Here is a 57671-nt window from a genome sequence, read left to right as displayed (position 1 = left end):
GCTTTAACTAAATCAGAAATTCAATCTGTTGAAAAAGCCGCAAAAACGAAAGAAGTACTTGAAATCGATAACGCGATTGAGGAGATTTTCAATAAACGCTCCCACACTGGATGGACAACAGGCGGACATACTGGTGAAGATGTTCCCGTCTACGCGTACGGGCCGTCAAGCGATGATTTTGCAGGCCAAATTGATAATACTGAAATCGCGAAAAAAGTTTTCAGCGCTTTACAATACAAGATTAAGATTAACGATAAGTAAAAGAATACAAGGTGCCCCGTTGCTTGTATGAAGTAACGGGCTCTCTTTTTAATGGAGGAATCATGATGAGAGGAATTATTTCGATTGCTGTTTTTATCGTCATGCTTGCGGGCTGCTCATCAAACGTCAATACAGAAAAACAAAATGCGGGCGAGGAGCAAGCGGTAAAAGCCACACCGCAAAGCACGTCATCTCAAAAAGACAGCAGAGATGATTATCAGCCCAATTCACAAGTCACCGATGACCGATCTTTGATGAAGGCGGGCCAAACGTTTTCTGATGACAAGGGAAAAGCTGTTTTAAAGAATATCAAGCAAGTGAATCAAACCTATAAGATTGGCGACGTGGAGTTAACAGTAAAAGAAATGAAGCTGATCCACTTGCGCCCGGACTACAGCATGATTGATTATTTTCATGTATTAACACACGATGAAGAGTTTGATTTCGTTAAGGTCTTCGTTGACATCAAGAACACATCTTCAAAAAAAGTAAATGTTGCGCCGGTTGCCTTGATGAAAACAAATACAGGGGAAACCTTTGATTGGAACAAAGATATTTATCTTGAAGAGTTGAATGGCGAATTGGAAGGCGGAGCAGAAAAGTCCGGAAATCTCGGATTTATTGTAAATGCATCAAGCGGCCATGCTCATGATGAAGATGCTGATGATAAGAAGAAAGAAAAAGAGATCAAGTGGATCGAAATCACAACAAGTGACGTCTTTGACCACAACCATCAGAAAATCAGTGATGCTCAAAAGATCAAAATCGAGTTTTAAATGACGAACTCCCGTACCAGGTACGGGAGTTTGTTGTTTATTTGTTTTTTTGACCAATCAATTCATCAATCCGCTCCATCACTTCATCCATGTCCATACACTCTTGGAAGCTTTGATTGATTTTTTGAATGCCTTCCGTATATTGATCGTGATGCATAACCTCATCTACGCCCTGTTTTAATTTTTGTACATCGACGTCATCTTTAGAAATGACATAGCCTGCATGGAGTTCCGAGAGACGCTGCGCCACCATCGGCTGATCCTTGTCATGGGGCATTACAACCAGAGGCACATTGAAATGAATGCCTTCATTTACGCTGTTCATTCCGCCGTGTGTAATAAAAACATCAGCTTGCTCCAGCACTTCAAGCTGAGGGACATACGGGGCGATGATAAAGTTTTCCGGCGCCTGCTTTAGTTTGGTCAGATCCGCTTTTTCCCCGGCAGCGATGACGACTTTTCCGTTGAAGCCGGAAAATGCATCTATACAGTGATTGAAGAATTCTTCCGTATTGTCCAGAACAGTTCCCATTGAGATATAAATGACCTTTTCATCTTTTAACTGTTCAATCGGGAAATCTGTTTTTTCCGCTCTCTTTGGAAAGCTGGGACCGATAAACAGACAGTCATCCCCAAAGCGATCGCTTTCCGGCTGAAAATAACGGCTTGTATACACTACATTTAATTCCCCTTTATTGTTCATGAATTGCACCATGTTTTTCGGGGCAACACCGTACGTTTCTTTCATTTTTGCCAAAAGGTCTTCGCACTCTTGATCCAATTCAAGCGGCGCTCCGGATTCCGGATGCAGAGGCAGGATTTTCAGATGCTCTTCGCCAAACAGGAAGGACGCCGATGAAGAGACTCCAGGAATATCTAAGAAATCCCTCACCAATTCCCCCGCGCCGAATTTATCATAATAAACAAAATCAAATTGAATGCTCTTAGATAAGTCTTTCACAATATGTAAAATATCCAGCGAGGTTTTGATATGGATTTTAAGAAACTCAAGAATTCCATTGGGTGAAGCGATTTGAATAGGTGTTGTTCGCAGCAGATCCTGATGTAGATGGACAGTTGCTCCCGCCGCTTCTAATCGTTTTTTATATTTTTCAGTTGAAATATAATGGACGTCATACCCCTTTTCGGAAAATGCTTTTGTGATGCCTAAAGTAGGGTTCACATGGCCTTCCGCGGGGAAATTTAAAATCAATACTGTTTTCATTTTGACTACTCCCTCTCACACGCTTTGTTTGATCAGACTACTACTAATCGTAAAATGGGGACGGAACGCCATGCAAGGGACAAATGATTGAATTATTCTGCGTCTCTTGTCTAAAACCTGAAAAGACACCTGGCTTTGGTGTCTTTTTTTATACCTTTCTGATCGTAAAAAATTTCCGCAAGAGCCATGGGCCTGGCGTGAAACCCAAGGTTAACTGCCAAGCGCCTATAGCTTGCAATCCGTATTCCCGGACGATCAGCATTTTCCGGCTCATGCTTCTGACATCTTCAAACCATACCTCATGCGTCCGCCCTTCTTGATCACTGTACCGGTAAAAAGGTGATTGATATTCGGCTGAATATTGGATCGGCGTTTGGTACCTCATCGCTCTTTCGATTGCGTTTTGATTTGAAATGGCTGAAGCAACAGTTCCCGGCTGGTACGGGATGATCCAGTCGTACCCATAAAGAGGGACTCCGATGATGATTTTTCTGCGCGGCACCTGCGCAATCGCAAACTCAATGGTTCTCCTGATCTCAGTAATCGGCGCTACCGGGCCCGGCTCACTTCCTGCATGATGCCAATCATAAGCCATAATAAACATATAATCGACAACTGCTCCAATCCCTCCGTAATCGTAGCCTCTCAGCCATGGGATCTGATCGCTTGTTTTTGCCGGAACAGCTATCGTCAGCACATACCCTCCTGCCTGAAGGCGGTCTCTCAGCTGACGTAAAAACCCGGTAAATAGATCACGATCCGCGGCGCTTACCTGTTCAAAATCGATTGTCACCCCCCCATATCCTCTTGTGGAAACTAAATAATAAATATTGTTAACCAGATTGGTTCTCGCTGTCGGGTTGTTCAGGACTTGGTGAACGATCTCCGTACTGAAGCCTTCTGATGTGAGATTCGTGATCGTTGCCAGCGGTGTGACTCGTCTTTGCCATGTTGTCTCAATCGCGGCCTTATCATTTAATTGGTTTGCAATGTCGCCATTAGGTGCAATATGGTATTCGAAAATCGAAATCGAAGACGAGTATGGCGCAAAGTCATTAATTAACTCCCGATCGAGATCAGGATTTCGGAGCACATAAAAACTCAGCGTCCCCGCAATGTAATTTGAGATAGAAGGGATCGTTATTTTTGCTCCGACTTGCAAAGCATTTGGGCTGATGCCCGGGTTTGCGGCCCGCAGTCGCTCTAATGGAACAAACGCTTTTTCCGCAATGGCAGTCAGCGTGTCTCCCGGCTGCACTGTATATACATAAAGAGGGATTAGCAGAGCCTGCCCCGGCACGATATTCGTTTCGTCTAACCCATTCACACCCCGGATTTGATCAACAGCAGCATCGTATCTTCTGCCTATGGAAAACAAAGAATCACCAGGCCGGACGATATGGATAAACATGTGTAACCCCCATTATTCGTTAGTCAATCTATCATAAAATCTTATTACCATAATCCCTTATATATGTTAGTGAGCGCAAAAAAACCAAGGGGCAAGATTCCCCTTGGGACGGATCACACAATAATCAATTCTCTTTTCTTTCTTCAAGCACATGCTTCAAGTGCTCACAGTCATGATTGAAATGAGCCTCCACATACTGTTTGGCTGCTTTTTTGTTTTTCTTTTTCACTTCTTCAAATATTTTGCGGTGTTCACTCAGTATCGTTTCTGCACGGTGGTCGCCAGTATAATTAAGGATTCTGCAAAAGTGAATCAGATCATTTACATGCTCAAGCAAATTGTTCAAATGTTTGTTATGGCTAAAATCGACAAGCAGCTCATGAAACTTTTGGTTTAAACTGATGATTTCCGTATCTTCCATTCCGTTGTGAATGGCTTTTTCTGTTTCTTCAAGCTGTTTTTCAAGAATGGCAAGCTCTTCCTCATCCGCTTCGTCTATGACTAACTCAACTGCCAGCTGCTCCAGCGGAATTCTGATTTTATAAATCTCATCTACATCTTTTGCCGTTAACGACGTAATAGAAAATCCATTTCGGTCATCTGCTTTTAACAAACCGTCTTTTTCAAGCAGCCGCATGGCTTCCCTTATTGGAGAGCGGCTGACACCAAAGCTTTTCGCCAGCTGGGTTTCGTTTATCCGTTCCCCCGGCTTAAAAGTTCCGTTGAAGATCATTTTTTTCAGCTGGTTATAAAATTGCAGGTAGTAAGGAGTCGGTTTGTCTAATTTAAAATCGTCCATATATAATACCTCTTTTGAATATATTCATGGGCTTTTCTTCATGAAAATCATATAACAGATGGTAATGGGAAGCAATAAACTGCCTTGTCAAATCTCAGAATTCGAGGTACGATATGTTTGCTGAACGACGGTCGACGGACTACTGGCAACTGAAAAATCGGCATGTTTTTTCATCGTCAATAGAACACCATACCTCCGCCAGAATAGCACTTATTACATTTTTAGATCTTTTCAATGGAGGAAAAAATATGCTCATTATTCTTGTTATGTTTCTTCTCGGAATTATTTTAGGCTTTATTGGTGCCGGGGGTGCAGGCTTTGTCATTGCACTTTTAACTCTTCTTTTCCATGTTCCTATTCATACGGCTTTAGGCACTTCCCTCGCCGGGATGGCTTTCACCAGCTTATCAGGGGCGTACAGCCACTATCGTGAAGGCAACATTCAAATGAAAATCGGCTTAATAGTCGGATGCTTTGCTGCGGTCGGCTCATTTTTCGGCGCCAAACTGACATCGTTCATTCCGGCTGATTTGCTACATTATTTGACGGCGGGAATGTTATTTTTATCAGCGATTCTCATTTTAATCAGATTGTTTCTTTTAAAAGAGAAGGCTCAAATGAATCAGAGCCATCTTTCAACGTATACGAGAGCGGTCATCTTAGGAATTGTTTCCGGCGTTCTTTCCGGCACATTCGGCATAGGGTCGGCGCCTTTTATTCAAATCGGTTTAATGATCATGCTGAACCTGTCTATTCGCCATTCTGTCGGAACGACGATGCTTGTGATCATTCCCCTCGCTGTAGGTGGAGGAATCGGATACATTACAGAAGGTTTTGTCGATTATATACTGCTGATCAAAGTCTTGGTCGGCACGATGTGCGGTGCCTATGTAGGTGCGAAATTCACCAACCTTATGCCAAAGGTGGTTCTGAAATCGGCCATCTTCTTGACTCCGGCGATTGCGGGCCTGCTGTTATTATTCTAACTAAAACAAAAAAACCTGACGCCATGTCAGGTTTTTTGCTCCGCTCGTTCTTTCGTTAATCCAAAAAACGCCAGCGAGCCGATGACCGCTGTCACAAACATGATCGCTCCCATTGGAATGGCAGTCGTTTCATTAATGCCTACAAACGGGGAGACGATCGATCCGAGGAGAAGCGGCAGCATGCCGAGCAGCGCGCTTGCGCTTCCGGCTCGGTGCCCCTGCTTCTCCATGGCCAGCGTAAACGTGCTGGTCAAAACCATGCCAATTGTAATCATGTAAATGAAGATGGATATGACTAGTGTGGCCAGAGGGCCGTGAATCATGGTCATAGTCAAAAGCACAGCCGTCGCAATCATAGCTGTAATGACCGCTATGCGAAGCAGTTTTTTTTCATGGATGATTCCGCCAAAGCGCCCGATCATAAAGCTGCCCGATATAATCGCCAGGCCGTTAATGCCAAAAAGAATACTAAACACCTGCGGCGACACCCCGTAAATACCCTGGTATACAAATGGGGTACCGGACACATATGCAAAGCTTCCTCCATGTATAAACCCAACAGTTAACGCGTACCCCATAAAGGACCGATCCTTCAGCAGGCTGCCCATCGTTTTGACAGATGTTCCGATTGAGCTTGGAATCCTTTTTTCCGGCGGCAGCGTTTCTTTTAGTCTAAATGCAATCAAAAGAACAAGTAAAAATCCGATGATCGTTAACAAGTGAAAAATCGTATGCCACGTTGCAAATGGCAAAAGCAAAATGGCGCCGCCTGTCATAGGTGCTACCATTGGCGCAACTGCTGTAATGACCATTAACAGTGAGAAAAATTTAGAAAGCTCTCTTCCGGTAAACACATCGCGGACGATGGCGCGAGACAGCACAAGCCCTGCTGAAGCTGTGAACCCCTGTAAAAAACGCGCAGCCACTAATGTTGTAATATTGGGCGACAGCGCACAAAACAGAGAAGATAGCGCAAATAAAAAAATACAGATTAATAGCGGCTTCCGTCTTCCCTGCGCATCACTGACCGGCCCGACAATCAGCTGGCCGATGGTAAGCCCGACCAGACAGGCTGTTAAACTTAACTGTACAAGTGAAGCGCTTGCTGATAAATCATTCGCGATTTCAGGAAAACTTGGCAAATACATATCGATATTAAGCGGGCCCAATATAGCAAGCATGCCGAGCAGAAACGCCAATGCCAAGCGTTCTTTTCCAGTTGGGTTTTGCAGCATGTTATCAAACCTTCCCTTCAACCTAGTCCCTTATGTAAGATGTCAACTTCAACGATAGATTGAAGCTATAAAAACATTTGTATATTGTATCATAACTTTCAGTCTGTGAAAGCCGCTTAAAGCTTGAACGAAAGACACAAAAAAATCAGGGTCTTCTGCCCTGATCAAGTAAGTGCCGATCCTCTTGTTTTATGCCCATAATCGCAAACCCGCCATAAGAAGAACGCCGGTGATCACAGTAATGGATAAACTTTTCGTTTTCATCGCAATCAAGAGAGTCGGGATCAAGATAACGGCTGCGGGCCAATTCAATTGAAGAGTATCATTTGACTGAATCATACAATCCTTTACGACAAGTGCTGTCAATATACAGACCGGCACATAGGAAAGCCACTTGAGCACGGGCTTCGGCAAAGTGATATTTCGAACAACTAAAAAGGGAATGACGCGGGGAATCATCGTGACCAGCGCACAGCCGATAATCACCATCAAGATGTATATATTGACACTCATTTATCCGTCACCACCCCGATTGTGGCTACGATAACCGTTGATATGATGACCGCAAGATGAGACGGCATAAAGAAAGAAAAAACAACCATGGCAATCACCATATAGATCATGAGTGATACATAATGTTTAAGCTTCGCCGGCACAACATGTTCCAGTTGAAGAACCAGCAGCGCTAAAAACATAGCCGTCACCGCAAAATCCAGTCCGAACGATTCCGGATCGGTAATCCACTTGCCAAAAACAGCCCCCGCCACACAAGACAGCACCCAGCACGCATATGCTGTAAGATTTAAACCGAACATCCAGCGATCGTTAATGGGCTCGTTTTTGACAATCTTATTTGAAGCAACACCGAACGATTCATCTGTCACCATCATACCGATACCTACATTTTTCGCCAGTGAATACTTTGAAAAATGAGGAGCAAGCGCGGCGCTTAATAGAAAATTCCGCAAATTCACAATAAACGTAGTCAGAATAATGGCGGACATCGGGCTGTTCGCCGCTAACAACGCACACATAATGAACTGGGCGCCGCCTGCAAAAACCAATCCTGACATTAACACAATTTCCATTACGCTTAAATGCGACGCAACCCCCACGATTCCGAGAGCCAAGCCTACACTGATGTAACCGATCAGCGTCGGAACACAATCTTGAAATCCTTGCAAGAATGTTGGCTCGTCAGTTTTTGTATGAGTCATTTCTTTTTCAGATATCATTCTGTCCTCCTCCTCGTCTAACATATTATACACACGTATGTTATAACTGACAACAGAATGTGATAACAGACTTCCATATGTTATAATAAAAGCGAATATGGACGTAAGGAGATACATGTATGGATGATATCCAAGCCATTATTGCAATGAATCTGGTCAAACTTAGAAAAAACAGAAACCTGACTCTTGATCAAGTTTCTGAATTAACGGGTGTCAGCAAAGCGATGCTCGGACAAATCGAAAAAGGAAAGTCCACCCCGACTGTCACTACACTATGGAAGATCGCAAACGGGCTTCAAGTCTCCTTTTCTGTATTTCTGAAAGAAGACAAGCCGATAGTTAGAAAAATTAATCTGAGGGATATTGAACCTGTTACAGATAATGAAGAAAACTACAGCGTCTACCCTTTTTTCCCCTACAATCCTAAAACAAAGTTTGAAATTTACGTTGTTGATCTGAAACCTGGATGTATTCATGAAGCAAAAACACATTTAGGAGAAGAATATCTTTTCATTAAAGAAGGCGAATTAACGGTTAATCTGCAGGGTCAGGAGCACATGCTCGCTTCAGGAGACGCCCTGCAGTTTACAGGGTCAACCCCGCACAGCTACATCAATTCTTCTGAAGAAACGGCCAGCTTTTTTCTGCTGATGTTTTATCCTGAACCGCAAGAATAACACAAAACCTCCCTTCACATCTGGGGGGTTTTTCAAATGTGCAAATGGCTTGCAAGTTGAAATCAATCATTGTATATTAATTGATGTGTCAATCATTGATATGTCAATTAATTATGTTGACAAGAAAGAAGGGATGGGTTTTGGCGTCATTTTGTTCAGAGGAAGCCGAGATTTTATATCAGCTGCAAGGCGTGAACAAGGTGATTGGCGTGAAGTTCGAGGCATGCACGGGCATCAGCCAATCTCGTTTGGAATTGCTGTCATTGCTTTATTATGCAGATGAGATCAGTCAAAGCGACCTTCAAAAGAAAGTAAATATTGATAGCGCCGCCGTCACTAGACACCTAAAACAGCTGGAAGCCAAAGGCATGGTCTCAAGACGGCGCAAACCTGAGGACAACCGCATCACCCTTGTTCGGTTAACAGATCGAGGAAGAGAGCGGATCGAGTCTTCTAAGCAAGAAAAGGAGCGTTTCATGAAGGAAATGCTCGCGAATGTAAGTGCAGACGAGCGCCGCCTGCTCATTGATGTGCTGACGCGTATGCGTAACAACATAGAAAATATCGAAGCTTAAGAGGAGTGTATCAACATGATCAAAACAAACGATTTTATGGAGATTATGAAAGGCCGCCGTTCTATTCGCAACTATGATCCGACGGTGAAAATCAGCAAAGAAGAGATGACAGCAATCTTAGAAGAATCAACAACGGCGCCATCTTCTGTCAACGCTCAGCCATGGCGTTTTCTCGTCATCGACAGCCCGGAAGGAAAAGAAAAGCTCGCACCGCTTGCAAGCTTCAACCAAACGCAAGTCACAACATCATCTGCTGTCATCGCTGTATTTGCAGACATGAACAATGCTGACTATCTAGAAGAAATCTATTCAAAAGCGGTGGAACTCGGTTATATGCCGCAGGAGGTAAAAGACAGACAAATCGCCGCGCTGACAGCTCATTTTGAAAAGCTTCCGGCGCAGGTGAACCGCGAAACGATCCTGATTGACGGCGGTCTCGTTTCAATGCAGCTGATGCTGACTGCACGCGCGCACGGCTATGATACAAACCCGATCGGCGGATACGATAAAGAAAACATCGCGGAAACGTTCGGGTTAGATAAAGAACGTTATGTACCTGTCATGCTTCTTTCTATCGGAAAAGCAGCGGACGAAGGCTATGCCTCCTACCGTCTGCCAATTGATACAATTGCAGAATGGAAGTAAAACAAAGAGCCCAGACGTATGTTCTGGGCTCTGTTTTCATTTTGTTGCTGTCAACAATCAGACAAGAGAGATGGAAATTCCCACCTCTTGTCTCTATTATTCTTTGATTTTCTTCCTGCCAAACGGCCACCAGTTTCCTTCTCCAAAGGTCACGATGATTGCCGGCATAAAGAGCGGAAGAATGACGAGGCCGTAAAGCAGCAGTCCGATAATGATAACACTTGCCACCTGCATCAGCGTATTGACGCCCGAGGGCATCATCGCCGCGAACGTGCCGGCCAAAATAATGGCCGCCGTAATAATGACTGATCCCATTTTGCTCATTGATCTGATGACACCTTGTTCAATGCCAAGGTGCACCTCTTCCTTAAATCGGTCAAGCAAGAAGATCGAATAATCTACGCCTAACGCGATCAAGATGACAAAGCTGAAGAATGGTACTGCCCAGCTGACGCCGGCATTTCCCAGGCCGTTCACAAAAATCAATTCTGTTATGGAGATCGACGTATAGTATGTCAGCAGCAATGACGCGATCATATAAATCGGCATGATCATCGAGCGGAACAAAATGGTTAACACAATAAACAAGCCTATAATCATGATCACCATTGTTCTGGAGAAGTCCGTTGTGGACAGTTCTTTTAAGTCCGCATTCACACTTGTGACTCCGCCGTATACGATCTGGGCATCCTCCAGTGGAGTGCCGTCAACTTCGTTTGCTACGGCTTTTTTGATTTGATTGATTGTTGTAATGGCCTGTTCTGAATAAGGATTAGAGTCCAGAACGACGCTTAATTTCACGCCTTTGCCATCCGCAAAGGAATATTGGTCAATTGACTTCTTAAAGCCTTTATCCTTCATGACTTGATCAGGAATGAATATGCCTGTATCTCTTACGCTTGAGCTTTTGCTCATGTTCTCTAACATATCACTGGAAGCTGACATGCCGTCAGAGATTTTCGTCAAACCGTCATTTGCGCTCTTCACGCCTTCGGCCAGCTTCTTTAGGCTTTCTGTCAGCGTCCCGGCTTGTGCCTGCTGGCCTGAGAGCTGCTGGTCCGCTTGTTCAAGGCCGGTTTGAATCTGTCCAAGCTGTCCGCTGATTGCCGTAAGCTGCTGTACGGTCTGTGCGGTATTGCCGGTTTGGGTAATCTGTTTGCTCACAAGCTGCAGCTGCTGATTGATTTTGCCCAATCCGTCTGCCGCATCGCCTAGTGAACCGCCGGAGCTGCTATTTGAGGCTGAGCCCGTTTGCCCCGCCATTTGATTCATTCCGTTTTCTATATCCGTTAAACCGCTCTGGACATCGGCAATTCCTTTACCCGTCTTATCCAGCCCGTCTGAAACCAAGCCTAGCTGTTTATCAATATATAAATCTTTGATTTTTTCTCCAGTCGGCTGCGTGATGGTCATGACAGAGTCCACATGATCGACTTTCTCAATCGCTTTGCTGACATTTCCGAGATAAGGGATTGTATCAGCTGTTGTGAGTTCTTTGTCTCCTTTCACGACAACATTGATCGGGAACGCTTTCCCTTCACCGAATCCATCTTTGATAGCCTCAAGAGCTTTTATTGATTTATAATCGCTGCTGATCTCTGCAGTCGAATCGAATGAAATCTGGTCATCATAGGTCAAGATGAACGGAAGCGTGATGATCACCGTAATGACAATAAACAGAAACGGACGCACAACCGAATGTCTGCCGAGAAACGCCCATAATTTATTATCACTGTGCGACAGCACTTTCTTAGAAGGCCAGAATAACTTTTCACCCAGTGTCACCATAAATAATGGCAGCAGTGTATAGAGGATGATCATTAAAATTCCCACACCGACTGCGACTCCTACTGCTGATTGGAAAATCGCAAACTTCGCAAAGCCTAACGCAGAAAACCCGATCAATACCGCAAATCCGCTGATAAATAAGGTTTTTCCCCCTGTACGATAAGCGATTAACGCCGCTTCTTTTTTTTCATGTCCATTTGCCAATTCTTCACGGAATCGGGTCAGAAGCAGTATGCAGTAATCTGTTCCGATGCCGAACAGGATGGCGACTAAGAAGGTTTGCGTAAACGTCGAGATAGGAAAATCAACATTGTACACGAGAATGCCCAATATGGATTGACTGATCAGATATGAAAACCCGACAACCACAATCGGGATAAAAGGCGTCACAACAGAGCGGAACACAATCAGCAGTAAACCGATGATCAAGCAGACTGTGATCACTTCCGTTTTCTTGAGCCCTTCCTCTGAACTGTGGGCGAAATCCTGATTGATGAGGGAGGCTCCCGTTATATATGCCGTCAAATTATCAGGAACGATTTTATACATGTCATCCGCGATTTTTTCCGCCTTTTTATCAGAACCTGTAATCGTGACAGGAACGAGGATGGTTTTCTTGTCTTTCGAGATTAATTGGTCTTTGACTTCTTTTTCCGCTGTAAGAGGAGACGTTACATCTTCTACACCGTCGATCTTTTTGATTTTATCGATCATTGTGCGGAGCTGATCTTCTGTCTCTTTTTTCAAAGCGTGGTCTAATGTAAAGACCATACTGATCGAATTATTGTCTTCTCCCGCTTGTTTTAAAATGGCATTTGCTTTTTCTGAAACAGCATCAGCGGGAAGCTGGGCCTGCCCCTTTTGATTCGCCAGCTCCGTTACGTTCGGAGAAAACAAACTCAGTATAACGGTAAGTGCTAATATAGAGGCTGCAATCGCCCACTTGAATTTGATGATCGCTCTCATTCGGCAGGATCTCCTCCTTTAAATTTGCTTTTTAGAATGGTGAATATCTCTATGATAGAGTGTAAGTGTTCCTCATCTATATCATCGATTAGCTCTTTAAGAGCGTTAAAGATGGCTGAATCTAATTTTCCCAGGATGTTTTCACCGCTGGCTGTGATGTGAATAAGCTTAGAGCGCTTATCACTTTTTGCCGGACAGTCATCCCATTCAACCAATCCTTTTTCAAGCAGCTTTTTCAGTCTGTTCGAAATCGCGCTCTTATGTACATTTTGATACATGGCCAGGCTGCCGGGAGAGGTTGGTCCTTTAACTTTTAAAATTTTTAACAGGTCCGCCTGTTCTCTGGAGATATGCTTGAAGACATCCTGATTGATTTCACGATGCACAAACTCTGTCCCTTCTAGTAATACTTCCACAAACAGGTTTATCGCCTGACATAGCTTTTGTTCATTCAACATCTTCCCCTCCTCATTATAGTTTATCCCCCTAAACTATATGATCAATGTCAATTAGTTTATTCCTCTAAACTAGGTCTGTCAACCTATTTTATTCACAAACACTCCACAAAGAACACCTGTTCGTGTACAATAGAATTATAAACACGAAGGGAGAAAATCCACATGCCAGATTTTCCACTACATTTTTATGAATATAACGTATGGGCTAATCAGCAAATATTCAACCGGTTAAAAGAGCTTCCAAAAGAGGTCTATCGCCAAGACATTCAAAGTGTGTTTCCGTCGATAGCCCATGTGTTGTCTCATATTTACCTCTCCGACCTCGGCTGGATTGAAGTGTTTTCCGGCAAAAGTATGAACGATGCTCTGGCATTAGCTGAACAGCTTAAAGAACAGACAGAGGCAAAAGAAATGGAGGAGATGGAAGCTCTGTTTCTGGAGTTATCCGAGCGCTACACATTATGTTTACAGCAAAACGAACAGATCGATAAACCCCTCCAGATTCAAAACCCCTCAGCCGGAATCATGCAAACGACTGTTTCCGAGCTGGTTCCTCACGTTGTTAATCACGGGACATACCACCGCGGCAATATCACAGCAATGCTGCGGCAGGCAGGATATGCATCCGCTCCGACAGATTATGGGCTCTACCTGTATTTGAAAAAAACAGAAATGGCATAAAACGACTGCGGCTCACTAAATGGAGCCGCTTTTTATAATGAATTTTTTCAAAAAACATTAAAATTTCTTTTCATTTACCTTTATAGTAAAAAAGATAGAAATTTTAGTGTTATAATAATCATTAAAAACGTATTGCTGACTCAAAACAATTTTCAATGGAGGAACACACAAAGTGACAGACGATATGACGAAAGATAATATAAATCAGCAAACCTTGGAGAGAGGCTTAAAAAACAGGCACATCCAGCTCATCGCCATCGGCGGTGCTATTGGGACGGGGTTATTTCTCGGCTCAGGAAAATCAATTCATTTTGCCGGCCCGTCCATTTTATTTGCCTACTTGATCACAGGAATCATTTGCTTTTTAATTATGAGATCTCTTGGTGAACTGCTGTTATCGAATTTGAACTATCACTCTTTTGTTGATTTTGTACAAGACTATTTAGGCGATATGGCAGCCTTTATCACCGGCTGGACATACTGGTTCTGCTGGATTTCCATTGCGATGGCAGATCTGACAGCCGTCGGGCTTTACACTCAATATTGGCTTCCGGGTGTGCCGCAATGGGTGCCCGGCTTAATCGCTCTGATTGTTTTAATGATTATGAACCTGGCAACTGTTAAGCTTTTTGGAGAATTAGAATTTTGGTTTGCTTTAATTAAAGTCATTGCCATTTTGGCGCTGATCGCCATCGGTCTTGTGATGATCTTCAAAGGGTTTCCCACTAGCTCAGGAGCCTCCAGTTTCACAAATCTCTGGAGCCACGGAGGTATGTTCCCGAATGGAATGCACGGGTTTATCCTCTCGTTCCAGATGGTTGTGTTTGCCTTTGTCGGCATTGAGCTGGTCGGACTTACAGCCGGTGAAACAGAGAACCCTGAAAAAGTCATCCCTAAGGCGATCAACAATATCCCTATCCGGGTGCTGCTTTTCTATATTGGTGCTCTTCTTGTCATTATGAGCATCTATCCTTGGAATGTTATCAATCCCAGCGAAAGCCCATTCGTACAAGTATTTGTCGCGGTCGGCATCGTCGCGGCAGCAAGTATTATTAACTTTGTTGTGTTGACATCCGCTGCTTCAGCATGCAACAGCGCTGTGTTCAGTACAAGCCGTATGATCTATTCCCTGGCGAAAGATAATAATGCGCCTGAATCAATGGCGAAACTGACTCCGCGTAAAGTACCCAGAAATGCGTTGTTCTTTTCAGCTATCGTGATTTTAATCGGTGTCACGCTAAACTACATCATGCCAGAAGGCGTATTCACCCTGATCACAAGCATTTCAACCGTCTGCTTTATCTACATTTGGGGTATTACGGTCATCTGCCATATGAAATACCGGAAAACAAGACCTGAATTAGCGAAAACAAATAAGTTTAAGCTTCCGCTTTATCCGTTTTCAAACTACCTGATTCTTGCGTTTCTGGCGTTTATCATTGTTGTTTTAGCATTAGCTCAGGATACTCGAATTTCCTTATTTATCACGCCGGTTTGGTTTATTTTGCTGATTGTGGTTTATAAAGTGAGAAAAGCAAAGCATCAATAAGACTCGCAGCTCCTGCCTCAAAAATGAGAGCAGGAGTTTTTTGATGAAAAATATCCCAAATGGCCTTTGCTTTCGAATTTGAAGTTATGCTATAGTGTGTGTAATCAAAACAAGAAGGGATGATGGGTGGACAATGATTAACTAATCTTATTTTTACCGTTTGAAATCAATATTTCAAATCAGAAAAAATAGGATTAGTCTGCCCATTTTCTATATAGATGACACTGCTATTTATGAACAATAGCTTATTTGATCATGCACAGGCGCGGCTAATCCTTCCAACACATTTGGGAGGATTTTTTGATTCTCCCTTTAAAGCGAGGGATATGAATGAAAGAGATCGTAACATTAACAAATGTCAGCTATGAAGTGATGAATCTGACTGTTTTTAAAAACGTAAATGCCAGTGTTCATCAAGGAGATGTCATTGGGATTATCGGCAAAAATGGCGCTGGGAAATCGACGCTGCTTCACCTCATTCACAATGACTTAACCCCTGCACAAGGACAAATCCGAAGACTTCGGCAAGATTTAAAAATGACGCTGGTAGAACAGGAAACCGCGTCGTATTCCTTTGCGGATCAGACGCCTGCCGAAAAGAAATTACTGAAGAAATGGTGTGTGCCCGTTCGAAATTTCCATCAATTAAGCGGCGGTGAAAAACTGAAAGCACGGCTGGCAAAAGGATTTTCAGAGGATGCAGATCTTTTACTGTTAGATGAACCGACAAACCACCTTGATGAAAAAAGCCTGCAATTTCTCATTCAACAGCTGAAAAGCTATAGAGGCACTGTGATTCTTGTTTCTCACGATCGTTATTTTTTAGACGAATCCGCAACAAAAATATGGTCTCTCGAAGCTCAATCGCTGATTGAATTCAAAGGAAATTACTCTGGGTATATGAAGTTCCGGGAAAAGAAAAGACTCACCCAGCAGCGTGAATATGAAAAGCAGCAAAAAATGGTTGAACGAATTGAAGCACAAATGAATGAGCTGGCTTCATGGTCGGAAAAAGCGCACGCCCAATCGACGAAAAAGGAAGGATTTAAAGAATATCACCGTGTAAAAGCGAAGCGTACGGATGCCCAAATGAAATCCAAGCGGAAGCGGCTTGAACAAGAGCTGGAAAAAGCAAAAGCGGAATCCGTTAAGCCAGAATATCATGTACACTTTTCAATTGATACAACCCATAAAACGGGAAAACATTTTTTAGAAGTTCGGCATGTAACGAAGGCTTTTGGCGAAAGGCTACTCTTTAAAAACGCACATTTTACGATTCAACACGGTGAAAAGGTTGCGATCATAGGTCCTAATGGCAGCGGAAAAACGACATTACTGAAAATCATTCTGGGAAAGGAAACAGCTGAGGGAAGTGTATGGGTATCGCCGTCTGCAAACATCGGCTATTTAACGCAGGAGGTGTTTGATTTGCCTTTAGAACAAACACCGGAAGAGTTATTTGAAAATGAAACATACGAAGCAAGGGGACACGTTCAAAATCTGATGAAGCACTTAGGTTTTACAGCTTCCCAATGGACTGAGCCGATCAAGCATATGAGTATGGGCGAGCGTGTAAAGATCAAACTGATGGCATATATCCTGGAGGAAAAAGACGTGCTGATTTTAGATGAGCCGACAAACCATCTCGACCTGCCGTCACGCGAACAGCTGGAAGAAACACTGTCACACTACAGCGGCACATTGCTGGCGGTGTCACATGACCGATACTTTCTCGAAAAAACAACCAACAGTAAACTCGTCATCTCGGACAATGACATCGAAAAGCAATTGAATGACGCTCCATCAGAAAGAAATGACCGAGAAGAACTTCGTTTAAAGCTTGAGACAGAAAGACAAGAAGTGCTGGGAAAGATCAGTTTTATGGCGCCAAATGATAAAGGATACAAAGAGCTTGATCAGGTTTTCAATGAACTTACGAAACGAATGAAAGAGCTGGATCAATAACGTTAAGGGATACCAAGGGCTGTTCGCTCTTGGTATTTTTCAAGTTTTCGCCTTCAGCCCTTGCCAAAAAATATCGAAGGAAATCTCTAAAGATCGCTCAAATGATTGTTTATTCTCGTAAACCAGCTGAATGTTCAGCCCATCGAAAAGAGTGATAAAGGCTATCGCACACTTTTCGGGCGGACAGGTGATGCCCGCTTCTTTAAAAACAAGTGCAACTCGGCTTTTCAAAGCATGCAGAAACAGCAGATACTGGGCTGAAATAAAATCACTTACTTCAACAGGAGCCTTAAACGACATCGCCTGCAAAAAGGCTACATTGGGCATGGCATGAAAGCGCGCCTGTGTTTCTTTTAAAAAAGCATATATAAGATTTTTGGCTGGCATATGCATTCGGGATTCAAAAAAATCATTGATAAACGCTACTTCTTCTTCAACAATCTCGGGGTATACTTCCATCAACAGATCCTTTTTTGACGAGAAATGGTAGGACAGAGATTGTTTCCGAATCCCCAGTTCTTTTGCAATATGCGCCATTTTGACTCCCTCGTAGCCAAGCTCATTAAATTGGCGAACGGCTGTGCGTTTTATATTCTCACGGGTCACTATTATGCCCTCCCCTAATTATTTAAATCCGTTTTCTCTTTTCTCTTGGAATAGATAAATAAAATATATAATAAAAGAAACAGCAGGTACACCAAAATGGAAACGATATAAATCTCCCGATAAGAATAGATCGTTGCCACTACACCTAATAACAACGAGCCTCCGCCAATTCCCATATCAAAAAAATTAAAGAATGTCCCCATAGCATCCTCATGTTCATGCTCTTCAACTAGATTAATACACCATGTCTGGATAGCCGGAAATATAGAACCAAATCCAAACCCGTAACATATCGCCGCAGCAAAAAACATAGCATCGGTTTGGGCAAGATACAGTATGGATAGCCCTGCTAAAGAGAATATTGAGGCGGGGATAAGGACAGCAGCCGCCCCAAACCGGTCAAACATTTTCCCAGAGATCAGGCGTATAAAAAAACTGGCGGCCGCAATCAGAAAGAAAAACATTCCGACACTTCGGAAACCCTTTTCCAGCGCATAGAGTGAAAAGAAGGACATGATCGCAGATGCAGCAATTCCGACTAGTAATATGAGAAACGAAGGAAACCGCACACGTTTTTCTAACACCTTGACCTTTACCATTCCCTTTTCAGCCGCGTCTTTTCCTTCAGACCGCCTCCGCACAAATACAGCCATTAGCACAGCCAGTAATAGAATAGACATCCCGCCTAGAAAAAGTCTCTGAAAATCATAAAGCTCCAGTGCCACGATACCAATCATCGGTCCAATCGAAACCGCAATTGTTTCGCCTACCCCAAAATATCCAATCCCCTCACCTCGGCGCTCCTTCGGAATAATTTCTGCGGCAATCGTCGCAAAATAAGTAGTTGCTAATCCAAAACCGGCACCATGTATGAAGCGAATGAGCAATAGGACGCTCACATCTGACGCAAGATAATATGCACCGGTCGAGCAGGCACTGATAACAATTCCAAATATAAGTAAATATTTTTTGTTAAATCGTTTAGCCAAAACCCCTGCAAAAGGACGTATGGCAATGGCAGATATCATAAAAATACCTGTAACCAACCCGACTTGCTTTGCCCCACCCCCTAAAGCAGTAACAAACAAAGGCAATGTCGGCAATAACATTTCAAACACCATAAATAAAAATGCATTTGAAAGCGTGACAATAATAAATGATAATGACCACATTTTTGCAGTGTGTATTTTTTTCGCCTGTAACTCCATCAGTTCTTCTCCTTTTCTTTTGATCTATCACACTCACTTTATCTGACCACAGTCAGATTGTAAACTTTAAATCTTAAAAAATTTGTGATAAACATTTGTTTTTAATTATTTCTCTCTAAAAAAACTGACAATAGTCAGATTCGTTTAAATGAACTAAAATTAGTCGTTACATCCGAAGAGCTCCATAGAATGTTGACAATTTCACCTCATTACATAAAAAAGAACAGCACACGCTGTCCTTTTTTCTTAATATTTTCAAACATCAAAACCCTTGATCTAACGAACCGAAATTCCCAATTCATGTAAAATGGATACAAAAAAGAAGGTAAATAACAGAAGGAGACAGAAGAATCAATCAAACAACCAAAGTGAGGATGGATCATATGACTGAAGACTTTTATTGTGATGAAGTATTTAGCGGCAAAACGAAAGTACATAAGGTTCTAGAGACAGATAACGTATTGGCTTACTACCATACGAAGCCTTTTTATCCAGTCCATATTGTGGCTGTCCCCAAGAAGCATATCTCCTCGTTGATCACCCTGGAAGACCACGATCATGGCTTGCTTCTTGAATTAATGGATGTCATTCAAAAGGTCGCTTCCATGGTGACGGAAGAAAAAGGCGCATGCCGTGTGATCACCAATTTAGGAGCTTACCAGGACTCTAAACATTTACATTGGCATATTGTGTTTGGAGAACCGCTTAAGTAAGCGGCTTTGGTCCGTGCAGCTGTTTCCGCATACGTATATTGGTCATGGCATAGCCCATCTTCTGATAAAGATGGACGGCTGTCTCGTTGTGCGCAAACACATGAAGAGCAAGTCTTTCCGCACCAAGCTTTCTTGCTCTTTCATCCAGCGTTTGAAGCGCCGATTGAGCCAGCCCTTTTCCGCGAAATGCTTCATACAATCCAAAGGAATAGATAAACGCTTCCTTCTGCGGATGGTGCGGATCAGCATACAGCCAGAGCCAGCCCACCCCTTCCCCTTGTTCATTTGTGATGTTCCAAAAGAAATGATTACTGCTGTTTCGTCCATTCGGAATCATTTTCTCATATGCCTGCTCCGATTTCTCAAACGCCTCTTTTTCCGTCCAAGTTCCCGACGCTATGTTTTGCTTCGCATAATTTTGCACGGACATTCCGCGAAATGCCTCGAACTCTTCCACAGTCATGTCTTCCAAGGTTAACGTCATTCTGTATTCCTCCTTATAAAAAAAGTCCAGCTGGTGCCGGACAATCACTGCGTACAAATAAAAAATAAGCCGTTATAAGCCTCTGACTCTCTATCATTCGATAAGAGAAATCAATTTCCTGCAAATCAAAATAAAAGACTTTTTAAACATTACATGAGCTCCCGAATAATGATCATGATAGAAGCAATCAAACAAATCATCGCAGGCATCGTCATGAGAACCGATTGACGCGCTCGAAACATGTGCGCATGAACCGCTCCCGCCATGAGAACGATAAACAGCACGCCTGCCCCCAACGCTGCATACCGATTCCAAATTCCCGCTGTCATGGCAAGTGCCCCGGCTATTTCCAGAATGCCAGTAACAGTTAGAAACCATAATGGATATTGATAATGCCGCCAATGCTCCACTTGAAAGGGAACGCGGAACACCTTTATGATGCCTCCCGCGAGCATAAAAACTGCCAAACTGGCTTTCATAATCATAGATATCATCTTACGTCACGCCCGTTCGGAAGCATCCCGTATATTAAAAGATTCACAACCTGTGCGGCGAGACTTGCCGGATCTTTGATACCGGTTAACAAAAATGAATCGGTTAAATGTACAATCATGCCGATCAAACACTCAGCCACCGTTTCCATGTCCAATTCGGAGCGAAAATACCCCAGCCGTTGTTCTGCTTCTAAGTTCTCTTTCAAAACCATCGCCAAGTCTTTTTTCATTTGTTTCGCTTCTGGGTTCAGAAAAAAGCCGATCTTGGTTACATCCTTGTCCTCAGCCAGACATTGAAAAACAGTTTCCACAGCGGACAGCACCCGTTGTGACACATCTTTCGTATTTAATCCGTTTTCCAGAAGAAGTGACTCTGTCAGCTTTTTTACACGAGAGTGAAAATCGGTGATTAACTCCTCAAAAATGGCTTCTTTGCTTTGAAAGTACAGATAAAAAGAAGGCTGCGTCAGTCCGGCTCTTTTCACAATGTCACTTACTTTCGTCTCATGAAATCCCCGACTCGCAAAATCATTGGCAGCTGCTTTGAGTAATCGTTTCCGGCTTTCTTCCCCTTTACGTCCTTTTTTGCTTTTCAACTAGGATCATCCTCCACAAAAAGATACTCAAAAGTAATATTATTTATGAGTATTATTTCATGCCATTGGATTTTATGTCAATGAATTTCAAACTGCCAACTTTCTTTATTCAAGGGTTTTGCTTGCAATGCATGATTTCTTTATCTTTGAAACAGCCATCCCGTTACCGATCCAAATCAGCAGGAATCTAGCTGAGGATCTGAGCAATTGCCGTTTCGATGATTGTCTCTGATCAATTGCTGTTGAAATTGAGTTTTGATGACATAACACATGTGTTCAGTCTTTAAAACAGGCATAGAGGGCGGCATGACATTGTCCCCTTTCAAAGAACAAAAACCCCCTTAAAGGGGGCTTGCGTAAACTTTATTCATCTTGATATAACCGATAAACCCTTTTCAGCCTTTCTTCAAGCTGTTCAAAATGAACAAAACGGGCTTCTCTCAAAAACTCAGTCCCATCAATGAACAAAAGAAGCACAGGGACAGTGAAGACTGAAAATCTGCCGGCGACCTCTTCTACATCGTCAGCATTGATATGCCCCAATGTGATATTTGGAAACTGACCCAATAATATTCTGAGCTGCGGCAGAACTGCGTGACATACTGTGCAGCCGGGTCTTGATATATAGATAAAACTGAATTGATGCTGTGTAATAAAATTCTCTATAGCATCTAATGAATGTAATTCTGTCATCTCTTTCATCAAATTACTCCTTCAAATTGGCCTGTCTTTCATGACCAAGCTCATTGATACGTATCACTCACTATACACATTTATATTTTTTATATCCGCTTTTTTGCTTTACGGTGTACCCGCAAGTTTGCTTGAAAATCCCAAAACAAAAGAACAGTTACCGCTTGCCAGTAACTGTTCTTACATACTTGCGTATTAAAAATGCAAAGCGTAAGCCCCTGAACCGATGAGTGCAACTCCGATGGAGACTGCAATCAGTACCAAGTTATATTCAAAACCGCCTGCGCCATTCGCAAATCCTTTCGCTCCATGGACTTTTACGATGGCACCTAACATAATAATCGTGATGATAGCAGCTCCAAGCGGGAGGAATACACCTAAAATAAATAGAATTCCGCTTACTAATTCCCCAAGACCTGATAAAGCGGCCGCGACGTTACCTGGTTTAACCCCAATTGACTCGAACCATTGTCCGGTTCCTTTAATCCCGTATCCGCCAAACCAGCCGAATAATTTTTGTGATCCATAAAACAGAAACACCACACCAATCATAATACGAATAAGCAAAAGTCCTGCATCTTCCATTTTTATCTCTCCTTATTTTTGATGTAACATGATGTGCTGAAAGGCAGCAGTCTGATTTCTTGCCTCCAGTACCGTCCAGCAATCATCTATTGACTATATGTCTTTTTATTTTTCTTCATGCGTCAGCATTCATTAAAATCAATCTAACTCTCTCACTTCAAACGGCAGCAGCCCTTGTTCAATTTGTGTGCGATGCGGTTCATATTGCACAGGCAGCATCAATTTTCCGCCCATTGTTTCTTGTGATTCATCATGTGCAAAGCCCGGAGGATCAGTTGCGATTTCAAACAGGATTTCTCCATGTTCTCTGAAGTAAATGGCATTAAAATAGTTTCTATCCTGAACAGGAGTCACACCATAACCGTGAGACGCAATATATCTTTGCCAATCTAATTGATCTTCGTCATCGTTAGCCCGCCAAGCAATGTGATGTACCGTGCCTGCTCCCATTTGTCCGCGGCCAATAGGCGTTAATTTAAGGTCAATCACATTTCCGATATCACCGGCAGAACGATAACGAATGAAGTCTCCTTCCTTGCCGACTCGTTCCAGCCCCATAATGTTTTCTAGCAGTTCACCTGTTTTTTCAGGCTGTGCTGATAACAGGGTTGCACCTCCGAAACCTTTAATGGCAACCTCAGGTGTTACATCTCCGAAAGTCCAAGTATTGGCTTCTCCTTCTTCTCTTTCCACAATTTCTAAATGCAGGCCATGCGGATCATCAAATTCTACATACTGTTCTCCAAAACGCTCGATTTTTGTGTATGGAACGTTGAATTTTTCAAGTCTCTTTTCCCAAAAAGCCATAGCCCCCTTCGGCACGACGTAAGAAGTTACGCCTACTTGACCGTCTCCAATGATGCCTTGGCGGGCCCCCGCCCACGGGAAGAAGGTGATGATGGTTCCCGGCTTCCCGCCTTCATTCCCAAAATAAAGATGATACGTACCTGGATCATCAAAATTGACGGTTTTCTTGACCAATCGAAGCCCCAGCACTCCTGCGTAGAAATCTGCGTTCTCTTGAGGGTGACCGACAATTGCTGTAATATGATGGATTCCCATCGTTTTTTTAGCCATATTTATCCGCTCCTTTACGTTTATTATTTAGATATACTCAACAAACTCATTCACAGGCTTCCGGTATCCGCGCGGCCTCCTGCTCTCTGTTTTTTCTTTCCCAATTGTCATCATCATGACAACTTCAAATTGGTCATCTATATCCAAAATCCGTTTCACGGCTTCAGCATCAAACCCGATCATAGGGCAGGTATCCCAGCCTTTTTCCTTAGCACTCAGCATAAACATCATCGCAGAAAGTGAAGCATTCCTTATCGCCTCGTCTCTCTTAAATGGTTCTCCCCTGTTTTCATAAAACGAAACGGTATCTTGAACCATGTGATCATACTCTTGCTTATTTAATACCCCCAACACCTTTAATCCTTCATAGATATCAGCCGCTTGCTGATATGCCTGCTTATCCCCCAATACCAAAAGAACCGCAGATGAGCTAAACACTTTATATTGTCCGTTTGCCGCCTGCTTCAGCTTTTCTTTCACATCCGGGTCAAGCACCGTCACATATTTTGTATGCTGCAAATTAAAAGCTGATGGAGCCAATGAAACCAATTCAAACATCTCATTGAGTTCTTCTTTTGTGATTGGATGATCTGGAAGGAAGTTGCTTGCAGATCTTCTTTCATGGACTAGCTGTGAAAATTCAGCCATTTACGATACACCTCTTTTTATCTCGAATTCGAGATATTATTTTATAAAAAAACACTTTGCATATCATTTAAAAGAACAGACAATGCTTGTGACATCTTTTCATTATTCAACAACACTCAGGTTTGCACTTGATCGTTAATTATTTATCTCGAATTAAAATATCTTGAATATGAGATAATAATAAAATACAGATGGTCTAATGTCAACAGGTTTTTAAAAATCAGGTGGGAATTTTTCACTGAAGCAAAATTTTAATTGATGCTAATCACAGCTTGTTACACAATAACGCATTGGTTTGCTCTGTTAGCTTTTAGCCCGGCTCCAACTTTTTTTCTGCCACCTTATTTATTAGTAAACAGGAAACAACGTTGCTATAGACCCACTCGAAATTCAGTTGGTATGATAAGCGAAGTGATTTCACAAGAAAGGGTACGTTGAGTGAATAACAAGCACTCCTATTTTTTGTGCAGTTTTACAGGAGGAAAAAATGGCAAGTGAAAGAGAACAAATAAGCAAAAAAGTTGCTTTGATTGCATTAATAGCCAATCTGATCTTAATGGCCGGAAAGGTCTTTTTTGGCCTTATAGGCGATAGTGATGCCGTTTTTGCAGACGGTATACATTCCGCAGCGGATGTCGTTGCTTCGATTGCTGTTCTGGCAGTGATCGGTATTTCCAATAAACCGCCTGATCAAGACCATCCGTTTGGTCATGGAAAAGCTGAAGTCATTAGTGAGGCGATTGTAGGAATTATCTTAGTGATCGTATCCGTTTATATCCTAATAGAAGCGATTCTGTCCTTTGTTGAAGGGCCAAGCGTTCCACAATACAGCGCATTGTTTGCAGCTCTGATTTCATACGCAGCTAAGCAGATCTTATATCGTTATTCCATCAAGGAGGGGGAAAAATGGAACAGTAAAGCGATTATAGCGATTGCATACGATCATAAAGGCGATATCGTTGCCTCTCTCGCCGCTTTTATCGGCGTCCTATTGGCGATTATCGGGAACACCTGCGGATGGACTTATCTGTTGTACGCCGATGCAATTGCCAGTGCGATCGTGGCTTACCTCATTTTTAAAATTTCAATGGAATTAATCAGGCCGTCTGTTGATGTTCTCATGGAGAAAAGTGTTGATCCCAAGCTGATAGCGGAATATAAAGCGATTATTTTTGAATGTGATCAAGTAAAACGAATCGATAGAATCCGCGCGAGAGAACATGGCCACTATAAATTGCTTGATGTGCGTTTATCTTTAGATCATGATTTGACGATTAAGCAGGGACACGATATTGCCCGCGAAATCCGAAATGAAATCAAAAGACAGTTTCCAGATGTGGAAGAAGTGCTCATCCATGTGAACCCCTATTTTGAAGAGTAGAAAAGCTTCTTTCATAAAGGAGCCAGGCTGGCGAGGTTTTCTCGACAGCCTTTTTTGAATTTCAACCATACAATATATCGGATTGATATCTATCCTCAGCCCCTAACCTGATTTTGCCGCAAACTTTACCTTTAGGCCTCTGCCATCATATATAATGTGGGATATATATAAAGAGTTCACCAATCAAAGAACAGAAAGGTTGATAGAATGAAGAAATTTTTTTCGATTGGAGAAGTTTCAAAGTTATTCAATGTGAAAATCTCTGCTCTTAGGTATTATGATGAAATTGGTCTTTTGAAACCGGAATATAAAGACGAGCAAACAAACTATAGATACTATTCCACCCAACAGTTTGAGCGGCTGGATACCATCAAGTATTTGAGGGCTTTAGGCCTGCCAATCAATAAACTTCTTCACTTTTATAATTCTCAAAATACAAACACTCTGATTCATATACTGAAAAGCCAGCAGACTGAAATTGATCGCAAAAAGAGAGAATTGGAACGCATTGAGAAAAAGATCTCCCGCCGCATCATCCAAATAGAAGATGCCGTTCACACGCCGTTAGATCACATTTCAAAAATCAAACTTCCCGCCTTACGTGTGGCTTATTTAGAGCATGAGTATATTCTCGGCCATGATATCGAACATTCATTAGCAGAATTGAGAACCCGCCTGAATGTAAACGAGGATATCTTTATAGGCAAGATCGGTTTATCCATTTCAGCAGCACATGTAAAAGCAAATCAGTTTGACAAATATTCCAGTATATTCATGATTCTTGAAGATGAAAGTGAAAACACTTTATCAGAAACCATTTTCCCTTCAAGAGAATATCTGCAAATGAGGTTTAAAGGATCACATCCAGAAGCCGAACCCTATTACAAAAAGTTGCTGGCATACATGAAAGAACATCATTATGAGGTAGCAGCCGACTCAATTGAAATTACACTCATTGATTATGGAATTACGAATAATCTAGACAACTATGTGACTGAAATCCTCTTGCCAATCAAATCAATCTCATGAATATGTTTTCAATCTCCCTTGACTCTCTACTAACTTGAGGGTTTATTTTTTATACAGGAAGCGTTATTGGAGGAGAAAACTTATGTTTGGAACCATTTTTAACACAGTTATGATCATTGCAGGAAGCGTCATCGGAGGGATATTTAAAAAAGGCATTAAAGGCGAATACCAGGATATCCTGATGCAGGCAATGGGGTTCGCTGCTGTCGGGCTGGGGATCAATGCCCTTACACAGCATTTGCCTGATAGTAAATACCCCATTCTTTTTATCGTAAGTTTAGCCCTTGGAGGTTTGCTTGGCCAAATCATCAACCTGGAATTACGGTTCAACAAGCTGGTGAACAGATTCTCTAAAAGCAATTTAGCGGAAGGTTTATCAACTGCGATCTTATTATTTTGTATAGGTTCGCTGTCAATATTGGGCCCTGTTGAAGCCGCGCTGAATGAAAATTATACGTACCTCCTGACAAACGGTATGTTAGATGGGATTACCTCCATTGTGCTCGCTTCGACTTTTGGATTTGGAATAGCAGCTGCTGCCATTGTGTTATTTGCCTGGCAGGGCTCCATCTATTTATTTGCTAAAGTAATGGAGAGCGCAATCAATACAGACCTTATAAACGAAATCACAATTGTGGGAGGCATACTCATCCTCAGCTCAGGGTTAAGCATTCTGGGAATCAAGAAATTTAAAACGCTGAATCTGCTGCCTTCCCTATTGATCCCGCCTGTTGTCATTTTCGTGATTCATGTATTTGGATTGCGGTTTTAATGACAGGATTTAAAGTCACACTTAAAGGAAGGAGATTCATATGCTGTTTCATGGCTTGACTCTCTCTTTCTTTTAAGTTTGACGGTTGAATAAAACTGAATCTCCTTTTTTCAGCTCTGGCAGCAATGTTTTCAGCTCAATTAAGTCATGGATGACAAAGTCAGCTTGAGCAAGTTCCTCTTCCTGTGCAAAATCAAAATGGCATCCTATGGCCATCAAACCATTATCTTTAGCCGCATTTATGTCAACTGCCGCCTGCTGAATGCCGTATTTTTTCAGGATAGTGTTTACTAAATCGCCTTTATTCAGTGTATGTATTTGTTGAATACTAAACGTTTCAGTCACCCACCTGTCCAACTGATAAAAACTCACAATTGCTTTGAGGTATTCTATTAAGCCATTACTTGCTATAAAAATTGAATAATTGTTGTCTCTCAAATAACTGAATATCTCTTCAACGTGAGGATATAATGCGCCTTTCCCTTGGTTGATATTAGCTATTGACCTTTCTAAAAAATAAGCATCTATCTTTTCTCTTATTCGTTGGATGATGCGGCAACAACATCTTCCACACTTTAGGAAAAGGAACACCCATGATCTCCCTGTATTTCTCAATAGGGGTTGCTGTATCCCATTGGCCAAGTGACCTTAAATAATCGAAAGCATCATCTAATGATCATTCTAAAATTGTATTAGTTTGAAACAACGTTCCATCCATATCGAAAAAGAGTGATTCCACCAGATTGACTTCTTCTTTTTCTCACGACTTTATCTTCTAAATCTTACCACGAAATAGGATCATTTTAGCTTTTAAAAAAAGAAAGGTAAAATCACAGTTTATATGTAAAAAAACAGCCATATCACATAACATCAGCAATATGTGATATGGCGATCATCAAATCATTTCTTAAGGTCTATTCTTTATAATTCAGCAATCTTAGCGCATTTAAAATCACAATCAAAGCGGCACCTGTATCACTCAATACAGCAAGCCAAAGTGTTAGCCAGCCAGGAAAGATGAAAATCAATGCTATGACTTTAATCATGATGGAGAACCAAATATTTTGTTTAATGATAGCTAAAGCCTTTTTGCTTACCTTCATCGTATGGGAAAGTTTATCAAGGTGATCGGCCATTAAAATAATATCTGCTGTCTCCATTGCAGTGTCGGTTCCCGCACCGCCCATAGCAATACCCAAATCTGCTGCTGCGAGTGCCGGCGCATCATTTATACCGTCTCCCACCATTGCTGCCTTATGGCCTTCTTTTTGTAATGTCTTGATAGCCTCTACTTTTTCTTCCGGCATTAATTCTGCAAAATAACGATCGACATTAGCTTCTGAAGCAATCACTTTTGCGGTTCCTTCATTATCTCCGGTCAACATGACTGTCTGTTTGACTCCGCTTTGTTTTAACGCTTGTAAAGCTGAAGCTGACGTTTTCCGTATTGTGTCAGAAACAGCGATCATCCCGATGATTTGATTTTGGGTTCCGATTATAACGGCTGTCCTGCCTTTGTTCTGCTGTTCTTGAATATATTTTTTCGCATCCTTTACATCCGCATTCATTTGTTCAAATAGCTTTAAATTGCCTGCGTAAAAAATCTCTCCTTGGATGGCCGCTTGAACGCCTTTTCCTACGATATTCTTGAATAACTCGCCCTGTTGAGGCTGGATTCCTTTTTCATTGGCGTAATCAACGATTGATTTAGCAATAGGATGTGCAGAGTAATCCTCTAATGTAAAAGCGATCGATAGCAATTCTTCCTCAGATAGGTGTAAAGCCTTAATGTCAGATACGTTAGGCTTTCCCTCGGTTAATGTTCCTGTTTTATCAAATGCCACAGCAGAAATGGCCCCAGCGGTTTCCAAAAATGTTCCGCCTTTTATTAAAACGCCATGCTTTGCAGCGTTACCGATAGCTGATACGATGGCAACAGGCGTAGAAATCACTAAAGCACAAGGACAAGCTACAACGAGAAGTTCAAGCCCTTTGTAAAACCACCCGTCCCAAGTGCCAAATCCAATGAGTGGAGGAAACACCATAATCGCCAATGCAAGAATAAACACAACTGGTGTATAAATACTTGCGAATTTATCTATAAAGGCTTCTGTTGGCGCTTTTTGTTCTTGCGCTTCTTCAACCAAGTGTATAATATTGGAAATGGTTGTATCCTCAATCAACTTCGTGACCTTGATTTCAAGGGAACCATGTTCATTGATAGTCCCAGCATATACCGCATCTCCAATTTGCTTATCTACGGGGATGGATTCTCCTGTTATCGGAGCCTGGTTGACACTGGATTCGCCCCGGGTGATTTCACCATCTAATGGAATCTTATCACCTGGTTTAACAACGATAATATCACCGATGGTTATGTCTTCAACTGGTTTTTTCATCAGCTCTGAACCAACTTGGACCCAGGCTTCTGATGGTGCCAATTCCATAAGATGGTGAATGGAATTTCTTGTTCGTTCAATTGACTTCGTTTGCAGGTAATTGCCAAGGGCAAATAGCCAAACAACTGTAGCGCCTTCAAGCCATTCCCCGATGAAAGCCGCTCCAATCGCCGCTGCTGACATTAAAACATTCATATCGAGTGAACGGCTTTTGATCGCATAGTATGCACTTTTCACGGGCTTGTACCCGCTTACCGCCATAGCGATAAAGTAAAGCGCCGCTGACATCATGGCAGGCATTCCATAAAAGGAACCGATAAAACCAAGGGCGATGAGTACACCAGATAAGATGACTACACGCTGTTCATTTTTGTTTTTCTGTATCGATTTCTTACCTGATTGCAGGGAAGCTTGATAGCCAATTTTTGAAACCTCATTGATAACATCTTTGACACTGCCCGAATGTTCAATTTTCATTTTTCCAGTGGAGAAATGGACAGTGACATGTTTAACGGAAGGAAGACCATTTAAATGGTTTTCAATACTCTTAGCACAACTGCTGCAGTCCATTCCCTCAATATCAAACGTTTTGGTGTCCCCTTGATGTAAAGCTTCAATAGAAAACCCTAGTTTTTTTATTTCACTGGCAATTGGGTTAAATGCTTCTTGGCTGCTTGCTGCCACTTGCATTTTCGCAGTACTGTAATGAACCTTTACATCAGCTATATCCTTTAATGTACGCAACCCTTTTTCAATTGTTTTTGCACATGCAGGACAATCCATCCCATGAATCCTGTATGACCTCTTCTCCCCGGAAGGAAGAGGGTCCAGGAGTGTTTCTGTTTTTTCTGCTGTGTGCTGCTCTTTACTGCCGCAGCAACTTGTTTTCACTGAATGATTCTCTGCGGGTGATTTGCTCTGGCAACAACTTGATTTACCTGTTTCTTTCGATGAATGGCTGCTGCAATTTTTCTCTTTATATTCAGTTTCTTTAGTAGAACGACAACATTTGTCAGCCAACTCAATCCTCCTCATCTATGTGACGTTCACAACAGGCAACATCATGTTGAACATCTTGGAGAACAACATCGAACATGGTTAATAAATCCCGAATATGATGGTTTTTCACACTGTAATAGCAGTATTTTCCTTCATTTCTTCCCACAATAATTCCGCACCCTTTTAAACACGCAAGATGCTGTGAGATGTTCGACTGGTTTCCTTTTATTTCTTCTACAATTTGAGAAACCGTTTTTTCCTGTTTTTTTATACTTTCAAGAATTTGAATTCTTGTTTTATTAGAAAAACCATGAATGAGCTTCACTTTCATATCTAAATCGATATTTTGCAATTGCATGTATTCTCCTCCTCACATTAGAAAATCCTAATATGTTTATTATCATATTAGCAATCCCTAATATGTGTGTCAATTAGGCAATCATCGTTACCTCTTTTCATCACAAAAAAGCAGATCTCGCAAAAGATCTGCTTTCTATTACATGATTTGTTTCTTTTGTTCCTGATCGATCTCCGGCTGAATTTCCTTCGTGAGTTGATGCCCTTCTATATCTACATTCGGAATAATCTTGTCTAACCATTTTGGCAAATACCAGGCTGCATTCCCCATCAGCTTCATGACACTTGGAATCAGTGTCATTCGTACAATAAATGCATCAAAGAGCACACCAAAGGAAAGAGCCAACCCGTTGGCTTTAATAGAAGCTTCACCAGCAAAGATAAATCCTGCGAAAACGAATATCATGATCAGACCGGCTGCGGTGACAACAGGACCGCTGTGTTTTAATCCAGCTTGAATCGCTTGGACTGGATTCTTTGTTTTCACATATTCTTCACGCATTCTGCTTACAAGGAATACTTGATAATCCATCGCTAATCCAAACAGAATCCCAATGGATAAAATCGGCAGGAACGCGAGTATCGGCCCTTTTTCAGGTATTTTGAAAAAGTCGATCAGATTCCCGTCTTGTAAGACAAATACACAGATTCCAAGAGTGGCTGTCATCGTCAATATGAATCCTGCAACAGCAACAAGCGGCACAAGCAACGAACGGAATACGATTGTCAGCAGCACAAACGCAAAACCGACAATGAGTACAGCAAACACCGGTATCGCATCATTCAGCCGATCTGAAATATCAATATTCACTGCAGTCGATCCAGTAACGAGCAAATCTACCCCGTTTTTATCTGATAAGCTGCGTACATCCTGTACCAAATCCTTTGTTGCCACATCATTTGGACCTGTTTCAGGAACGACCGTAATGATAGCAAAGTTCCCTTCTTTATTAGGCATTGCGGGAGTGACACTCGCTACATGTTTTAGTTCCTTTATTTCTTTCACTGCATCTGCGAAGGCTTCCGCCTTATTTTCTGCCACACTTGTGGCGTCCGCTACGATTGTTAATTGACCATTAAATCCTTCTCCAAATCCATCGGCAAGCAAGTCATAAGCCCGGCGATCTGGATTATCCTTCGCTTTCATCCCTGCATCAGGCAAGCCCAGCTCCAAATGCATAGATGGGATACTAATAACAAGCAAAATGAGAATGCTGCATATAATTAGCATGATAGGATTTTTTGTGACAAAGCGTCCCCAGACATTTGTTTCAGAGCTCTGTTTTTCTTTTTTCTTGTTTGCTTTCGGAACCATCCGTTTCCCCGCTATCGACAAGACGGCAGGCACAAGCGTGATTGAAGCGAGAACAGCCATCAGTACACTAAGTCCTGCTGTCAGCCCCATTGCGGACATAAAAGGAATGTTAACAACCGTCAATCCGCAAAGTGCGACGATAACAGTAAGTCCGGCAAAAACAACTGCACTCCCAGCTGTTCCTGTAGCTCTCGCAATTGATGCATTTTTTTGTATACCTTCGCCTAAAAACTGGCGGTGCTTCGTAAAAATAAATAAAGCATAATCAATCCCAACAGCAAGGCCAATCATTCCGGCTAATGAAAGACTGACGGAAGCAATATCGAATACCTGTGTCCCAATTAAAACCAGTCCAATGCTTACTCCTAATCCAATCAGTGCAGTTAAAATCGGCAAACCAGCTATTAATAAAGACCCGAATGTAATGGCTAAAACGACAAAAGCCAAGATAATGCCGACAATTTCAGACACTCCGCCTATCTCCATTTCGGCTCCCGGTACATCTCCGCTAAGTTCAGTTTGTAGTCCCTCATCATCAGCCATTTTCAAACTGTCTTTTAAGTGTTTGATAGAGTAATCTTTTATATCATCTGCTGAAGATTTATACTTAATATCAGCATAGGCAACCGTGCCGTCTTTCGCGATTGTTCCTGTCACAAAAGGACTTGCGATCGAGTCAACGGAATCATCTTTATTGATTTCCTTGAACGTATTTTCGATTGCTTTTTTCGCTGTCTTTGCAGTAAGTTTCTCTCCATCTTCAGCACCGAAAATTACCCTTATGCTCCCTTTATCAGGGCCGCGAGGAAATTCTTTTTGAATCACATCCAGCGCTTTTTCCGAAGGTGTGTCAGGTATGGACATATCCTCAGAAAAACTTGGTTTTAACGTGATTGCAAGGCCTATCGACGCAACTAACACAACGATCCACGCACATATTACTTTTACGCGATGGCGAGCAACCCATCCTCCTAATTTATATAACATTCTTGACATGATAATCCCCTTTCAACACATTGCTTGATCATATTCCTTCTCATTGTAGTGGACAATGAAATAAAAAAAACGTACATTCGGGCATGTACGTTTGGGCAAATTTCTAATATAGGATGTTAGTTGTCTAGTGTCAGAATGCCTCTTTGCATGGCAATCGTCACTGCTTCAGTTCTGGAATTCGCGCCTAATTTATTGTAAATGGACGTTAACCTGGACTTTACGGTTCTCTCTGACACGCCCAAATCAAAGGCGATCGCTTTGCTTTTAAAACCTTTAGCAATTGCTTTTAGGACAATGACTTCCTTTTCTGACAGCTGGGTATGACTGTTCTGCTTCTTCATCCGCTCCACTTGAATTTCTTGCAGACGTTTTAAGATATCAGGCTGCAACAGCACGTTTCCTCTTATTGCTGCATCCATTGTATGAAAAAGGGTTTCTGAACTCGTATCCTTCAATAGATATCCTTTCGCCCCTAATTCAATTCCTTCGATCATTAAGTGATCTTCATTATACGTAGTTAAAATAATGATAGGGATGTCGTGTTTTTCTTTGATTTGTTTAATGGCTTCTAACCCGCTCATCTCAGGCATATACAAATCCATGAGAATAATATCCGGTTTTAATTCATCTGCAAGGCGGACTGCTGATTTGCCGTTTTCCGCCTCTCCTATGATGGTGTAGTGATCATTCGTTTCAATTAAAAGCTTCAGACCTTCCCTCACGACAAGGTGGTCATCAACGATTAAAACCTTATTCATCTTGCATCTCTCCCTGAATTGGTACGGTGATCTCAATTTGTGTTCCTTTAGATTTTGTACTCATTATATTGAAATGGCCTTTCATTGCTCTGACGCGTTCTTGTATGCCGAGAAGCCCATAATGTCCTCTCTTTTTCTTGCTCTTTTCAACATCAAAGCCTTTGCCATTGTCTTTGACCGTTAAATGGAGCCCCCCGTTATCATCCCAAATGGATACCGAGATCGTATCTGCTTCAGCATGCTTTGCTGCATTCGTTATACATTCCCCAATGATGGAATAACAGTTTTCAGCTGTACGAACGTCTAACACCTGATGTAATCTGTAGTCTAAAAAACCGCCCATGCCTGTCGACTCTTGAAAATGATCCATCAGTGAGGTAATTCTTTCTTTTAAAAAACCGATTTCTTCTGATTTGTTGCGCAGATCATCAATCGCTGAACGAGCATCAGCTAATGTGCCTTTCACTCTTTTCATCGATTGTTGAATGATTTCTTTTGCCCTCTCTGTGTTGCCTTTCGTAAGATGAACATGAATAGCATCCAGCTGCATATTTAAACTGACCAGCCCTTGAGCAAGCGTATCGTGTAAGTCCCGAGCCATACGCTGTCTTTCGTTTTGCAGCGTCAGCTGTTCGACCTGCTGATGAGCCAGCTCCAGCCTTTCAAGAGTCAGCTGCGCTTTTATCTTTTCATCGACTTGGGAAAATAATGTAGCGGCATAAGTAATAATCACGATCATAATAGGTACGGCAATGACAAGAAAATGCAAATATTCACCTTTGTGAATCTGATGCGGTACATTGATTGACAGCAGAAGCAATAAATAAAGTATGAGGAAAGCCCTTCTTCTGTCTGCCATTCCTGCAATCTGCCCAATCAAAAATGCATAAAGGCCAATAATGATCAGCACTAAGAAGCCAGTCATGACATTAGCCAGTATAAAAGTGATCAAACCTTGCAGCACAAAATATAGAATGACCCTTTTCTTAACCCAGCGATATGAATGCCAATGCAGCAAAGCAAAAATGGCGGTCAATACTGTAAACACGTTAAGCAATAAAATGGACCAGCTCCCATTAAGAAATTGCAGCACGATAGAGGCTACATAGATCATGAGAATAAAAGCCAGTCCCGGAACTCTGAGTGCAAGCATATTTAATGCCCGTCTATCATGTGAGTAGTATTTTTCTTCGAAAGGATTCCTTATACGCAAACCTCATCCACTTCCTTTCCATTGACAGAAGCGATACACACTCGAACCAGACATACATTTATCCCATCATTTTATAAGAAGAGAGAGAACTCAACAATACAAAGATGCAGTAAAGCATTAGCGTTCCCAACATGTGATCATTGCCCAAACGTACATAAGCGTTCTGCCTTTATGTACGTTTTATCTTTTCAAATTTACATTTACAATACTGAAGAAGTCACTATTCATAGAAGGAATGATCAACTTGAAATCGATTGATCACACCATTTTATCATTAAAAAGAAAAGGAATCCGAACTGAGAAAGTGTTAAAAAATCAATGCTCTGATCGATTAAGCCATGCAAATGACAAAAATAGTCAATCCAAGAACACGTGTAAAGAAAAAGAGGAATGAATATGTATTGGTTTTTAGCTGCTTTATTATATTTTCTCATCGGTACTTGTATATTCATTGGAGTTATTAGAGACAGTCACTCAGGCTCATGGATCCTGCTTGCATTAGCAGCTCCGCTCATCATTGTTGGCTATCCCTATTTTTATTCAAAGCAGCTTCTTGCCAAAAGATAGTGAAATAGATGCCACACAAATTGCATATTGGTAAAATGATCAATAGCGGAATACAATCTAATGTATCTTGAGGAAAGGAGTCTTGCCTTATGAGCCAAAGAGTGTCCTACTATGATGTTGCACCTGAAGGTATGAAGATGATGATGGATATGGAGAAATACACGAAACAATCTTCAATTAACCGAACGACGAGAGAACTAATCAAAATCAGAGTTTCTCAAATAAATGGCTGTGCCTTCTGCATAGATATGCATACTTCCGATGCCCGCAAAATGGGTGAAACTGAACAGCGAATTTACTGTTTACACGCTTGGAATGAATGTGACTTTTATTCACCTGAAGAGAAAGCAGCGCTCGAACTCTCTGAACACATTACGCTTATTCCAACGAAAAGGGTTTCCGATGCGCTGTATCATCGAGTGCGTGAACATTATGATGAAAAACAATACGTTGACCTTGTTTTCATCATCAATCAAATAAACAGTTGGAATCGCATTTCTATTGCAATGGGGAACCAAGCAACTTCAAGATAATAAGAAGGAGTAAGATTCTTAACGAATCTTACTCCTTCTTTCTTATTCCCTTAATAAAAAATTCCCTAAATATTCATTTTAAAGTATTTCTCAAATGCCGCTCTCCCGCTTTGTGTCATCTTAATCGCTCTTGTTTTAGGCATACGAACGATCCATTCTTCCTCTAACATTCGCACCAATAGGGCGTTTCCTAACGCTCCTGCAATATGATGCTGCCGCTCACTCCAATCCAAACAGCAGCGGGCAAATGCTCTCCGCTTATTTCGCTGCTGCTCTTCGTTAATGCCTAAATTCGAAAAGAACAAAGAACCCTCTGAAGTTACCTCAAAGTCTAAATCGGCTTTTTTTAACATCCCCTGCTCAACCAGTGAATGAGTGATTTGCACGCCCACATAACCTGCCAAATGATCATAACAGGTGCGGGCGAAATGCAAGTCACTTTTCTCTTTTGAATCTTTTAAAGATGTGACTTTGGCTTTAGGGGCAATCAGAAGCAATTGCTCAATCACGTTTGCTGCATCTGAGTCAGACAATCTGTAATACCTATGTCTTCCATGCTTCTCTACGCTGATCAGCTCTTCTTCAAGCAATTTTTTCAGGTGAAAACTTGCGGTTTGAGGTTTAATGTTAGCGAGATATGCAAGCTCTCCCGCAGGGTGTATCCTTCCATCCATTAGGGTGAGAAGAATGGAAGAACGCGAGGGATCAGATAACAATGCAGAGATTTTTGCGATATTAGGATTCATGTTTTTCCTCCTTACATTCATATTTCGATGATAGTTGAAATGTTAAACCTTTACAATATGAATGTAATGATGACAAGGAGGAATAAGCATTGGACATTGAAAAACAAGACACTCTTCATTTTAAAGAAATTAAACCAAAAATCATGTATTATGGCACCTCAACATTTCTTCTTACGACATTGAATGAGGATGGAACCACTAATATTAGTCCTATGTCTTCTTCTTGGGCTCTTGGAAACTATATTGTCCTTGGAGTAGGCCTAGGAGGAAAAGCCATTGAAAATTTGGAAAGACACAAAGAATGTGTCATAAACTTGCCTAGCCCGGAATTATGGGAAAATGTTGAAAGAATTTCGTCTTATAGCGGAAAAAAGAATATACCGCATTTGAAGAAACAGCTCGGATTTACATATCAAAAAGAAAAATACGAGTCAGCAGGGTTATCACCTTTACAATCAAAGACAGTATCACCAACACGCATTAAAGAATGCCCGATTCAAATTGAAGCCGAAGTCAAGCATATTCGGATTCCTGAATATGAACCATCATTTGCGATTGTAGAGACGCAGGCATTACATTTTCACGCCGAGGAAAGCATCATATTGAACGAAAACCACATAAATCCTTCAAAATGGAGTCCACTTATCTATAATTTTAGACATTATTTTGGCTTGGGAAGAGAAATAGGCAAGACCTTTCGTTCAGAAACATGACCATTTTTAACGTTTATAGACCAAGCTGTAACTTGGTCTATTTTAGTATCCATGGAATTATCCATTTTTCCGTACAACGCATTCATAGACCCTCATGACATGCACTCATTTTAGCTCTTTTTCATCACGATTTTCCAGAATAAAAAATAGAGTATTCGGTTATTGACTTAAATCCTAGTTTATTTGCTAATGTGATGGACGACGTATTCCAAACATCACAATCCCAATTAGGATTAATTCCATGTTTCAGACCATATTTTATAAACTCATTTCCCACACAGTAAGCTAAACCCATACCTCTATATTCTTCAAGTGTATAGATATCCATTTCCGCACGATTACGCCCTGAAAATATCGAGGTACACTCACTCACAACATGATTGCCATGTAATACGGCAAACCCAAAGCCTTTTGATGAAAAATGTGAGACAGAATCCCAATACTCCTCATAATAAGCTCTGTTAAATTCCGTGCTGTTTGAGATGATGTCTTCGTCTATCCTTTTTAAAACAAACCCCTTTGGAAGTTGTAATCCCGTTATAGAAGGTTTTTGCTGAAAAGAAAATGCGACTCTTTTCATTTGATTCAATTCGTCTTTCAGGATTGTTTTCATTACTCTGTCCCATGTATCGCTAGAACTAAACAAGGTAAATCTTTTTGTTGATTTCGCTTGTTTTTCATAATATTTAGCAATGAAATCATTAAAATCTTGATTCCCCTCTTCTCCCGCAATAAAGTAAATTCCTGATTCAGTCCCTATCAAAAATGATTTAGGGAAGGTGTGGTCATCTACATAAACAACGCCCGGAATCGTTTGTTCTAATATTGAATAGACAAATGTTGGGCAAACTTTTTCATGAAACCTTGTTTTTATGCCGTTATATTTTTCTTTTGTTAACTCCTGCAAACTGACAACTCCTTTAAAACAGCGTCTCCTTCATGATTCTGTTTACAAAATCAATTTTCCTCTGTCACAAGCTAAATAACTTTCCTTTTAAAGCGGACAGTTCACGGATCACAGTCAAGTTAAACCAAAAAACAGGTGTCTGCACTTAGCTCGCAGACACCTGTTGAACAATACACGCTGAGTATATCTATTACTTATTCCCCAGTTTCAGCAAACTGTTTTAAGCGCTCGCCAATTTCATCACGCACTCTTTGGAAAAACGCCCATTTTTCTTCGTCTGTTCCTTGTGCTTTTGCCGGATCATCAAATCCCCAATGCTCACGTTTTACATGCGGAGGCGTCATTGGACATTTGTCAGCTGCATCACCACAGAGAGTCACAACCAAATCAGCATTGTTTAAAATGTTCGGATCAATCATATCCGAGGTTTGATTGGAGATATCAATCCCTGCTTCTTTCATCGCTTTCACAGCATTAGGATTTAATCCATGAGCCTCGATTCCTGCGCTGTACACGTTCCACTTGTCTCCAAGGTATTTTTTTCCCCATCCTTCAGCCATTTGACTGCGGCAGGAATTTCCAGTGCATAAAAAGTAAATGGTTTTCTTTGACATATTAATCTGCTCCTTTTTGAAACATTAATGGATGATCATCAGCCAGATATACAGGCCGACAAGTGTAATAAATAATGTCGGGATTGTCAGAATGATTCCTGTTTTAAAATAAGTGCCCCAAGAAATCTTCACACCTTTTTGTGAAAGGACATGGAGCCATAATAGTGTCGCCAAGGAACCAATCGGCGTGATTTTAGGTCCTAAATCTGAACCGATAACATTTGCATATATAAGCGCTTCTCTCATCATTCCATGTGTGTCTGTACCGGCAATAGCCAATGCATCAATCATGACAGTCGGCATGTTATTCATAACGGAAGAAAGAATCGCCGCGATAAAGCCCATTCCAATCGTACCCGCAAACAACCCTTGATCAGCCAAGGCTTGAATCACATCTGAAAGGATATCTGTCAATCCAGCATTACGGACACCGTACACAACAACGTACATGCCGATCGAAAAGAACACGATAGCCCAAGGCGCTCCTTTCAGCACTTGCTTTGTATGAATGGCTGGGCTCTTTTGTGCAGCAATTAAGAAAAAGATGGCAATGATGCCCGCTACCACTGATACGGGAATAGAGAAAAATTCACTTGCAAAATATCCAATTAAAAGCAGTCCTAAGATATACCATGATAGTTTGAACATATTTTGATCTTTTATTGCTTCTGCAGGTCTTTTAACCTCAGTCAAATCATAACGTTTTGGTATGCTTTTTCTGAAGAAAAGGTAAAGTACAATGATACTCGCCAGTAATGAGAACAAGTTAGGGACAATCATTCTGGATGCATAATCAATAAACGTAATATCAAAATAGTCCGCTGAAACGATGTTGACCAAATTGCTCACAACTAACGGAAGCGAAGTCGTATCTGCAATAAACCCGCTGGCAATGATAAAAGGAAAAACTAATTTTTCATTGAAGTTTAAAGCTCTGACCATCGCTAATACAATTGGCGTCAATATAAGGGCCGCGCCGTCGTTTGCAAATAATGCTGCGACGATAGCTCCTAATATAGATACATAAATGAACATGCGCACACCGTTTCCTTTTGCAGCCTTAGCCATATGAAGCGCTGCCCATTCAAAGAAACCAATATTATCAAGGATTAACGAGATAATAATAATGGCCACAAAAGCCAATGTCGCATTCCAAACAATCCCTGTCACAGTTAACACATCTTGAAAATCGACAACTCCGGCTATTAAAGCCAAAGCAGCTCCTCCACAGGCTGACCATCCAATAGATAAGTTTCTCGGCTGCCATATGACCAATACTAAAGTGAATAAAAATATAGCTAAAGCCAAAATGACTGAAGTCAATCTAATACCTCCTTACTGGCAAGACGCTTGAGTTTCCCTTTGTTTGATGTGCAGTAACAATTCGTCTTCCTGATCGATTTGATGCAAAATCAATTGCAATGTATCAAACTCGGGGCATGATTGATTGATTGAATAATAACGCCATTGCCCTCTTCTGTCCTCGTTCACAAATCCTGCGTTTTTTAATTTCCGCAAATGCTGGCTTATGGCTGGCTGACTCATGTCGAACATATCAACCAATTGACACACACAATATTCTTTCTCAATAAATAATTTCATCATCATGAGCCTTGTTTGATCACTAAGTATTTTTAAACAGCTAGTCATTGCTGCAACTCCTATTTTTGAATCAACAGTCAAATGAACTCCTCCTTTAACCCAATATATAATGAAATCATGATATATTGGCCCAGTGATCAGACACCCCAATAAAAAAGAGGCACTGTGCGTACAAAAAAATGAACATTAATTTTTTCACAACGTCATTATATAAGTTTTCAATTATATAATCAATTGTTTATATTAACCTAAACAAGAAAAAATCCTGCTTGATGGGAACAGGATTTCAACAAATCATGAGCAAACAGCTTCATAAGGCTCGTCAAAACATATGATGGCTGTTTTGCCATTCGTCACTCTTTTTTCTAATGATGATTGACCCTTCTAAAATTGCTGCCCTTCACTTCAGCTACATCATATACGGTAACGAAGGCGGTTTTATCAATTTCATTAATAATTTCCTTTAGTTTGGTTTCTTCTAAGCGGTTGATGACACATGTGATTTCTTTGAATTTCTCATGGGAAAAACCCCCGTAAGCTTCTTTATATGTGGCGCTTCGGCCTAATTGATCACGTATGGTCTCTACCATCAATTCAGGTTGGGTTGTAATAATTTGAAACATTTTAGAACCGCTTAAGCCTTCCTCCACGACATGAATGACTTTGGATGCAATGTAGTAAGCAATGACTGAAAGCAATGCCCCTTGCAAACCAAATACGGTGGAAACAAAAATAAACACAAAAAGGTTTAAGAATAAAATGAGATCGCTCGTTCCGAATGGCAGTTTTCGGGACAGCAGCACTGCAAGCATATCAATTCCATCTAATGCGCCGCCATTACGCAGCGCCAGCCCCATTCCAAACCCAAGGATAATCCCGCCGACAACGGTTATCAACAAAGTATCCCCTTCGATGATGGCTGGAGTGTGGTGCATAAAACTTGTACCCGCGGCAAGTGATGCGATTCCGATAATTGATAATAACGCAAAGCGTTTTCCAATTTGCTTATATCCTAACCAGACAAACGGAATGTTAATAGCAACAATCAGAATCCCCAGCGGCAAATGGAACAGCTGTGACCCAACAATGCTGAGGCCTGTCACCCCTCCATCAGATACGCTGTTTGGAATGAGCACCGTTTCCAGTCCATATGCCGCTATGATTCCTCCGATTATGACCATGATGACTTGCAGGATGATTTTCGCTTTAAATTTCTTATGTTTTTCGTTTGTATTCATGCCATTCCTCATTTCAAATATTTTTTATATTTAAACTATACCATAATAGATTTTTCCGGCTAAAAACATGCTTTTTATTAAAAGGATTTGTCAATCATTTCTGTAAGCAGGCTGCTGCTGATATCACTCTATTTCATACTTAATAAAATAGCTGAAAGTTTCCTTATATCTTCCAGGCAGCTTTCAGTTTTTTTATACCTTCTCGTATGTTAAATTCAGGAACCCCTGCAAATCCAAGCGACACCCTTTTAGCAGGGGGATGGTTTTGATAAGAAGGAGCAACAGGATAAATTTTCACTCCATGTTCCTTCGCCTTCTCAATTAACTCTTTTTCGCTAAATGGCAAATAAACGTCAAGTAAGATGCCAAGTCCAGAGTTTTCTCCGCGAATCCTGACATGCTCTCCTAATTCTCTTTGCACAGTCTCTAGTAAAATGGCTCTTTTTTTACGGTAAAGCTTTCTCATTCTGTTGATGTGTTTTTGCCACTCTCCATTTTTTATAAAGTCAGCTAGCGTGAGCTGACTGTGGCAGGACACCGTTTGCTTATATAAAGACGCGATTTCATGGCCTTTTTTTAAAAGAGGCGAAGGAAGAATCATATAGCTGATACGCAGCGAGGGAAGAAGAGACTTAGAAAAAGTGCCCATATAAATGACACGGTTATCCTGGTCCAGCCCTTGTAAGGATGGGACCGGCTGTCCGGTGTATCTAAACTCCCCATCATAATCATCCTCTATGATAAATGACTGATTCTCAGCAGCCCATTTAAGCAGCTGAATTCTTCTGTTAATCGTCATAATGGTTCCTAGCGTAAATTGGTGAGAAGGCGTGATATACACAAGATTTGGCTGCTGTTCTTTGATCTTCTGTATACAGATTCCTTCATCATCGACTGGTATAGGAAGAATATTCATACGATTGGCTTCAAAAATCTCGCGTGCTCTCGGATAACCCGGATCCTCATATCCTATGAAAATATTCTGATCAAAAACTTGACACAAGATTTGAAGAAGAATAGGGTTCCCGGCTCCTATAATCACTTGTTCAGGGACACAATGAACACCCCGTGATTGATACAGGTACTCTGCAATGAGCGTCCTCAGCTCAAACTCTCCTAAAACATGTCCCGGCCGATAAAGCTCGTGTCCATATTGGTCTAAACTATTGACCATGCTTTTTCGCCATGCGGAAAAAGGAAAGTAAGAAGAATCTACATTTCCATAGTGAAAATCTATCCACTCTTTATGTTCCTGCTCTTTTTGTTGAATGGGTAATGTGCGCGGCATTTTACGATAGGCAAAATCCGAATCGCAATAATCAGCAAACCACCCGCTTCTTGGCTTGCTCACGATATAGCCCTCAGCAGCAAGTTGTTCATAGGCACGTTCTACTGTCGTTTGGCTGATGGATAGCTGACTCGCCAAGAGTCTTTTTGAAGGGAGCTTCATTCCTTTTTGAATACGCCCCTGATGCATGTTTTCTTTGAAATCCTGATAAATCTGCTGGTAAAGCGGAATATCCAAATTTCTATTTAAAAAAGGCGTGATATCCATTTACACATTGTTCTCCTAACTGGTATGCATTTTTTTATGAAAACTGACTGTTTATGAAAGGTCAATTCCAGTTTATAGTCATTGTAATCCTTAGATGCTGGTTTTGTTAAGAAAATTCAGATTAACAGTTAAAGAATGAAAAAGAATCATATTTGGAGTGATTATAATGAACAAAACAACAAATGGCTGGATAAATGGTTTTATAGGCGTCCTCATTTTCAGCGGCTCACTGCCAGCAACCCGCTTGGCTGTGGCGGACTTCACCCCGTTGTTCCTCACCGTATGCCGCGCTGCGATAGCTGGTGTATTGGCTGGAGGCCTCCTTCTCATCTTTCGGCAGCAGCATCCTGCCAAAAGCGACATCATTTCATTATTGGTGGTAGCGTTCGGCGTGGTGATCGGGTTCCCATTGCTGACAGCTTTGGCGCTTCAGTATGTCACCTCCGCACATGCCATTGTCTTCCTTGGGCTTCTTCCGCTTGCGACAGCGGTCTTCGGCGTACTCCGCGGAGGTGAACGTCCCCGGCCAGTCTTCTGGATGTTCTCAGCGGCTGGCAGCTTACTAGTAGCAGGATTCGCTCTGATCCAAGGCGGTGGATCATCCCCGCTCGGCGACGCATACATGCTGGCTTCTATCATCGTATGCGGGCTTGGTTATGCAGAAGGCGCCAGGCTTTCTCGACATCTGGGGAACTGGCAGGTGATCTCTTGGGCACTCGTTCTGTCGCTTCCTCTTATGCTGCCTTTGTCGTTCTTTTTTACACCGGACTCATGGTCGGGCATCGGGGTACCAGCGCTGCTCAGTCTTGCCTATGTATCCTTATTCAGCATGCTGATCGGCTTCGTGTTCTGGTATCGAGGTCTCGCCCAAGGCGGAATTGCGGCGGTTGGGCAGTTGCAGCTTCTTCAGCCATTCTTTGGACTGCTGCTTGCCTCAGTGATTCTGCACGAGAAAGTAGGCTGGGCACTTGTGGCAGTGAATATCGCCGTTATCATGTGCGTGGCTGCTGCTCGGCGATTTGCAAAGTAAGGCGAGGTAAACATCAAAAGTACCAAGGGTTTGCTGTCCTCAATATTTTTCATGCGGCCGGAGAACTCGAAGCTGTTCTTCATTTGCCACTTCCAAAGATACGTTTTTTCTCTATTGCGCTCATAGATTGAAAACCTGAAGAAAAAGGGGCAAAAGTTCTTAAGAATTCTTAAGTACGAAGCTAACCATAAATCTCTTTTCAAACAAATTTCAAACGATCATATCTATTGTATGGTAATATTTAGATCCATGACTTTTACATGAAGATGAAACCTAGTTGATGAGAGGAATGAAAGAATGAGGAAACTCGGAAAGATATTTTACTGCAATGCCGCCTTCCTGCTGCTCGCCTTATTGCTTGCTGGGTGTGCGGGCAGTAAGAACGTAGAATCAAAACAAACTTCAAATGATGATACTGCTATACAAACTGACGAAGATCATAATGATAATGAAGACAGCAACAAAATAAGCAAAGATGAATCAGAGCCAACAACGGGATTAGAAGAATCCGCAACAGTTGAATCAGATGACACCTCTTCAGAAAAAGCAAAAAATGAGGAGAAAGGCAAAGAAGACGATGTATTGGCAGCATATTCTTCTGAGAAAATCGAATATGCCCGTGTTTGGCTGCAGCTTGGACCTAATCAAGAGATAGATGAATTGAATGTTCAGCACATTTCGGCTGGCGAACCCATCAATCCTAATGATGACACCAGTGCCAGCTACCCAGAAGATGTGATCCAGTTAGCTGGTTCTCGATTAGTGGATGGATCAGTCACTTATCATGGTAACGGAGATGGCACGATTCATGTATACAATGTCCCTTTACGCTGGGATTCCGCTGATGATTTAGATCAAGGCGTAATGCGGGAAGTGACTGAGAATATCATTAAAAATAAAAAAACAGTGTACGTCGATACAGGAGACGATGCAAAAATCAACCGACTCATTGACATCATGGTGATTCATTAATCTCGCCAAACTTTTTGCACCTGAGTTTCTTGCTATAAATAATGGATTTTAAGGAAAAAAGTATGATATATTCATATTGAACAAAGTTTGGAGTGTGATCACTTGCTAAAAAATCCACCTATTCTATTAGCTCTCCTATCAGTTGGAAACATTCTAAATGTGGTGAGCAATACCATTGAATTATCCGGTGCTTTTCATTGGATCATATTATTACTGGGTGTGGCATTAGTATTTTATAGCGCCGTATGTCTAGTGGCATACACTATTAATCAAAAGAAACATCTCACAGTAAGTGAATGATTCTTTTGAAAAACAAGCATTTCACATGATGCTTGTTTTTCTTTTACATGTAGCAGTTTGTCAGACTCATACCTTCAGCATCTAAGAGGTTAAACACGGTTAAATTTTTGCATTCACGTAAACAGTATAGGGTATAATCATTATTCTTTTGAGCAACATCACAGTAATAATCGCCTTCCGCCATTTGTTCGCTTGGGCCTTATTCAAAAGATTAACGCTCAACATTTTATCCCCAAAGGAACCCTATCCAGATTTTAATGGCTGTCGCTGATATTAATAGCGCTAAAATCCATTGCAGGAATTTTGTATTTACCTTTTGTCCAACTGTTGCGCCAATAGGAGAAGCAATTAAACTAGCGATCATAAGAACCAAAGCTGGTACAAAAAGCACCTGTCCTGTGATTACCTTTCCAACTGTTGCGCCAATAGATGATAGAAATGTAACCGCAAGAGATGAGGCGACTGTGATTCTTACAGGAATATTTAAAATTGATAACATAATAGGAACGAGGACAAAGGCGCCGCCAGCTCCTAAAATACCTGATACTCCGCCAATGATAAAGGCTAAAGATGAAGCTAACCATTTATGAAATATGACTTCTTCGCCTTCCCTATGTTCTTGTCCTTTTTTAGGTATAAACATTAATATAACAGCTATAATAGCCAAAATACCGTATACGAAGTTCATTCCTTGTTCAGATATGCGATGAGAAATGTAACTCCCTAATACACTCCCTATAAAAATACTGCTTCCCATGTAAATGATTATTGCTTTATTTAAAAAACCACTCTTACGATAAGCCCAAACACCGCCAAGTGTCGCAAAGAAGACTTGAATAGCTCCTATCCCTGAAACTTCATGAGCGGTTAATGACATCACTCCAACTAAAGAAGGAATGTACAATAGCATTGGATAATTAACAACTGATCCGCCAATACCAATCATTCCGGAAATAAAGGCGCCAATAAACCCTATAATGAAAAGAGTGATCATAAAGGCAATATCCATGCGGGTTTCCTCCTTTTCAAAGAAAAAGGGTATCTTTTTATTCGATACCCTTTCACATTCATTAGCCTTTTTGAATCCAGAATTTCAGTACATCGCCTTCTTCAGTATGCTCTAAAAGGTCATGCCCGCCGGATTTAGACCAAGCTGCCAGATCACTTTTAGCTCCCTTATCTGTTACATGCACTTCTAATATTTGACCTGAATCCAGTTCATTCATCGCTTTCTTCGTTCTGACGATTGGCATAGGGCATGCCAGTCCTTTTGCGTCTAATACTTTAGCTGATTTCATGTTCATCTCTCTCCTCTTTTAATAGAATGGTTGTGTTACCGAATTGCACAACGGTTTGGCCCAATCTCCATTTCACGCTGTTTTTCTTCATCTGGATTGATTTTCCCCATATTTGTTTCGCGAATCTCTTGATATGCATTTGGCTGCGGAGGCAAATGATTTGTCACTAGGTGTCTAAATTCTGTTTCATCCGCAATGTTCAAACCATGATTCTCGGTAAATAATGTACTTAATTTTTTACCTACACTTCCATCCTCATTTAACTCATCAATGATCATAAAGTGTGCCGGTAATACGATTAAATCCTTTGATAACGCTTTGTAACGGTTATAAAGCGTTTTTCTTAAATCTCCTACCCAATCTTCTGCCATACCGGCTAAATCCGGTCTGCCGATTGAATCGATAAACAAGATATCACCTGAAAGGAGATACCGATCATCTATAATGAAAGAAGTGGAGCCAATTGTATGCCCAGGAGAATAAATTGGTTGAATTCTAATCGTTGTTTTTCCAATGACAACGTCATTTCCTTCTTCCAACGGCTGATAATCGAATACCACTTCTTCAGCATCTTTAGGCGGTAACCAGTAGGTTGCTTTTGTTTTTTCGGCAATCACTCTGCCGCCTGAAATATGGTCTGCGTGAAGGTGTGTATCAAATACGTGGGTAATCGCCGCACCCTTTTCCTTTGCAAAATCCATAAAGACACCCGCCATACGTGTCGCATCAATAATCGCCGCTTCACCATTGGAAATCACCATGTATGACAGACAGCCTTTGCCGATTCTCACAAACTGATACATCTCACCGCCGTCTTTTAAATCGCCGACTTTTACCGGCTCTAAATGCTCGCTCCACGCTTTCATACCACCTTTAAGATACGATACAGAAAGACCGGCTTCTGAAAGCATCTCGGATACCATTACAGATGAACCTTCTTTTGCGCATACGACTAGCACTTCTTTATCGGAAGGAATTTCCCCTAAGATATCTTCCACGCCATCTAAAAGGTCGAAATAAGGCACATTCAAATGTTCAAAATCATGTCCTTCAATTTTCCAATCGCTAAAATCATTTTCATTACGCACATCAAGAATGTATAAAGGTTCTTTGTTAAAAATTTTTTGTGACACTTCTTTTGCGGTAGTTGCCTGTACAGTCATGTTTAAATCCCTCCTTTAATTACTCTGTTTTCCCTGTCCAATCACGCATACCGGGGACAACGTTGATTACCTTTTTAAAACCTTGTTTTTTCATCGTTTGGGCTGCCATTTCACTTCTTCTTCCTGAATGGCAAATGATATAAATTTCATCATCTTTATTTAACTCGCTAGAGCGTTTTTCCACTTCACCAAGAGGGATATGCACAACACCCGGAATATGGGCTTCTTCATACTCCTCCACCTCCCGAACATCTAAAATGTGAAGAGGCTCGTCACTTTCTACTTTCTGTTTGAAAGTGTCTAATGAAATGTCCGGAATGGAAGATGCGTTCTCTGATGCAGGCTCGCCTCCTCTGCGAAGAAAATGGCGAAATAGATCTCCCTCTGTTTCAGTACCTAGATATTGATGACCTGTGCTTTTTGCCCATGCTTGCAAATCTGCCGTAAAGCCTTTGTCTGTTGCTTGAATTTCTAATACTTCACCAGCTTTTAAATCCTTCATTTTCTTCTTCGTTTTGACGATAGGCATCGGACATGCTAAACCTTTAGCATCTAATACAACATTTGCTTGTATCATGTTATTTCCTCCTTTTATCTAATAGGGGTAGGGGTATATGATCCGTCAAAAAAAGAGATCTTCTTCCTTTCACCGACATTAATGCCATGCATTCATGCCGCCTTTTACATTTGTAACACTTTTAAATCCTTGTTTTTTCAATACCTTACTCGCCTTCATACTTCTCATGCCGCTTTGGCAAATAACGAAAATCTCCCTGTCTTTTGAAAGTTGATTTGTTTGTTGAGGCAGTATTGACAAGGGAATATTCTTAAAACCTTTAATATGCTTTGTACGAAACTCAAAAGGTGTTCTGACATCTATAAACTGTTTCCCTTGACTTTTCAGCTCTGATTTTAAAACTGTCGTTGTCATTTGTTTCACACCTTTTACTGGTGAAACATTCCGAATCAATATCCATAGAAAAAACAAAATGAGTATGGTATAGATGATGACTCTGCTATCCATCGGATTCGATTCACCTCTCTTCAATTAAATAAATAAGTTAACAGCACCTTCTTCAGCATCAGCTAAATAAGCTGCTACACCAGCATAGTCGATATCATCTAATAGTTCTTTTTCCTGCAAACCAAGCAGATCCATTGTCATCGTACAAGCTACGAGCTTTACACCTTGTTCTTGAGCCATCTCAATTAACTGAGGCAATGTTAGCGCATTATGCTTTTTCATCACATTTTTGATCATTTTAGGGCCCATACCTGCAAAGTTCATTTTAGATAAGCCCATCTTATCAGCGCCTCGAGGCATCATTTTTCCAAACATGTTTTCAAGAAATCCTTTTTTTACAGGGACCAGCTCTTCTTTACGTAAAGCGTTTAATCCCCAAAACGTATGGAAGATGGTCACTTCATGGTCATAGGCGGCTGCACCATTTGCAATAATGTAAGCTGCCATCGCTTTATCATAATCCCCGCTGAATAAGACAATCGTTGTGCGTTTTGTTTGTTCTGTCATGTTTATCCTCCTAAACCCCCAATTACCCATAGGGGTATATCGAAAGCAAAATTTTTTAAAAGTTAAGGCTATAATTCAATCAATTGAATACCGGTAGGGGTATATTATAACACATATAAAAATTCGTCAACCTTAAAAATGATAGGTTGATGAATTTTTTATCGGCTCTTCACCAGTAAGTCGACTGCTTCTTTTACTAAATTGGATGTGTCTTCTCCCTGATCCAAGCTTTCACGAATACAAAGTTCAAGATTTGTGCCAACAATAACACCTAATGCTCTATCAATTGCATTGCGTGAGGCTGCCAATTGAGTCACAACTTCTCTGCAGTCTTTTCCTTGCTCCATCATCGTCAATACACCTTTAATTTGCCCTTCTATCCGGCGTAAGCGATTTTTAACCTTTTGATCATACTCCATATCGTTGAAATCCTTTCTTTCATTAATTTTTGCAATTCATAACTGTTCACATGAATACCTTCTTTAGAAAACACACTCCCACATTTAATTCTGCCTTATCATAAACTATTATGTGTATTTTATCACGCGGAATCTCTAAATAAAAACGTTTTAGATACGCATATGGAATGTTTAAAATAAAATCATTTTGAAAAATTGGTTACATCGTTAAAATGACGATATCTAATATGGTCACATCCATGGCTACTAATTCTTCTTTATTGAGACAAAAATACCTGCAGAATAATAACGTCTAGACATGGCATAGATCAATATCAAAATAAGCAGGAATGCGACAGCCAAGTAAGAAATTTATTTACAGCGCCTTTTTAACTGCTTCTTATTTATGAACCAATAATATACCCCCGTAGGTATAAAGTCAAGTGCGTGAAAATTAGATTTCGGATCGTTTTGATACGAAGTGCTGTTTTGAGACTGTAAATAAAACCACCTATCACTTTTGCCCAGCTAAATTAACAACAGCAAAAAAACAAGCCGATTTTATATAAAATCGGCTTGTTCCATCCATCACTTTACAATCAGCACAGGACAATTTACTCGCTTAGCCACTTTATGGCTTACACTGCCCAGCACCATCTCCTGCAGCGAATTCAATCCCCTGCTGCCTACTACGAGCATATCAAATTGATTTTCATTTGCATAAGCAACAATGGTCGGTCCTGGTTCTCCGTGTTTCATCATTACATCATGCCGGACACCAGCTTGCTCAAATTTTTCTAAAATCGGCTCTAACTTTTTACGCCTTTCCATTTCTAACTCTGCAGAACTCGCGGTATGAAGCACTTCGGTTTTCGCTTTTGAATAATCTTTAACAAAAATGATTTCCACTCTTGCATCAGGCACCAGTTTCGCTATACGAATTGCATGTTCTGCTGATCGAATGGAATGATCTGATCCATCAGCTGCCAACAAAATATTTTGATACATACCCCTTCACCTTCCCCTTAGTGGCTTGACGGCTGTGCGTTAGGATGATTGTAAGTAGCCAGCTTTTCAATCAAATGTTGGCTTGATTCGTTTAAGCCAACCAATGTAACATCTGCATGATTTTCTTTGAATTTCAAAACAACCTTATCCACTGCGGCGACACCAGAATCATCCCAAATATGCGCCTCTGAAAAGTTCATCACAACACGCTCTTTTACATCTTCATATGAAAATGAATTCACAAAATCTTGAACAGAAGCAAAGAACACTTGGCCCTTAATGTCATAAACAGCCTCTTTCTCAGAAACAGAAGACAAATCCACCTTTACTCGTGAAATTTTAGAAGCGAAGAAAATAGCACTTAACAGGACACCTACGATTACGCCAATGGATAAGTTATCTGTTGCCACTACAGTAATTACTGTGACAACCATGACAACAGAATCAGTGAACGGAACTTTTTTAAGCGTCCGGATTGAAGACCAATCGAATGTTCCAATTGAAACCATAATCATAACGCCAACCAGTGCAGGCATAGGAACTTGAACAACCCATTCACCCAAAACGAGTATTAAAAACATGAGGAACATACCAGCCGTAAAGGTTGACAGTCTCCCTCTCCCTCCAGATTTTACGTTAATAACAGATTGACCGATCATGGCACACCCTGCCATACCGCCGAAAAATCCGGCAACGATATTGGCAATCCCTTGCCCTCGGCTTTCTCGGTTTTTATTGCTATCCGTGTCAGTCATGTCATCAACAATGGAAGACGTCAGCAGCGACTCAAGCAGACCAACGACAGCTAGAGCAATAGAAGTCGGGAAGATAATTGATAACGTCTCAAAGTTTAATGGAACATCGGGAATCAAAAAGTTCGGCAAAGCTTGTTTGATTGTTCCTAAATCTCCAACTGTTTGAACATTAAAGTGACCCCAAATAGAAACGACCGTGAGAAATACAATTGCTATTAAAGGACTTGGAACAGCTTTTGTAATAAACGGGAACAAATAAATGATGACTAAGGTTATGCCGACAAACACATATGTCAGACCGGATATTCCAACAAAATGAGGAACTTGTGCCATGAAAATTAAAATGGCCAGCGCATTAACAAAACCTACCATGACCGATCGAGGTACAAATTTCATTAATCGCGCCACTTTCAGAACCCCAAATATGATTTGGATGATACCCGTCAGGATCGTAGCAGCAAACAGATACTGTAATCCGTGATCCTTTACCAGCGTTCCCATTAACAACGCCATAGCCCCTGTAGCCGCAGAAATCATCGCAGGCCTTCCGCCCGCAAAAGAAATCACCACCGCAATACAAAATGAGGCATACAATCCCACCATCGGGTCAACACCTGCAATAATAGAAAAACCAATGGCCTCAGGAATTAATGCCAAAGCAACGACAATCCCGGCTAATAAGTCCCCTCTTATATTTGAGAACCACTCTATATTTAATTTTTTTAACATAAAATACAGTACACCTCTTTATGATTATTTTTTGTTGACTTCTAACTCTCATAGAAGCCAGGGTCGTTTGTAACTATTTAGAATGTAACAAACAAGAATTCAAATGTCTACAATTTTTCGTTCCAAAATAGATCTTTTTTGGAACTATCGGCGCATTCTGCGCTATCCATCTTATTTTGTTATAATGAAATATACAAAATTCATCAGGAGTTGATGATTTGATTTTTGGATATGCACGTCCGTTTAGTCAAGATCAGGATGTAACAAAACAGATAACTGCACTTAAAGGGTTCAACTGTGAAAAAATATATATTGAACAAACAAATTCAGCAAAAAACAGGCCAGAATTTGAGTCATTATGCAACAGTTTAAATACCGGAGATACCGTAATCATTTATAAGTTATACAGCATTGCGGACTCTACAAAAAACCTAATCGATATCACAGATTTTTTCAAAAGGAAACAAATCCACTTTATTTCAATATTAGACAAAGTGGACACCACAAAGAAAAACGGTTCCATATTCTTCGATTTTTTAGAAAGAGTCGGCGAATTTCAATTTGACATGATTAGTGAAAACACAAAGCTTGGCATTCAAGAGGCGAAATTAAAGGGGAAAAATACAGGACGTCCGAGGAAACCAGACCATAATGTCCGGCGCGCGATGGAAATGTATCAAAGCAAAACGTATACCATTCAGCAAATTACCAAAGAGACGGGCATCAGTAAAACAACACTGTACCGTTATTTAGATAATTGGAATGATTTTGATTCATAATAAACACGAATAAAAAACATACCGCTATTTTGGGTATGTTTTTTATTCGTGATTCATTCCCTCTCAAAAATGATCCACATAAACAACGCCGGAAATGGTCTGTGTTAAAACCGGAAAAGATAAATGTTGGGAAATATCTTGTGAAACAGTCTCATTAACCCGCTCAATTTTTGTATGAATTGTTCTCCTTTTCCGCAGCTTCTGCATCCGCTTTAGTCACATGGACCGTGCCAAATGGATGGTTAGGCGGGGCATAAATGGAGTATAGTTTTAGCGGCGTATTGCCTGTATTGATCAGGTTGTGCCATGTGCCGGCAGGTATGACGATGGCTGAATCATCATAGACATTTCGCTGAAAGTTTACCTGATCTTTACTCTTGCCCATTTTAACGATCCCGCGGCCTTGCTCAATCCGCAAAAATTGATCGAGGTTAGAATGCATTTCCAAACCGATATCTTCTCCAATATCAATACTCATGACAGTAACTTGCAGGTGCGCTCCTGTCCATAGCGCAGTACGGAACGTATTGTTTTGTTTTGTTGCTTTATTGATATTAATAACAAATGGTTTCGGCCCATAATCTGTCAAGTGAAGGTTTTGGCCTGCGTTTTCATGCTTCATTTTATATGGATTCATCCAATAAACCGACCTTCCACCGCAGCACACATAATAAGGGTATTGATGTGTAACAGGTATATAATACATTTTCAGATCCCCACATTTTTTTATTTTATGATATTACCCTATGCGTTTGTTGTGGGAATGTGCCACTTACATAACTTCTTAATAAAGAAAAGCTGTTGTATTGGTCACCTTATTTGAAAAACCCATGATTTCAAGCATTTGAGTTCTTCACTACACTCATTTACCATAAAAGTTATAATTTAACTTCTCTATTGCGATCAATGAATAAGGTTACTACAACACTAGCTATACTAACGAACGTTCCTGCAATAGAAACAAGAATTGTCCAAAAGCCATCGGGAATAAGAAAGCCGATTGGGATTAGCCCCATAAAAGTCAAAACGATAAAACATTGGTATACTGCAGATATGATTCTTACAACAAGGTTGCCAAAAAAGGACATGGCTAATGGAGGGATGAATAAAAATACAACGATCCCAATTGATATCATTAAAATAATAGGCTCATCAAATGAAATGACATGCTCTCCAGGTGAATTTTCAGCAGCCACTAGCATAACAACTATAGACATTATCAGTGTAAGTAAAACCAGAAAAAACCTTTTAAACAACATTATGACTCCTTTTTTAAAATGTACCTATAACGGGTCCTTTCCATAACCATTTTATGTGATTCAATAAAGAATATGCAGTTTTAACACAGCCGCCACAAGCACTATTTATCATTAAGATATAACAGATACCAGTGGTAACTAACCACATAAAATGTCGTATTTATAGCGGCTTAGCTGTGGTATACCCTTCTTTTTTTGCTGAGATGATGAAATTACCTTCCTCCTTTTTTACCAATTATGATAAAACCTTTATCTAACAGCTTATCAAATATATAGAAATTAAACAATTTTGTATTCTAACTCCCCTGTAATTGTATGATCACTTCCTTCATCATAAGTATCATCTTCATTAATTGAATAGATAGGTATTCCCGTCATTTCAACTACCGCTTAAATATCTCAATTTCATTTTGCCTACTAACATTTCTTTGTTCCGGTTATAGGACAAAAAATACCAAGGGTCTACAATCGTTGGTATCGTTGGTGCGGCCGAGAGGACTTGAACCCCACGGATGATTCACCCACTGAGCCCTCCTCAACATATCACTGATTATGAAAGGATTGTTTTCGTTACACTCTCTATCTTCCATATTCATCATTTCTATAAAAAAAATTGATGGCAAGTCATGAATTCCTATAGGGGATTTAATAACTCAAACTGATTTACTGTAAATTAGTCGGCTTTCAGGATATACACGGACCAATAGACCTCGTTCCCTATTGTTTTGATGTTGTTTGTGCTCAATCTGATTTTTTCAAAAAGTTATTGACAATAAAAAAATAATCATGTTATTATTGAATATTTGATATTACACCTCCATATATGGTAACCTTAAGAAAGGTACCATATATGGAGGTGTATGATATGTTTCAAATTGGCGATCACATTGTTTATCCAATGCACGGCGCAGGTATAATTGAAGCCATAGAAGAAAAAGATTTTTTAGATGAAAAACAACAGTATTATGTCATCAAAATGTCAATCAGTAATATGACAGTTATGATTCCAGCGCGTAAACTATTGAGTTCAAGTATACGACCAGTTACTGATATACTTGCATTAAAACACATTCTACACATTTTTCAGCATGGAGAATCAGATAGGCTACTGCCGTGGAAACAAAGGTATCAAGTAAACACGAACAAAATAAAAACAGGTGAAATACTAGAAGGTGCTGAAGTTGTACGTGATTTAAGGCGTATGAAGAAAGAAAAAGCACTTAATACAAGCGAAAAAAAAATGTTGGATCATGCACAAGAATTTTTGATTAGTGAACTGGAAGTCATTAAAGGAATCACTGAAAACCAAATAAAAAGTTTCTGTTAATATTAATTATTGATCATGTATTTCATTCTGAAAAATATCCTGAATTTTTTGATGATATTATGATTACAAGTAAAGTAAATCATTTCAAATATGTTCAACTTCTTCAACTTACTTTTGGAACATGAACCTCTTTTGTTATTCCTATCATCTATTCCCTTTTTATTATTTAAATTTTTCTGCGAACATTTGAAGAAAAAAACGAAATAGTCTTGATTTTTTCAATCCTGATTCACACTGCCACGGACAAGGAGCCGCAAAGATGGAAGAAAGGGAGGGCTTTCATTGTTTTAGGATCTTAGTGATTATTTCTAGGTTTCCCCTCACGAGTTGGTAACATCTAAATATATGGTCAACAATAAAAAATGAAGAAATTTTTTGAAATAAAACAATAAGAGGGTGTGGAGATACGAAACGTATGCCTGCACAAGAATTAAAAAAGCGAAAAAGGGTTGCTTCTATTGTGGAATTCTTGTAGTAGTTGGACCCAGCTGTTATTTTAGCTAATCAAGAGTTCTTAAAAATTGCCGAATGAACGAAGAAAAGGATGATTCTTTACGAGAAGGGATGGTCCTTTTTGTTTACTTTTCGTAATAATAGGATAAACATACATTTCATTTGATCCTGATGAATTTAAAGGAAGAAGAGTGTCGGGATTATCATCGGTACTTCGTTTAGCGTGACGCTTTTGGCAGATGGCACAACACATTTACGCTGGCTTTTTGTTCGTATTGGAAAAGAAAATACATTCCACATATTGTAAATCGAGTATGTTATACTGTAAAAAAACCTTTGAAGCTTTAAATCTTTTTCTATTACCTTGTACCATCTCCCTACTCGAACGTTGAGTGGGTTTTTTTGAGAACATAAAAAAACAGGCCCTATTTAAAGAACCTGTTTGTATAAACGATTGAAGATTAAGCTTTTTGAACGTTAGCAGCTTGAGCTCCACGAGCACCTTGCTCAACGTCAAACGTTACTTTTTCACCTTCGTCTAAAGATTTGAATCCGTCACTTTGGATTGCAGAGAAGTGTACGAATACATCGTCTCCGTTTTCACGTTCGATGAAGCCAAAACCTTTTTCTGCATTAAAC

61 protein-coding genes and 2 pseudogenes (2 of these 63 only partly in view) are annotated in these 57671 nt (G+C 40.8%); 21 read left to right on the top strand and 42 right to left on the bottom strand.

The window, feature by feature from the left end; translation table 11 throughout:
- Window positions 1–261, top strand: the 3' end of a protein-coding gene (gene phoB, locus JMN17_RS19440) for an alkaline phosphatase PhoB (RefSeq protein WP_087993587.1). It extends 1128 nt beyond the left edge of the window; the window shows 261 of its 1389 coding nt (coding positions 1129–1389); its start codon lies off the left edge, out of view; the stop codon is at window positions 259–261.
- 65 nt (window positions 262–326) lie between these two features.
- Window positions 327–1037: a DUF4352 domain-containing protein gene (locus JMN17_RS19435; protein ID WP_087993586.1), complete on the top strand. Its 711-nt coding sequence runs from the start codon at window positions 327–329 to the stop codon at window positions 1035–1037.
- Window positions 1038–1074: 37 nt separating this feature from the next.
- On the opposite strand, the gene JMN17_RS19430 is transcribed toward JMN17_RS19435, so the two are convergent.
- From JMN17_RS19430 to JMN17_RS19420, 3 genes are all read right to left on the bottom strand, one after another.
- Complete coding sequence (locus JMN17_RS19430; RefSeq protein WP_087993585.1) at window positions 1075–2262, bottom strand: macrolide family glycosyltransferase; 1188 nt, start codon at window positions 2260–2262, stop codon at window positions 1075–1077.
- A 148-nt stretch (window positions 2263–2410) separates the two neighbouring features.
- Window positions 2411–3673: a glycoside hydrolase family 18 protein gene (locus tag JMN17_RS19425; RefSeq protein ID WP_087993584.1), complete on the bottom strand. Its 1263-nt coding sequence runs from the start codon at window positions 3671–3673 to the stop codon at window positions 2411–2413.
- A 124-nt stretch (window positions 3674–3797) separates the two neighbouring features.
- The gene (locus JMN17_RS19420) at window positions 3798–4472 is read right to left on the bottom strand and encodes a GntR family transcriptional regulator (RefSeq protein ID WP_087993583.1); all 675 of its coding nucleotides are present in this window, start codon (window positions 4470–4472) and stop codon (window positions 3798–3800) included.
- 248 nt (window positions 4473–4720) lie between these two features.
- On the opposite strand from JMN17_RS19420, the gene JMN17_RS19415 reads away from it, so the two are divergent.
- Window positions 4721–5458, top strand: a complete 738-nt coding sequence (locus JMN17_RS19415) for a sulfite exporter TauE/SafE family protein (protein WP_087993582.1) — start codon at window positions 4721–4723, stop codon at window positions 5456–5458.
- A 26-nt stretch (window positions 5459–5484) separates the two neighbouring features.
- On the opposite strand, the gene JMN17_RS19410 is transcribed toward JMN17_RS19415, so the two are convergent.
- The 3 genes from JMN17_RS19410 to JMN17_RS19400 form a co-directional block, all read right to left on the bottom strand.
- Entirely contained in the window at window positions 5485–6693 is a 1209-nt protein-coding gene (locus JMN17_RS19410) for an MFS transporter (protein ID WP_087993581.1), read from the bottom strand.
- A 189-nt stretch (window positions 6694–6882) separates the two neighbouring features.
- Window positions 6883–7206, bottom strand: coding sequence for an AzlD domain-containing protein (locus tag JMN17_RS19405; protein ID WP_087993580.1), 324 nt, complete (start codon window positions 7204–7206; stop codon window positions 6883–6885).
- Window positions 7203–7928, bottom strand: coding sequence for an AzlC family ABC transporter permease (locus tag JMN17_RS19400; RefSeq protein WP_087993579.1), 726 nt, complete (start codon window positions 7926–7928; stop codon window positions 7203–7205). The genes JMN17_RS19405 and JMN17_RS19400 overlap by 4 nt, the downstream gene beginning before the upstream one ends.
- Window positions 7929–8047: 119 nt before the next feature.
- Here JMN17_RS19400 and JMN17_RS19395 point away from each other — a divergent pair, with 119 nt between their 5' ends.
- The 3 genes from JMN17_RS19395 to JMN17_RS19385 all read left to right on the top strand — a co-directional run bounded on the left by JMN17_RS19395 (window position 8048) and on the right by JMN17_RS19385 (window position 9825).
- On the top strand, window positions 8048–8605 hold the full coding sequence (locus JMN17_RS19395) for a helix-turn-helix domain-containing protein (protein WP_087993578.1): 558 nt from the start codon (window positions 8048–8050) through the stop codon (window positions 8603–8605).
- Window positions 8606–8685: 80 nt separating this feature from the next.
- Window positions 8686–9180 carry a MarR family transcriptional regulator gene (locus JMN17_RS19390; RefSeq protein WP_087993577.1) on the top strand — a complete coding sequence of 165 codons (495 nt, stop codon included), beginning with the start codon at window positions 8686–8688 and terminating at the stop codon, window positions 9178–9180.
- Between the two features lie 15 nt (window positions 9181–9195).
- On the top strand, window positions 9196–9825 hold the full coding sequence (locus JMN17_RS19385; protein WP_087993576.1) for a nitroreductase family protein: 630 nt from the start codon (window positions 9196–9198) through the stop codon (window positions 9823–9825).
- 96 nt (window positions 9826–9921) lie between these two features.
- Here the strand turns inward: JMN17_RS19385 and JMN17_RS19380 are convergent, their stop codons facing one another.
- A complete protein-coding gene (locus JMN17_RS19380; RefSeq protein ID WP_202329028.1) occupies window positions 9922–12579 on the bottom strand; it encodes an MMPL family transporter in 2658 nt (885 codons plus the stop codon).
- Window positions 12576–13034: a MarR family transcriptional regulator gene (locus JMN17_RS19375; protein WP_087993600.1), complete on the bottom strand. Its 459-nt coding sequence runs from the start codon at window positions 13032–13034 to the stop codon at window positions 12576–12578. Before JMN17_RS19375 ends, JMN17_RS19380 begins: the two co-directional genes overlap by 4 nt.
- Window positions 13035–13199: 165 nt before the next feature.
- Here JMN17_RS19375 and dinB point away from each other — a divergent pair, with 165 nt between their 5' ends.
- The 3 genes from dinB (at window position 13200) to vmlR (ending at window position 17232) form a co-directional block, all read left to right on the top strand.
- A complete protein-coding gene (dinB, locus tag JMN17_RS19370) occupies window positions 13200–13718 on the top strand; it encodes a damage-inducible protein DinB (protein ID WP_087993574.1) in 519 nt (172 codons plus the stop codon).
- A gap of 172 nt (window positions 13719–13890) precedes the next feature.
- A complete protein-coding gene (locus tag JMN17_RS19365) occupies window positions 13891–15267 on the top strand; it encodes an amino acid permease (protein ID WP_087993573.1) in 1377 nt (458 codons plus the stop codon).
- 330 nt (window positions 15268–15597) lie between these two features.
- Window positions 15598–17232: an ABC-F type ribosomal protection protein VmlR gene (gene vmlR, locus JMN17_RS19360; protein WP_202329025.1), complete on the top strand. Its 1635-nt coding sequence runs from the start codon at window positions 15598–15600 to the stop codon at window positions 17230–17232.
- 39 nt (window positions 17233–17271) lie between these two features.
- On the opposite strand, the gene JMN17_RS19355 is transcribed toward vmlR, so the two are convergent.
- Window positions 17272–17838, bottom strand: a complete 567-nt coding sequence (locus JMN17_RS19355; RefSeq protein WP_087993571.1) for a TetR/AcrR family transcriptional regulator — start codon at window positions 17836–17838, stop codon at window positions 17272–17274.
- A 14-nt stretch (window positions 17839–17852) separates the two neighbouring features.
- Window positions 17853–19046 (bottom strand): MFS transporter, encoded by a 1194-nt coding sequence (locus JMN17_RS19350; protein ID WP_202329023.1) that lies wholly within the window; start codon window positions 19044–19046, stop codon window positions 17853–17855.
- Between the two features lie 383 nt (window positions 19047–19429).
- Between JMN17_RS19350 and JMN17_RS19345 the strand changes: the two genes are divergently transcribed.
- Window positions 19430–19759 carry an HIT family protein gene (locus tag JMN17_RS19345; RefSeq protein WP_087993599.1) on the top strand — a complete coding sequence of 110 codons (330 nt, stop codon included), beginning with the start codon at window positions 19430–19432 and terminating at the stop codon, window positions 19757–19759.
- Here the strand turns inward: JMN17_RS19345 and JMN17_RS19340 are convergent.
- The 7 genes from JMN17_RS19340 to JMN17_RS19310 all read right to left on the bottom strand — a co-directional run bounded on the left by JMN17_RS19340 (window position 19752) and on the right by JMN17_RS19310 (window position 24336).
- Complete coding sequence (locus tag JMN17_RS19340) at window positions 19752–20243, bottom strand: GNAT family N-acetyltransferase (protein ID WP_087993569.1); 492 nt, start codon at window positions 20241–20243, stop codon at window positions 19752–19754. The genes JMN17_RS19345 and JMN17_RS19340 overlap by 8 nt on opposite strands.
- 149 nt (window positions 20244–20392) lie before the next feature.
- Window positions 20393–20737: a DoxX family protein gene (locus tag JMN17_RS19335; protein WP_087993568.1), complete on the bottom strand. Its 345-nt coding sequence runs from the start codon at window positions 20735–20737 to the stop codon at window positions 20393–20395.
- Window positions 20734–21333, bottom strand: a complete 600-nt coding sequence (locus JMN17_RS19330) for a TetR/AcrR family transcriptional regulator (protein ID WP_087993567.1) — start codon at window positions 21331–21333, stop codon at window positions 20734–20736. Before JMN17_RS19330 ends, JMN17_RS19335 begins: the two co-directional genes overlap by 4 nt.
- A gap of 363 nt (window positions 21334–21696) precedes the next feature.
- A complete protein-coding gene (locus JMN17_RS19325; RefSeq protein WP_202329021.1) occupies window positions 21697–22035 on the bottom strand; it encodes a thioredoxin family protein in 339 nt (112 codons plus the stop codon).
- Window positions 22036–22221: 186 nt separating this feature from the next.
- Window positions 22222–22611 (bottom strand): DoxX family protein, encoded by a 390-nt coding sequence (locus JMN17_RS19320; RefSeq protein ID WP_087993565.1) that lies wholly within the window; start codon window positions 22609–22611, stop codon window positions 22222–22224.
- 138 nt (window positions 22612–22749) lie between these two features.
- On the bottom strand, window positions 22750–23688 hold the full coding sequence (locus tag JMN17_RS19315; RefSeq protein WP_087993564.1) for a ring-cleaving dioxygenase: 939 nt from the start codon (window positions 23686–23688) through the stop codon (window positions 22750–22752).
- Between the two features lie 27 nt (window positions 23689–23715).
- The gene (locus JMN17_RS19310) at window positions 23716–24336 is read right to left on the bottom strand and encodes a nitroreductase family protein (RefSeq protein WP_087993563.1); all 621 of its coding nucleotides are present in this window, start codon (window positions 24334–24336) and stop codon (window positions 23716–23718) included.
- Window positions 24337–24823: 487 nt separating this feature from the next.
- Between JMN17_RS19310 and mneP the strand changes: the two genes are divergently transcribed.
- The 3 genes from mneP (at window position 24824) to JMN17_RS19295 (ending at window position 27518) form a co-directional block, all read left to right on the top strand.
- Entirely contained in the window at window positions 24824–25717 is an 894-nt protein-coding gene (mneP, locus tag JMN17_RS19305) for a manganese transporter MneP (protein ID WP_202329019.1), read from the top strand.
- Between the two features lie 207 nt (window positions 25718–25924).
- Window positions 25925–26746 carry a MerR family transcriptional regulator gene (locus JMN17_RS19300; protein WP_087993561.1) on the top strand — a complete coding sequence of 274 codons (822 nt, stop codon included), beginning with the start codon at window positions 25925–25927 and terminating at the stop codon, window positions 26744–26746.
- An 82-nt stretch (window positions 26747–26828) separates the two neighbouring features.
- Window positions 26829–27518 carry a DUF554 domain-containing protein gene (locus tag JMN17_RS19295; RefSeq protein WP_087993560.1) on the top strand — a complete coding sequence of 230 codons (690 nt, stop codon included), beginning with the start codon at window positions 26829–26831 and terminating at the stop codon, window positions 27516–27518.
- Window positions 27519–27590: 72 nt separating this feature from the next.
- Here JMN17_RS19295 and JMN17_RS19290 read toward each other — a convergent pair.
- The 6 genes and pseudogenes from JMN17_RS19290 to JMN17_RS19265 form a co-directional block, all read right to left on the bottom strand.
- Window positions 27591–28260, bottom strand: a pseudogene (locus JMN17_RS19290) (HAD family hydrolase).
- A gap of 172 nt (window positions 28261–28432) precedes the next feature.
- Entirely contained in the window at window positions 28433–30952 is a 2520-nt protein-coding gene (locus JMN17_RS19285; RefSeq protein ID WP_202329017.1) for a heavy metal translocating P-type ATPase, read from the bottom strand.
- Window positions 30939–31274 (bottom strand): ArsR/SmtB family transcription factor, encoded by a 336-nt coding sequence (locus JMN17_RS19280; RefSeq protein WP_202329015.1) that lies wholly within the window; start codon window positions 31272–31274, stop codon window positions 30939–30941. Before JMN17_RS19280 ends, JMN17_RS19285 begins: the two co-directional genes overlap by 14 nt.
- 138 nt (window positions 31275–31412) lie before the next feature.
- Window positions 31413–33584 carry an MMPL family transporter gene (locus JMN17_RS19275; protein ID WP_202329013.1) on the bottom strand — a complete coding sequence of 724 codons (2172 nt, stop codon included), beginning with the start codon at window positions 33582–33584 and terminating at the stop codon, window positions 31413–31415.
- A 116-nt stretch (window positions 33585–33700) separates the two neighbouring features.
- Window positions 33701–34342 (bottom strand): two-component system response regulator YdfI, encoded by a 642-nt coding sequence (gene ydfI, locus JMN17_RS19270; protein ID WP_202329012.1) that lies wholly within the window; start codon window positions 34340–34342, stop codon window positions 33701–33703.
- A complete protein-coding gene (locus tag JMN17_RS19265) occupies window positions 34335–35555 on the bottom strand; it encodes a sensor histidine kinase (RefSeq protein ID WP_202329010.1) in 1221 nt (406 codons plus the stop codon). The genes ydfI and JMN17_RS19265 overlap by 8 nt, the downstream gene beginning before the upstream one ends.
- A gap of 244 nt (window positions 35556–35799) precedes the next feature.
- Between JMN17_RS19265 and JMN17_RS19260 the strand changes: the two genes are divergently transcribed.
- From JMN17_RS19260 to JMN17_RS19250, 3 genes are all read left to right on the top strand, one after another.
- A complete protein-coding gene (locus JMN17_RS19260) occupies window positions 35800–35949 on the top strand; it encodes a hypothetical protein (RefSeq protein WP_202329008.1) in 150 nt (49 codons plus the stop codon).
- Window positions 35946–36122: a hypothetical protein gene (locus tag JMN17_RS19255; RefSeq protein WP_202329006.1), complete on the top strand. Its 177-nt coding sequence runs from the start codon at window positions 35946–35948 to the stop codon at window positions 36120–36122. The genes JMN17_RS19260 and JMN17_RS19255 overlap by 4 nt, the downstream gene beginning before the upstream one ends.
- 89 nt (window positions 36123–36211) lie before the next feature.
- Window positions 36212–36655: a carboxymuconolactone decarboxylase family protein gene (locus JMN17_RS19250; RefSeq protein WP_202329005.1), complete on the top strand. Its 444-nt coding sequence runs from the start codon at window positions 36212–36214 to the stop codon at window positions 36653–36655.
- Window positions 36656–36720: 65 nt separating this feature from the next.
- Here the strand turns inward: JMN17_RS19250 and JMN17_RS19245 are convergent, their stop codons facing one another.
- Window positions 36721–37401 (bottom strand): ArsR/SmtB family transcription factor, encoded by a 681-nt coding sequence (locus tag JMN17_RS19245; RefSeq protein WP_087993553.1) that lies wholly within the window; start codon window positions 37399–37401, stop codon window positions 36721–36723.
- Between the two features lie 89 nt (window positions 37402–37490).
- Between JMN17_RS19245 and JMN17_RS19240 the strand changes: the two genes are divergently transcribed.
- Window positions 37491–38114: a flavin reductase family protein gene (locus tag JMN17_RS19240; RefSeq protein WP_202329004.1), complete on the top strand. Its 624-nt coding sequence runs from the start codon at window positions 37491–37493 to the stop codon at window positions 38112–38114.
- A gap of 124 nt (window positions 38115–38238) precedes the next feature.
- Here the strand turns inward: JMN17_RS19240 and JMN17_RS19235 are convergent, their stop codons facing one another.
- From JMN17_RS19235 to pdxR, 6 genes are all read right to left on the bottom strand, one after another.
- Complete coding sequence (locus tag JMN17_RS19235; protein WP_202329003.1) at window positions 38239–39021, bottom strand: GNAT family N-acetyltransferase; 783 nt, start codon at window positions 39019–39021, stop codon at window positions 38239–38241.
- A gap of 194 nt (window positions 39022–39215) precedes the next feature.
- Window positions 39216–39635: an arsenate reductase (thioredoxin) gene (gene arsC, locus JMN17_RS19230; RefSeq protein ID WP_087993550.1), complete on the bottom strand. Its 420-nt coding sequence runs from the start codon at window positions 39633–39635 to the stop codon at window positions 39216–39218.
- A 24-nt stretch (window positions 39636–39659) separates the two neighbouring features.
- A complete protein-coding gene (locus JMN17_RS19225; RefSeq protein WP_087993549.1) occupies window positions 39660–40958 on the bottom strand; it encodes an arsenic transporter in 1299 nt (432 codons plus the stop codon).
- A gap of 12 nt (window positions 40959–40970) precedes the next feature.
- Entirely contained in the window at window positions 40971–41285 is a 315-nt protein-coding gene (locus JMN17_RS19220) for an ArsR/SmtB family transcription factor (protein WP_445291684.1), read from the bottom strand.
- Window positions 41286–41602: 317 nt separating this feature from the next.
- A complete protein-coding gene (locus JMN17_RS19215; RefSeq protein WP_087993548.1) occupies window positions 41603–42475 on the bottom strand; it encodes a YitT family protein in 873 nt (290 codons plus the stop codon).
- Between the two features lie 163 nt (window positions 42476–42638).
- Entirely contained in the window at window positions 42639–44030 is a 1392-nt protein-coding gene (pdxR, locus tag JMN17_RS19210; RefSeq protein WP_202329001.1) for a MocR-like pyridoxine biosynthesis transcription factor PdxR, read from the bottom strand.
- 166 nt (window positions 44031–44196) lie between these two features.
- On the opposite strand from pdxR, the gene JMN17_RS19205 reads away from it, so the two are divergent.
- Window positions 44197–45060 carry a DMT family transporter gene (locus JMN17_RS19205; protein WP_087993546.1) on the top strand — a complete coding sequence of 288 codons (864 nt, stop codon included), beginning with the start codon at window positions 44197–44199 and terminating at the stop codon, window positions 45058–45060.
- Window positions 45061–45357: 297 nt separating this feature from the next.
- Window positions 45358–46032 carry a hypothetical protein gene (locus JMN17_RS19200; protein WP_202328999.1) on the top strand — a complete coding sequence of 225 codons (675 nt, stop codon included), beginning with the start codon at window positions 45358–45360 and terminating at the stop codon, window positions 46030–46032.
- A 526-nt stretch (window positions 46033–46558) separates the two neighbouring features.
- On the opposite strand, the gene JMN17_RS19195 is transcribed toward JMN17_RS19200, so the two are convergent.
- From JMN17_RS19195 to JMN17_RS19155, 9 genes and pseudogenes are all read right to left on the bottom strand, one after another.
- Window positions 46559–47341, bottom strand: coding sequence for a sulfite exporter TauE/SafE family protein (locus JMN17_RS19195; RefSeq protein WP_202328997.1), 783 nt, complete (start codon window positions 47339–47341; stop codon window positions 46559–46561).
- A gap of 61 nt (window positions 47342–47402) precedes the next feature.
- Window positions 47403–47630, bottom strand: coding sequence for a sulfurtransferase TusA family protein (locus JMN17_RS19190; RefSeq protein ID WP_087993542.1), 228 nt, complete (start codon window positions 47628–47630; stop codon window positions 47403–47405).
- Between the two features lie 35 nt (window positions 47631–47665).
- Window positions 47666–48797, bottom strand: a pseudogene (locus JMN17_RS19185) (MBL fold metallo-hydrolase); the annotation flags it as partial.
- Window positions 48798–48812: 15 nt separating this feature from the next.
- A complete protein-coding gene (locus JMN17_RS19180) occupies window positions 48813–49370 on the bottom strand; it encodes a sulfurtransferase TusA family protein (RefSeq protein ID WP_087993541.1) in 558 nt (185 codons plus the stop codon).
- A 78-nt stretch (window positions 49371–49448) separates the two neighbouring features.
- The gene (locus tag JMN17_RS19175; RefSeq protein WP_087993540.1) at window positions 49449–49817 is read right to left on the bottom strand and encodes a rhodanese-like domain-containing protein; all 369 of its coding nucleotides are present in this window, start codon (window positions 49815–49817) and stop codon (window positions 49449–49451) included.
- A gap of 24 nt (window positions 49818–49841) precedes the next feature.
- Complete coding sequence (locus JMN17_RS19170; protein ID WP_087993539.1) at window positions 49842–50324, bottom strand: DsrE/DsrF/DrsH-like family protein; 483 nt, start codon at window positions 50322–50324, stop codon at window positions 49842–49844.
- Window positions 50325–50482: 158 nt separating this feature from the next.
- Entirely contained in the window at window positions 50483–50743 is a 261-nt protein-coding gene (locus tag JMN17_RS19165; RefSeq protein ID WP_087993538.1) for a metal-sensitive transcriptional regulator, read from the bottom strand.
- Between the two features lie 567 nt (window positions 50744–51310).
- Complete coding sequence (locus tag JMN17_RS19160; protein WP_202328995.1) at window positions 51311–51730, bottom strand: universal stress protein; 420 nt, start codon at window positions 51728–51730, stop codon at window positions 51311–51313.
- Window positions 51731–51747: 17 nt separating this feature from the next.
- Entirely contained in the window at window positions 51748–53214 is a 1467-nt protein-coding gene (locus tag JMN17_RS19155; protein ID WP_202328993.1) for a SulP family inorganic anion transporter, read from the bottom strand.
- A 218-nt stretch (window positions 53215–53432) separates the two neighbouring features.
- Here JMN17_RS19155 and JMN17_RS19150 point away from each other — a divergent pair, with 218 nt between their 5' ends.
- Window positions 53433–53993, top strand: coding sequence for a recombinase family protein (locus JMN17_RS19150; protein WP_202328992.1), 561 nt, complete (start codon window positions 53433–53435; stop codon window positions 53991–53993).
- Window positions 53994–54156: 163 nt separating this feature from the next.
- On the opposite strand, the gene JMN17_RS19145 is transcribed toward JMN17_RS19150, so the two are convergent.
- Window positions 54157–54699 (bottom strand): cupin domain-containing protein, encoded by a 543-nt coding sequence (locus tag JMN17_RS19145; RefSeq protein ID WP_087993916.1) that lies wholly within the window; start codon window positions 54697–54699, stop codon window positions 54157–54159.
- Between the two features lie 172 nt (window positions 54700–54871).
- On the bottom strand, window positions 54872–55249 hold the full coding sequence (locus tag JMN17_RS19140) for a hypothetical protein (protein WP_087993915.1): 378 nt from the start codon (window positions 55247–55249) through the stop codon (window positions 54872–54874).
- Window positions 55250–56117: 868 nt separating this feature from the next.
- On the opposite strand from JMN17_RS19140, the gene JMN17_RS19135 reads away from it, so the two are divergent.
- On the top strand, window positions 56118–56579 hold the full coding sequence (locus JMN17_RS19135; RefSeq protein WP_087993914.1) for a CarD family transcriptional regulator: 462 nt from the start codon (window positions 56118–56120) through the stop codon (window positions 56577–56579).
- Between the two features lie 914 nt (window positions 56580–57493).
- On the opposite strand, the gene cspC is transcribed toward JMN17_RS19135, so the two are convergent.
- Window positions 57494–57671, bottom strand: the 3' portion of a protein-coding gene (gene cspC / locus JMN17_RS19130; protein ID WP_087993913.1) for a cold shock protein CspC. It continues 23 nt past the right edge of the window; the window shows 178 of its 201 coding nt (coding positions 24–201); its start codon lies off the right edge, out of view — the gene reads right to left on this strand; the stop codon is at window positions 57494–57496.

The sequence above is a fragment of the Bacillus sp. RHFS10 genome, assembly GCF_016757475.1.
GTDB classification, from domain to species: domain Bacteria; phylum Bacillota; class Bacilli; order Bacillales; family Bacillaceae; genus Bacillus; species Bacillus subtilis_G.
The sequence above is the reverse complement of the archived record's forward strand: the minus strand, read 5'-3'. Positions and strand labels throughout refer to the sequence as shown.

Excerpts from the sequence above, each read along its gene's own strand:
- JMN17_RS19385 (WP_087993576.1), top strand. The coding sequence starts at position 9,196 with ATGATCAAAACAAACGATTTTATGGAGATTATGAAAGGCCGCCGTTCT.
- JMN17_RS19425 (WP_087993584.1), bottom strand. The coding sequence starts at position 3,673 with ATGTTTATCCATATCGTCCGGCCTGGTGATTCTTTGTTTTCCATAGGC.
- JMN17_RS19315 (WP_087993564.1), bottom strand. The coding sequence starts at position 23,688 with ATGGCTAAAAAAACGATGGGAATCCATCATATTACAGCAATTGTCGGT.
- JMN17_RS19430 (WP_087993585.1), bottom strand. The coding sequence starts at position 2,262 with ATGAAAACAGTATTGATTTTAAATTTCCCCGCGGAAGGCCATGTGAAC.
- JMN17_RS19160 (WP_202328995.1), bottom strand. The coding sequence starts at position 51,730 with ATGTATCAAAATATTTTGTTGGCAGCTGATGGATCAGATCATTCCATT.
- JMN17_RS19155 (WP_202328993.1), bottom strand. The coding sequence starts at position 53,214 with ATGTTAAAAAAATTAAATATAGAGTGGTTCTCAAATATAAGAGGGGAC.
- JMN17_RS19245 (WP_087993553.1), bottom strand. The coding sequence starts at position 37,401 with ATGAATCCTAATATCGCAAAAATCTCTGCATTGTTATCTGATCCCTCG.
- JMN17_RS19300 (WP_087993561.1), top strand. The coding sequence starts at position 25,925 with ATGAAGAAATTTTTTTCGATTGGAGAAGTTTCAAAGTTATTCAATGTG.
- JMN17_RS19380 (WP_202329028.1), bottom strand. The coding sequence starts at position 12,579 with ATGAGAGCGATCATCAAATTCAAGTGGGCGATTGCAGCCTCTATATTA.
- JMN17_RS19320 (WP_087993565.1), bottom strand. The coding sequence starts at position 22,611 with ATGGAAGATGCAGGACTTTTGCTTATTCGTATTATGATTGGTGTGGTG.
- JMN17_RS19395 (WP_087993578.1), top strand. The coding sequence starts at position 8,048 with ATGGATGATATCCAAGCCATTATTGCAATGAATCTGGTCAAACTTAGA.
- JMN17_RS19275 (WP_202329013.1), bottom strand. The coding sequence starts at position 33,584 with ATGTCAAGAATGTTATATAAATTAGGAGGATGGGTTGCTCGCCATCGC.
- pdxR (WP_202329001.1), bottom strand. The coding sequence starts at position 44,030 with ATGGATATCACGCCTTTTTTAAATAGAAATTTGGATATTCCGCTTTAC.
- JMN17_RS19215 (WP_087993548.1), bottom strand. The coding sequence starts at position 42,475 with ATGAATACAAACGAAAAACATAAGAAATTTAAAGCGAAAATCATCCTG.
- JMN17_RS19145 (WP_087993916.1), bottom strand. The coding sequence starts at position 54,699 with ATGTATTATATACCTGTTACACATCAATACCCTTATTATGTGTGCTGC.
- JMN17_RS19410 (WP_087993581.1), bottom strand. The coding sequence starts at position 6,693 with ATGCTGCAAAACCCAACTGGAAAAGAACGCTTGGCATTGGCGTTTCTG.
- dinB (WP_087993574.1), top strand. The coding sequence starts at position 13,200 with ATGCCAGATTTTCCACTACATTTTTATGAATATAACGTATGGGCTAAT.
- JMN17_RS19255 (WP_202329006.1), top strand. The coding sequence starts at position 35,946 with ATGAATATGTATTGGTTTTTAGCTGCTTTATTATATTTTCTCATCGGT.
- JMN17_RS19180 (WP_087993541.1), bottom strand. The coding sequence starts at position 49,370 with ATGATACAAGCAAATGTTGTATTAGATGCTAAAGGTTTAGCATGTCCG.
- JMN17_RS19420 (WP_087993583.1), bottom strand. The coding sequence starts at position 4,472 with ATGGACGATTTTAAATTAGACAAACCGACTCCTTACTACCTGCAATTT.
- JMN17_RS19285 (WP_202329017.1), bottom strand. The coding sequence starts at position 30,952 with ATGAGGAGGATTGAGTTGGCTGACAAATGTTGTCGTTCTACTAAAGAA.
- JMN17_RS19200 (WP_202328999.1), top strand. The coding sequence starts at position 45,358 with ATGAGGAAACTCGGAAAGATATTTTACTGCAATGCCGCCTTCCTGCTG.
- JMN17_RS19220 (WP_445291684.1), bottom strand. The coding sequence starts at position 41,285 with ATGACTAGCTGTTTAAAAATACTTAGTGATCAAACAAGGCTCATGATG.
- JMN17_RS19170 (WP_087993539.1), bottom strand. The coding sequence starts at position 50,324 with ATGACAGAACAAACAAAACGCACAACGATTGTCTTATTCAGCGGGGAT.
- JMN17_RS19435 (WP_087993586.1), top strand. The coding sequence starts at position 327 with ATGAGAGGAATTATTTCGATTGCTGTTTTTATCGTCATGCTTGCGGGC.
- JMN17_RS19135 (WP_087993914.1), top strand. The coding sequence starts at position 56,118 with ATGTTTCAAATTGGCGATCACATTGTTTATCCAATGCACGGCGCAGGT.
- JMN17_RS19280 (WP_202329015.1), bottom strand. The coding sequence starts at position 31,274 with ATGCAATTGCAAAATATCGATTTAGATATGAAAGTGAAGCTCATTCAT.
- vmlR (WP_202329025.1), top strand. The coding sequence starts at position 15,598 with ATGAAAGAGATCGTAACATTAACAAATGTCAGCTATGAAGTGATGAAT.
- ydfI (WP_202329012.1), bottom strand. The coding sequence starts at position 34,342 with ATGAATAAGGTTTTAATCGTTGATGACCACCTTGTCGTGAGGGAAGGT.
- JMN17_RS19405 (WP_087993580.1), bottom strand. The coding sequence starts at position 7,206 with ATGAGTGTCAATATATACATCTTGATGGTGATTATCGGCTGTGCGCTG.
- JMN17_RS19415 (WP_087993582.1), top strand. The coding sequence starts at position 4,721 with ATGCTCATTATTCTTGTTATGTTTCTTCTCGGAATTATTTTAGGCTTT.
- JMN17_RS19165 (WP_087993538.1), bottom strand. The coding sequence starts at position 50,743 with ATGGAGTATGATCAAAAGGTTAAAAATCGCTTACGCCGGATAGAAGGG.
- JMN17_RS19295 (WP_087993560.1), top strand. The coding sequence starts at position 26,829 with ATGTTTGGAACCATTTTTAACACAGTTATGATCATTGCAGGAAGCGTC.
- JMN17_RS19325 (WP_202329021.1), bottom strand. The coding sequence starts at position 22,035 with ATGAAAGAGATGACAGAATTACATTCATTAGATGCTATAGAGAATTTT.
- JMN17_RS19205 (WP_087993546.1), top strand. The coding sequence starts at position 44,197 with ATGAACAAAACAACAAATGGCTGGATAAATGGTTTTATAGGCGTCCTC.
- JMN17_RS19340 (WP_087993569.1), bottom strand. The coding sequence starts at position 20,243 with ATGACGTTAACCTTGGAAGACATGACTGTGGAAGAGTTCGAGGCATTT.
- JMN17_RS19190 (WP_087993542.1), bottom strand. The coding sequence starts at position 47,630 with ATGAAATCAGCTAAAGTATTAGACGCAAAAGGACTGGCATGCCCTATG.
- JMN17_RS19310 (WP_087993563.1), bottom strand. The coding sequence starts at position 24,336 with ATGGCTGAATTTTCACAGCTAGTCCATGAAAGAAGATCTGCAAGCAAC.
- JMN17_RS19350 (WP_202329023.1), bottom strand. The coding sequence starts at position 19,046 with ATGGAGTTACAGGCGAAAAAAATACACACTGCAAAAATGTGGTCATTA.
- arsC (WP_087993550.1), bottom strand. The coding sequence starts at position 39,635 with ATGTCAAAGAAAACCATTTACTTTTTATGCACTGGAAATTCCTGCCGC.
- mneP (WP_202329019.1), top strand. The coding sequence starts at position 24,824 with ATGGCAAGTGAAAGAGAACAAATAAGCAAAAAAGTTGCTTTGATTGCA.
- JMN17_RS19400 (WP_087993579.1), bottom strand. The coding sequence starts at position 7,928 with ATGATATCTGAAAAAGAAATGACTCATACAAAAACTGACGAGCCAACA.
- JMN17_RS19195 (WP_202328997.1), bottom strand. The coding sequence starts at position 47,341 with ATGGATATTGCCTTTATGATCACTCTTTTCATTATAGGGTTTATTGGC.
- JMN17_RS19175 (WP_087993540.1), bottom strand. The coding sequence starts at position 49,817 with ATGGATAGCAGAGTCATCATCTATACCATACTCATTTTGTTTTTTCTA.
- JMN17_RS19335 (WP_087993568.1), bottom strand. The coding sequence starts at position 20,737 with ATGATATCTATGATTATGAAAGCCAGTTTGGCAGTTTTTATGCTCGCG.
- JMN17_RS19345 (WP_087993599.1), top strand. The coding sequence starts at position 19,430 with ATGACTGAAGACTTTTATTGTGATGAAGTATTTAGCGGCAAAACGAAA.
- JMN17_RS19250 (WP_202329005.1), top strand. The coding sequence starts at position 36,212 with ATGAGCCAAAGAGTGTCCTACTATGATGTTGCACCTGAAGGTATGAAG.